Origin of the sequence: Ruminococcus intestinalis, from assembly GCF_014288065.1 — a bacterium.
Classification (GTDB): Bacteria; Bacillota; Clostridia; order Oscillospirales; family Acutalibacteraceae; genus Ruminococcoides; species Ruminococcoides intestinale_A.
Window position 1 is genome coordinate 230,687 of sequence record NZ_JACOPS010000004.1, and the last position, 57,671, is coordinate 288,357.

50 protein-coding genes (2 of these 50 running past the window's edge) are annotated in these 57,671 nt (G+C 39.3%); 40 read left to right on the plus strand and 10 right to left on the minus strand.

Annotated features, from left to right (window positions below; translation table 11 throughout):
* A protein-coding gene (locus tag H8R91_RS09470) for an O-acetylhomoserine aminocarboxypropyltransferase/cysteine synthase family protein (protein ID WP_186935802.1) crosses the window boundary here: on the minus strand, window positions 1–1,209 show its 5' portion. 90 nt of this gene lie to the left of the window's left edge; only the first 1,209 of its 1,299 coding nucleotides appear in the window; its start codon is at window positions 1,207–1,209; the stop codon falls past the left edge of the window.
* Window positions 1,210–1,679: 470 nt separating this feature from the next.
* Here H8R91_RS09470 and H8R91_RS09475 point away from each other — a divergent pair, with 470 nt between their 5' ends.
* Entirely contained in the window at window positions 1,680–2,117 is a 438-nt protein-coding gene (locus tag H8R91_RS09475; protein ID WP_186935803.1) for an RrF2 family transcriptional regulator, read from the plus strand.
* Between the two features lie 418 nt (window positions 2,118–2,535).
* On the opposite strand, the gene cysK is transcribed toward H8R91_RS09475, so the two are convergent.
* Window positions 2,536–3,468, minus strand: a complete 933-nt coding sequence (gene cysK, locus H8R91_RS09480; RefSeq protein WP_186935804.1) for a cysteine synthase A — start codon at window positions 3,466–3,468, stop codon at window positions 2,536–2,538.
* A 314-nt stretch (window positions 3,469–3,782) separates the two neighbouring features.
* Between cysK and H8R91_RS09485 the strand changes: the two genes are divergently transcribed.
* The 4 genes from H8R91_RS09485 (at window position 3,783) to H8R91_RS09500 (ending at window position 10,042) form a co-directional block, all read left to right on the plus strand.
* Window positions 3,783–4,883, plus strand: a complete 1,101-nt coding sequence (locus H8R91_RS09485; RefSeq protein ID WP_186935805.1) for a TIM44-like domain-containing protein — start codon at window positions 3,783–3,785, stop codon at window positions 4,881–4,883.
* 211 nt (window positions 4,884–5,094) lie between these two features.
* Window positions 5,095–5,913 carry a Cof-type HAD-IIB family hydrolase gene (locus H8R91_RS09490; protein ID WP_186935806.1) on the plus strand — a complete coding sequence of 273 codons (819 nt, stop codon included), beginning with the start codon at window positions 5,095–5,097 and terminating at the stop codon, window positions 5,911–5,913.
* 268 nt (window positions 5,914–6,181) lie between these two features.
* On the plus strand, window positions 6,182–8,443 hold the full coding sequence (locus H8R91_RS09495; protein ID WP_186935807.1) for an alpha-amylase family glycosyl hydrolase: 2,262 nt from the start codon (window positions 6,182–6,184) through the stop codon (window positions 8,441–8,443).
* 240 nt (window positions 8,444–8,683) lie between these two features.
* Window positions 8,684–10,042 (plus strand): citrate/2-methylcitrate synthase, encoded by a 1,359-nt coding sequence (locus H8R91_RS09500; RefSeq protein WP_186935808.1) that lies wholly within the window; start codon window positions 8,684–8,686, stop codon window positions 10,040–10,042.
* Window positions 10,043–10,587: 545 nt separating this feature from the next.
* On the opposite strand, the gene H8R91_RS09505 is transcribed toward H8R91_RS09500, so the two are convergent.
* Window positions 10,588–11,409 carry a cohesin domain-containing protein gene (locus tag H8R91_RS09505; protein ID WP_186935809.1) on the minus strand — a complete coding sequence of 274 codons (822 nt, stop codon included), beginning with the start codon at window positions 11,407–11,409 and terminating at the stop codon, window positions 10,588–10,590.
* Between the two features lie 167 nt (window positions 11,410–11,576).
* On the opposite strand from H8R91_RS09505, the gene H8R91_RS09510 reads away from it, so the two are divergent.
* From H8R91_RS09510 to H8R91_RS09520, 3 genes are all read left to right on the plus strand, one after another.
* Window positions 11,577–13,553, plus strand: a complete 1,977-nt coding sequence (locus H8R91_RS09510) for a CotH kinase family protein (RefSeq protein WP_186935810.1) — start codon at window positions 11,577–11,579, stop codon at window positions 13,551–13,553.
* Between the two features lie 193 nt (window positions 13,554–13,746).
* Complete coding sequence (pyk, locus tag H8R91_RS09515; RefSeq protein ID WP_186935811.1) at window positions 13,747–15,189, plus strand: pyruvate kinase; 1,443 nt, start codon at window positions 13,747–13,749, stop codon at window positions 15,187–15,189.
* A 1-nt stretch (window position 15,190) separates the two neighbouring features.
* Complete coding sequence (locus H8R91_RS09520) at window positions 15,191–15,703, plus strand: shikimate kinase (protein WP_186935812.1); 513 nt, start codon at window positions 15,191–15,193, stop codon at window positions 15,701–15,703.
* A 519-nt stretch (window positions 15,704–16,222) separates the two neighbouring features.
* Here H8R91_RS09520 and spoVAC read toward each other — a convergent pair.
* Window positions 16,223–16,678, minus strand: coding sequence for a stage V sporulation protein AC (spoVAC, locus tag H8R91_RS09525; protein ID WP_022234008.1), 456 nt, complete (start codon window positions 16,676–16,678; stop codon window positions 16,223–16,225).
* Between the two features lie 169 nt (window positions 16,679–16,847).
* Between spoVAC and H8R91_RS09530 the strand changes: the two genes are divergently transcribed.
* Genes H8R91_RS09530 through H8R91_RS09550 form a run of 5 tightly spaced genes read left to right on the plus strand, consistent with a single transcriptional unit; the run spans window position 16,848 to window position 22,919 of the window.
* The gene (locus H8R91_RS09530) at window positions 16,848–17,975 is read left to right on the plus strand and encodes a cysteine desulfurase family protein (protein WP_186935813.1); all 1,128 of its coding nucleotides are present in this window, start codon (window positions 16,848–16,850) and stop codon (window positions 17,973–17,975) included.
* 19 nt (window positions 17,976–17,994) lie between these two features.
* On the plus strand, window positions 17,995–19,179 hold the full coding sequence (thiI, locus tag H8R91_RS09535) for a tRNA uracil 4-sulfurtransferase ThiI (protein WP_186935814.1): 1,185 nt from the start codon (window positions 17,995–17,997) through the stop codon (window positions 19,177–19,179).
* 48 nt (window positions 19,180–19,227) lie between these two features.
* Window positions 19,228–21,210, plus strand: coding sequence for a class B sortase (gene srtB / locus H8R91_RS12180; protein ID WP_186935815.1), 1,983 nt, complete (start codon window positions 19,228–19,230; stop codon window positions 21,208–21,210).
* A complete protein-coding gene (locus H8R91_RS09545; protein WP_022234012.1) occupies window positions 21,207–21,629 on the plus strand; it encodes a hypothetical protein in 423 nt (140 codons plus the stop codon). The genes srtB and H8R91_RS09545 overlap by 4 nt, the downstream gene beginning before the upstream one ends.
* A 30-nt stretch (window positions 21,630–21,659) precedes the next feature.
* A complete protein-coding gene (locus H8R91_RS09550; protein ID WP_186935816.1) occupies window positions 21,660–22,919 on the plus strand; it encodes an aspartate aminotransferase family protein in 1,260 nt (419 codons plus the stop codon).
* 601 nt (window positions 22,920–23,520) lie between these two features.
* On the opposite strand, the gene H8R91_RS09555 is transcribed toward H8R91_RS09550, so the two are convergent.
* The 3 genes from H8R91_RS09555 to H8R91_RS09565 form a co-directional block, all read right to left on the minus strand.
* Entirely contained in the window at window positions 23,521–25,062 is a 1,542-nt protein-coding gene (locus H8R91_RS09555) for a M23 family metallopeptidase (RefSeq protein ID WP_186935817.1), read from the minus strand.
* Between the two features lie 171 nt (window positions 25,063–25,233).
* A complete protein-coding gene (locus H8R91_RS09560) occupies window positions 25,234–25,689 on the minus strand; it encodes an S-ribosylhomocysteine lyase (protein WP_186935818.1) in 456 nt (151 codons plus the stop codon).
* Window positions 25,690–25,719: 30 nt separating this feature from the next.
* Entirely contained in the window at window positions 25,720–26,622 is a 903-nt protein-coding gene (locus tag H8R91_RS09565) for a glycoside hydrolase family 25 protein (protein WP_186935820.1), read from the minus strand.
* Window positions 26,623–26,786: 164 nt separating this feature from the next.
* On the opposite strand from H8R91_RS09565, the gene H8R91_RS09570 reads away from it, so the two are divergent.
* Window positions 26,787–27,044: a hypothetical protein gene (locus H8R91_RS09570; protein ID WP_186935822.1), complete on the plus strand. Its 258-nt coding sequence runs from the start codon at window positions 26,787–26,789 to the stop codon at window positions 27,042–27,044.
* A gap of 175 nt (window positions 27,045–27,219) precedes the next feature.
* Here H8R91_RS09570 and H8R91_RS09575 read toward each other — a convergent pair whose 3' ends face one another.
* Window positions 27,220–27,561 carry a cupin domain-containing protein gene (locus H8R91_RS09575; protein ID WP_186935824.1) on the minus strand — a complete coding sequence of 114 codons (342 nt, stop codon included), beginning with the start codon at window positions 27,559–27,561 and terminating at the stop codon, window positions 27,220–27,222.
* A 222-nt stretch (window positions 27,562–27,783) separates the two neighbouring features.
* Here H8R91_RS09575 and H8R91_RS09580 point away from each other — a divergent pair, with 222 nt between their 5' ends.
* From H8R91_RS09580 to H8R91_RS09640, 13 genes are all read left to right on the plus strand, one after another.
* Window positions 27,784–29,520 carry an ABC transporter ATP-binding protein gene (locus tag H8R91_RS09580; RefSeq protein WP_186935826.1) on the plus strand — a complete coding sequence of 579 codons (1,737 nt, stop codon included), beginning with the start codon at window positions 27,784–27,786 and terminating at the stop codon, window positions 29,518–29,520.
* Window positions 29,517–31,250 (plus strand): ABC transporter ATP-binding protein, encoded by a 1,734-nt coding sequence (locus H8R91_RS09585; protein ID WP_186935828.1) that lies wholly within the window; start codon window positions 29,517–29,519, stop codon window positions 31,248–31,250. The genes H8R91_RS09580 and H8R91_RS09585 overlap by 4 nt, the downstream gene beginning before the upstream one ends.
* Before the next feature lie 393 nt (window positions 31,251–31,643).
* The gene (locus H8R91_RS09590; protein WP_022234968.1) at window positions 31,644–32,066 is read left to right on the plus strand and encodes a division/cell wall cluster transcriptional repressor MraZ; all 423 of its coding nucleotides are present in this window, start codon (window positions 31,644–31,646) and stop codon (window positions 32,064–32,066) included.
* 10 nt (window positions 32,067–32,076) lie between these two features.
* A complete protein-coding gene (gene rsmH / locus H8R91_RS09595; RefSeq protein WP_022234967.1) occupies window positions 32,077–33,000 on the plus strand; it encodes a 16S rRNA (cytosine(1402)-N(4))-methyltransferase RsmH in 924 nt (307 codons plus the stop codon).
* 273 nt (window positions 33,001–33,273) lie between these two features.
* On the plus strand, window positions 33,274–33,810 hold the full coding sequence (locus H8R91_RS09600) for a hypothetical protein (protein ID WP_178586362.1): 537 nt from the start codon (window positions 33,274–33,276) through the stop codon (window positions 33,808–33,810).
* A 138-nt stretch (window positions 33,811–33,948) separates the two neighbouring features.
* Window positions 33,949–36,219 (plus strand): penicillin-binding transpeptidase domain-containing protein, encoded by a 2,271-nt coding sequence (locus H8R91_RS09605; protein ID WP_186935830.1) that lies wholly within the window; start codon window positions 33,949–33,951, stop codon window positions 36,217–36,219.
* A 95-nt stretch (window positions 36,220–36,314) separates the two neighbouring features.
* Window positions 36,315–37,346 (plus strand): phospho-N-acetylmuramoyl-pentapeptide-transferase, encoded by a 1,032-nt coding sequence (gene mraY / locus H8R91_RS09610; protein WP_186935831.1) that lies wholly within the window; start codon window positions 36,315–36,317, stop codon window positions 37,344–37,346.
* Window positions 37,347–37,379: 33 nt separating this feature from the next.
* Entirely contained in the window at window positions 37,380–38,660 is a 1,281-nt protein-coding gene (locus tag H8R91_RS09615) for an FtsW/RodA/SpoVE family cell cycle protein (RefSeq protein WP_243237813.1), read from the plus strand.
* Window positions 38,661–38,678: 18 nt separating this feature from the next.
* The gene (murG, locus tag H8R91_RS09620) at window positions 38,679–39,800 is read left to right on the plus strand and encodes an undecaprenyldiphospho-muramoylpentapeptide beta-N-acetylglucosaminyltransferase (RefSeq protein ID WP_186935833.1); all 1,122 of its coding nucleotides are present in this window, start codon (window positions 38,679–38,681) and stop codon (window positions 39,798–39,800) included.
* 57 nt (window positions 39,801–39,857) lie between these two features.
* Window positions 39,858–41,111, plus strand: a complete 1,254-nt coding sequence (gene murA / locus H8R91_RS09625) for a UDP-N-acetylglucosamine 1-carboxyvinyltransferase (protein WP_186935835.1) — start codon at window positions 39,858–39,860, stop codon at window positions 41,109–41,111.
* 27 nt (window positions 41,112–41,138) lie between these two features.
* Window positions 41,139–42,794 carry a cell division protein FtsQ/DivIB gene (locus tag H8R91_RS09630; RefSeq protein ID WP_186935837.1) on the plus strand — a complete coding sequence of 552 codons (1,656 nt, stop codon included), beginning with the start codon at window positions 41,139–41,141 and terminating at the stop codon, window positions 42,792–42,794.
* A 217-nt stretch (window positions 42,795–43,011) separates the two neighbouring features.
* The gene (gene ftsZ / locus H8R91_RS09635; RefSeq protein WP_022234959.1) at window positions 43,012–44,115 is read left to right on the plus strand and encodes a cell division protein FtsZ; all 1,104 of its coding nucleotides are present in this window, start codon (window positions 43,012–43,014) and stop codon (window positions 44,113–44,115) included.
* A 289-nt stretch (window positions 44,116–44,404) separates the two neighbouring features.
* Window positions 44,405–46,054 carry an AMP-binding protein gene (locus H8R91_RS09640; protein WP_186935839.1) on the plus strand — a complete coding sequence of 550 codons (1,650 nt, stop codon included), beginning with the start codon at window positions 44,405–44,407 and terminating at the stop codon, window positions 46,052–46,054.
* 229 nt (window positions 46,055–46,283) lie between these two features.
* On the opposite strand, the gene rpmB is transcribed toward H8R91_RS09640, so the two are convergent.
* Window positions 46,284–46,472, minus strand: coding sequence for a 50S ribosomal protein L28 (rpmB, locus tag H8R91_RS09645; protein WP_022234957.1), 189 nt, complete (start codon window positions 46,470–46,472; stop codon window positions 46,284–46,286).
* 288 nt (window positions 46,473–46,760) lie between these two features.
* Here rpmB and H8R91_RS09650 point away from each other — a divergent pair, with 288 nt between their 5' ends.
* The 13 genes from H8R91_RS09650 (at window position 46,761) to H8R91_RS09710 (ending at window position 57,458) form a co-directional block, all read left to right on the plus strand.
* A complete protein-coding gene (locus H8R91_RS09650) occupies window positions 46,761–47,456 on the plus strand; it encodes a site-2 protease family protein (RefSeq protein WP_186935841.1) in 696 nt (231 codons plus the stop codon).
* 11 nt (window positions 47,457–47,467) lie between these two features.
* Window positions 47,468–48,196 (plus strand): segregation and condensation protein A, encoded by a 729-nt coding sequence (locus tag H8R91_RS09655; RefSeq protein ID WP_117705612.1) that lies wholly within the window; start codon window positions 47,468–47,470, stop codon window positions 48,194–48,196.
* A complete protein-coding gene (gene scpB, locus H8R91_RS09660; RefSeq protein WP_186935843.1) occupies window positions 48,189–48,776 on the plus strand; it encodes an SMC-Scp complex subunit ScpB in 588 nt (195 codons plus the stop codon). Before H8R91_RS09655 ends, scpB begins: the two co-directional genes overlap by 8 nt.
* A gap of 21 nt (window positions 48,777–48,797) precedes the next feature.
* On the plus strand, window positions 48,798–49,355 hold the full coding sequence (locus H8R91_RS09665) for a hypothetical protein (protein WP_186935845.1): 558 nt from the start codon (window positions 48,798–48,800) through the stop codon (window positions 49,353–49,355).
* A gap of 19 nt (window positions 49,356–49,374) precedes the next feature.
* Complete coding sequence (locus tag H8R91_RS09670) at window positions 49,375–49,689, plus strand: TfoX/Sxy family protein (protein WP_186935847.1); 315 nt, start codon at window positions 49,375–49,377, stop codon at window positions 49,687–49,689.
* A gap of 78 nt (window positions 49,690–49,767) precedes the next feature.
* Complete coding sequence (locus H8R91_RS09675) at window positions 49,768–50,397, plus strand: DUF2953 domain-containing protein (protein WP_186935849.1); 630 nt, start codon at window positions 49,768–49,770, stop codon at window positions 50,395–50,397.
* A gap of 63 nt (window positions 50,398–50,460) precedes the next feature.
* Entirely contained in the window at window positions 50,461–50,877 is a 417-nt protein-coding gene (ytfJ, locus tag H8R91_RS09680) for a GerW family sporulation protein (RefSeq protein ID WP_022234950.1), read from the plus strand.
* A 44-nt stretch (window positions 50,878–50,921) separates the two neighbouring features.
* Window positions 50,922–52,067, plus strand: a complete 1,146-nt coding sequence (locus H8R91_RS09685; RefSeq protein ID WP_186935851.1) for a D-alanyl-D-alanine carboxypeptidase family protein — start codon at window positions 50,922–50,924, stop codon at window positions 52,065–52,067.
* Window positions 52,054–52,806, plus strand: coding sequence for a pseudouridine synthase (locus H8R91_RS09690; RefSeq protein ID WP_022234948.1), 753 nt, complete (start codon window positions 52,054–52,056; stop codon window positions 52,804–52,806). Before H8R91_RS09685 ends, H8R91_RS09690 begins: the two co-directional genes overlap by 14 nt.
* Before the next feature lie 243 nt (window positions 52,807–53,049).
* Window positions 53,050–54,357: a carboxyl transferase domain-containing protein gene (locus H8R91_RS09695; protein ID WP_186935852.1), complete on the plus strand. Its 1,308-nt coding sequence runs from the start codon at window positions 53,050–53,052 to the stop codon at window positions 54,355–54,357.
* A gap of 35 nt (window positions 54,358–54,392) precedes the next feature.
* Complete coding sequence (locus H8R91_RS09700; RefSeq protein ID WP_022234946.1) at window positions 54,393–54,758, plus strand: DUF2118 domain-containing protein; 366 nt, start codon at window positions 54,393–54,395, stop codon at window positions 54,756–54,758.
* 24 nt (window positions 54,759–54,782) lie between these two features.
* Complete coding sequence (locus H8R91_RS09705) at window positions 54,783–56,189, plus strand: oxaloacetate decarboxylase subunit alpha (RefSeq protein WP_186935853.1); 1,407 nt, start codon at window positions 54,783–54,785, stop codon at window positions 56,187–56,189.
* 183 nt (window positions 56,190–56,372) lie between these two features.
* Window positions 56,373–57,458, plus strand: coding sequence for a dockerin type I repeat-containing protein (locus H8R91_RS09710; protein WP_186935855.1), 1,086 nt, complete (start codon window positions 56,373–56,375; stop codon window positions 57,456–57,458).
* Window positions 57,459–57,617: 159 nt separating this feature from the next.
* Here H8R91_RS09710 and H8R91_RS09715 read toward each other — a convergent pair whose 3' ends face one another.
* On the minus strand, window positions 57,618–57,671 hold the 3' end of the coding sequence (locus H8R91_RS09715; RefSeq protein ID WP_186935857.1) for a ComF family protein. It continues 606 nt past the right edge of the window; only the last 54 of its 660 coding nucleotides appear in the window; its start codon lies off the right edge, out of view; the stop codon is at window positions 57,618–57,620.

The window sequence follows — 57,671 nt, forward strand, 5'->3', positions numbered from 1 at the left end:
AATGCCCTGCTCTGCAAGCTCCTGCTCGTTAAGCTGTGAGTGTGTTGTTGATGCAGGATGAATAGCAAGTGACTTAACATCTGCTACATTTGCAAGAAGTGAGAATACCTGGAGATTATCAATGAACTTCTTAGCGTCTTCTTCTGTACCCTTGATTTCAAAAGTAAAGATTGAACCGCCGCCGTTAGGGAAGTACTTATCATAAAGTGCCTTATACGGTGAGTTTGGAAGTGATGGGTGGTTTACGCTCTCAACCTGTGGGTGATTTACAAGGAATTCAAGAACTTTCTTTGTGTTTTCTACATGACGCTCAACACGGAGTGAAAGTGTTTCAAGACCCTGCAAGAAAATGAATGCGTGGAACGGAGAGATTGTAGCACCTGTGTCACGGAGAAGAATTGCTCTGATGTATGTTACAAATGCAGCACCCGGAGCAGCCTGTGTAAATACAGCACCGTGGTATGATGGGTTTGGCTCTGCAAACTGTGGGAATTTACCTGATGCAGCCCAGTCAAACTTACCGCTCTCAATAATTACACCGCCGATTGCCGTACCGTGACCGCCGATGAACTTTGTAGCTGAATGAACAACGATGTCTGCACCATACTCAAACGGTCTTACAAGGTAAGGAGTTGCAAATGTGCTGTCAACAACAAGCGGAATATTGTGTGCGTGTGCAATCTTTGCGAGAGCCTCAATATCAATAAGGTTAGCATTTGGATTGCCGAGTGTTTCAATGTAGAGAGCCTTTGTATTCTCGTCAATAGCGTTTTCAAAAGCACCCTCTTCATCAGGATCAACAAATGTTGTTGTAATGCCGTAAGCAGGAAGTGTGTGCTCGAGAAGGTTATATGTGCCGCCGTAGATTGTCTTTGCAGCTACGATGTTATCGCCTGCTTTAGCAAGAGCCTGAATTGTATATGCGATTGCAGCTGCGCCCGAAGCTACTGCAAGAGCGGCTGTACCACCCTCAAGAGCTGCAATTCTCTGCTCAAAAATATCTTCTGTAGGGTTTGTAAGTCTGCCGTAGATGTTGCCTGCATCTTTAAGTGCAAAACGATCTGCGGCGTGCTGGCTGTTGTGGAATACATAAGAAGTAGTTGCGTAAATCGGAACTGCTCTTGCATCTGTTACCGGGTCTGCTGATTCCTGTCCTACATGAAGCTGAAGTGTTTCAAAGTGTAATTTTCTATCTTTTAATGTGCTCATTTTATTTACCTCTTTCAATAATTAATTTAGTTTGTTACAATGTTATAATAAAAATAATGTAGTAATGTATTTGTTGCGTCAGCAACAACATCCAGAGGTACTGCACATTCGTCCGTATCGGTAGTTTTGTCTTAATAGATTTACAAATAATAGAAGCATTAGAATTCTCCTTTGCTAAAACTTACTAATTACATAGGTTTAATGTGATTGTATATTATCATATAATTTACCCGTTGTCAATACTATTTTTTAAATTTTTAAAAATATATTTGTTTAGTAGGTTTTTAGAGCAAAATTTGCCGGTTTTATAACATATTTGTAGAATTATAAGCGGCCAATATACCTATAGAAAGATAATTAAAATATAAATCGGATAAAAAACAACTTGAAAACCTACTAAATATATGTTATTATTATGTTATAGATGAATGCTATATTTTTGCAAATACTTAGTAAAAGGTGGTGTTAATTTGAAAATTTCTACAAAGGGAAGATACGCACTGCGAATGCTTATAGATTTGGCAATGCACCAGAATGACGGTTACATTGCACTTAAGGATATTGCGGCTCGTCAGAATATTTCCAAAAAATATCTTGAGCAGATTATGCCTATTCTTAATAAAGCCGATGTGTTACTTACAAACCGTGGATTTCAGGGTGGATACCGCCTTGCAAGAACTCCCGACCAATATACGGTAGGCGAGATTCTCCGCATTACAGAGGGCAGCCTTGCTCCTGTTGCTTGTCTTGACCACACTCCGAATAACTGCCCTATGAGCGAGGAATGCATTACTTTGCCTGTATGGCAGGGACTTAATGAGGTTATTACAAAGTATCTTGACGGCATCACTATTCAGGATATTATTGACCATCAGGCCGAAAGCATTGGCAATGACTATGTTATATAACAGTTTATAAGAAATAGAGTTATAGAAGAATTTGGAAAGCCATCTTTGATTTGCGTCAAAGATGGCTTTGCGTTTTTGAAATTCTTATTATTGATTGGTTAAATTGGTTAATTAAAATAATCTCCGATTGGAGAAGTATTGTACTGCTTTTTTATTTCAACAATAATAGAACCGTTGTCTTTTTGAATTTCAGACAAAATTTTATATTTTGTACCACTTCTGTCTAATTGAATTTTATATTTTTCAAAAGGCAGTTTTTACAATATTTTTGTTATAAAATGTTAGCTGTTATCTACAATAATAAATAATTTTTAGGCTTTAAAACAAAAAATAAGTCTATTTCCCGTAAAAAATAACAGACTTCAAAATCAAGTTTTGAAGTCTGTTAAAATATACTACAGGGGATAGATATTAAAAATTATTTATCTGAGAACATTGGAGTTGAAAGGTAACGGTCGCCTGTATCTGGAAGAAGCGCTACAATTATCTTACCCTTGTTTTCAGGACGTTTAGCAAGCTCGGTTGCCGCATATACTGCCGCACCCGAAGAAATACCTACGAGTACACCCTCGGCACGAGCGATTGCCTTGCCCGTTGCAAATGCGTCATCGTTTTCTACTGCGAAAATTTCGTCATATACATTAATATCAAGTGTTTCAGGAACAAAGCCTGCGCCGATACCCTGAATTTTGTGAGGACCTGCAACACCCTTTGAAAGTACAGGTGATGTAGCCGGTTCAACTGCAACGATTTTTACATTTGGATTTTTTGACTTAAGATATTTACCTACACCTGTTACGGTACCGCCTGTACCTACGCCTGCAACAAAAATGTCAATCTTGCCGTCTGTATCCTCCCAGATTTCAGGACCTGTTGTTGCAAAGTGAGCGGCAGGGTTTGCCTGGTTTACGAACTGACCCGGAATAAAGCTGTGCGGAATTTCACTTGCAAGTTCGTCAGCCTTTGCGATAGCACCCTTCATACCTTTTGCACCGTCAGTAAGAACAAGTTCTGCGCCGTAAGCCTTAAGAAGATTTCTGCGTTCGATACTCATTGTTTCAGGCATTGTAAGAATAATTCTGTAACCTCTTGCGGCTGCTACCGCTGCAAGACCAATACCTGTGTTACCGCTTGTAGGCTCAATGATTACAGAATCAGATGTAAGCAAGCCTTTTTCTTCCGCATCATCAATCATAGCCTTTGCTACTCTGTCCTTAACACTTCCTGCCGGATTAAAATATTCAAGCTTTGCAAGTACAGGTGTGTCAAGTCCCTGTGCAGCAGAGTAATTATTGAGTTTCATAATAGGTGTTCTGCCAATGAGGTCAGTGATTTTCTCGTAAATTTTCATAATGCATTCTCCTTTAAAATATAATGTTTATAGTAATGTCCGTAATTGAAATTCAATCCTTATTAAACCTACATAAATTATAGGTATTATTATAGCACCGCAATATTGCATTGTCAACACTTAAATATAAATATTTCCGAAAAAATAATAAATATCGAATTTTTTATGCTGATATGCAATATGTATAGAAATACAACGGGATTTTTTATAAACAAAATTATAAATATAATTGCAAATTTTTACAATATATGTTAAAATTAGAGCAATAATAAGCAAACGGATTTACCGTGAAATTTAAAAGAAGGTGTATAACTTTGAAAAAATGTTTTTCGATTGTACTGACTGTACTTATGGCGGTGATAGCTTTTACAGCTTTTTCATCAGTTAATGCTGTTTCTGTCGAAAGTAATCAATCGGTACATACTAACCAAACAGCGGACTTAGGAATACCTCCGCTTGACTTTGGCGATTCAAATGACTATGACAGCGGCGGTTCTGATTGGGGCGGCAGCTCTGACTGGGGCGGCAGTTCCGATTGGGGTGACAGTTCTGATTGGGACAGTTCAGACTACAGCAGTTCCGAAAGCAGCGGAGAAGGTCTTGGATTTGGCGGAACGTTAGTTGTTTTCCTTGTAGTTATCGGTATAGTTGTTTACGGCATGATAAGGAGCAAAAAGGACAGCAAAAGAACAACTAAAAGAACAACTACTACTGTTGGCAGATCACAGACAATTCAGCAGTCGGCAGGCAGAAATATTACACTTCCTGACCGTACGGCACAGATTTCAGACCTTATCAAGCAGAATGATCCGAACTTCTCGGCAGAAGATTTCCTTTCATTCTCAAGATATGTATATGTTACCATTCAGGACGCTTGGAGCAAGCGTGACCTTTCACCTGTAAGAATTTATTTACACGATAATCTCTACAATCAAACTCAAAAACAGATTGATCGCAAGATTGCAAACGGCGTAATCAATAAGATTGAAAATGTAGCCGTAAGTACAGCTTATCTTACAGCATATCGAAGAGATAAAGAATTTGAGTATGTTACAGTTTATCTCAATGCCCGTCTTACAGACTATGAGATAAACGAAAAGACCGGTCAGGTTCTCCGTGGAGATCCTAATGCAAGATACGAGCTGAGGTACACACTTCGCTTTGCCCGTAATGCAAGCATTAAGACCACAAGTGCAAACAGTCAGACGCTTAAGTCACACAGTTGCCCGAATTGCGGTGCTCCTCTTGAAATGTCAAGTTCCGGCAAGTGCGAATACTGCGGAAGTACAATTACAACAGGTCAGTATTCATGGGTACTCAGCGAATATTCTTCTATTCGTAACGATACTGTTGACCAAGGCATTTATATTGAAAAAGATAACAATGCTCAAAACAATACAAATAATAATCAGTAATAATCAGTAATTTTTATTGCTGTTCGGGACCGGGATTTTTCCGGTCCCGATTTTTGTATTTAATCCGTAAATATTTTTTTATATAATGGCAAAATAAAGCTATAAACAAAGTTGTTTTTTACATAATGTATCAAATACTTGCATTTTTTTAACTTGTGTGTTATATTGTAAATGATTTGTTAATCAATATTTCTAAGTACAAGGTGATATTATGGATTACAAAATTATTGCACTTGACATTGACGGTACTCTGACTAACTCTCAAAAAGAGATTACTCCACGCACTCGATACGCTATTATTGACGCTCAAAAAATGGGCAAAAAGGTTGTAATCGCTTCGGGCAGACATCCTATGGGGATTCAGAGCATTGCAAGAGATTTATTGCTTGACCGCTATGAGGGTTATATTATGGCTTTCAACGGAGGAAAAATTCTTGATTGTACTACCGGACAAACTATTGTAAGTAAGGATTTTCCGAAGGAATACCTTTCCGACATACTCGGTGTGTTGAAAGAATCAAATCTTTCTGTTCATACCTATGATGATAAGAAAATCATTACAGGCGGCACTTTGAATGATTATTCAAATGTTGAAAGAGATATTCTCAAAATGGAAATGGTTGTTGTGGAAGATTTTGCGGCGAATATTCCTGAAAAAATCAATAAACTTTTACTTTCGGGCGAACCTGCCGAAATTGATAAATATAACGAAATTCTTGCAAAACGCTATGACGGTTTGCTTGATGTGTATAAGAGCGCACCGTACTTCCTCGAGATTATGCCTTTCGGCGTAACAAAGGGTTCTATGCTGCCTATGCTGCTTGAAAAACTCGGTTTTACAAACGAAGAGATGATTGCTTTTGGCGACAATTACAATGATATAACTATGATTGGTTATGCGGGTTTTGGAGTTGCTATGGGCAATGCAGAGGAAGATGTAAAAAAGATTGCAAATTATGTCTGCGAGTCAAATGATGCTGACGGAGTTGCAAAAACACTTGAAAAATATGTTTTGAAAAGTAATATATAATTTGTAGTTTTGATATATAAATAGTTGTGATATATAAAAACTCTCTGAATTTAATCGGAGAGTTTTTTGCTTTGTCGAAAAATCTGTCTGCTTTTTAAAAAAACAGCACTTTGTTCACTTTTTTGTATAAATTACATAAAACAAGTATTAAATGTTTGGAAGCACAGATTTCGAATAATTCTAAATCAGAAAAAAAATCGTTAATAACTACTTTATAATTATATGTAGATGTTAAATTTTGATTTTAACGGAAAATGGAGGAAAAGCTATGACAAAGGTAAAAAAACTCATCGCTTTAATGCTCGTTGTCTGCATTGCGGCAACAGTGGGTATTGTGTCGGTTTCGGCTGCTACTGTTGACGATGCTGAGTCAGTTCAGGCTAAATACGACGGTATTAAAGTGCATGTGTATTCTGAAGACGGCGCACCGAACATCTATTATTGGAACAGCCTTCCGCAGAATATCGCAACAGATTACCCCGGTCCTAAAATGACCGCCGAGGGTGATAACAGCTACTGCTACACATTCGACAATGTAACAAAAATCAATATGATGTTTGTTACAAACGGCACTCAGTCTGCTGAAACAACAAGAAACAGCGGCGAGTGGTGGTACAAAAACGGAAGATGGTCTTCTAAGTCTTGGAATGATTTTGATGACTGGCAGAGAACGGATCTTCGTGAAGATTCAATTTACTTTGTAATCACAACTCGTTTCTATGACGGTGACACAGGCAACAATGTTCATTGTTGGGACGACCAGCAAGCTAACAACCCTGATTCAGACCCTGCTTGGAGAGGCGACTTTAAGGGTCTTATCGAAAAACTTGATTACATCAAGGCTTTAGGCTTCAGTGCAATTTGGATTACTCCTGTTGTAACAAATGCGTCAGGTTATGACTACCATGGCTATCACGCATTTGATTTCTCAACTGTTGATGTTCGTTATGAGAGTGACGATGTTAAATATCAGGACCTTATCGATGCTGCACATGAAAAAGGTATGAAGATTATTCAGGACATAGTTATCAATCATACAGGTAACTTTGGTGAGGCTACTCTCGCTCCTATGTTTACAAAAGAGTATAACACACTTAAGGATCTTGAATCTGTTAATTGTATGGTTCCGATTCCTGATTCGGATTTTGCAAAAACATTCCCTGACTATGACAGTCTTGCTCCGGGTTATCAGTATCAGGCAAGACTTAATATAATGAAGGATACTAAGGCTCTTGATTCAGGCGATCATGACACAGAAAATAACTATCATCATTACAAAGACCTTAGCTGGGAAAGTCCAACTGTACAGACAGGACAGATTGCCGGTGACTGCGTTGATGTAAACACAGAAAATCCAAAGGTTGCAGAGTATCTTAACAATGTTTACGGCGATTATATCAACATGGGTGTTGACGCATTCAGAATGGATACCGAAAAGCATGTATCAAGACTTACTCTTAACCAGTTCTATTTCCCATCATGGCTTAAGACAGGCGGAAAGAATTTCTATGTATTCGGCGAGGTTTGTACTCGTGTAAGCGAGTTTTGGAATCATAATATCCCTGCAATTTCTGCTCCTTTCTATACTTGGGCAGAAACAGACAGCAAGTATATCAATGCTCTCGGCGATGATCAGCTTGAAAATGTAAACCTTACAAATGCTCACTATGCAAGCAATTCATCTACAAGTAATCAGCCAACTTCTGATAATGTTTATCTTAATGGTATTACATATCATACTCCTGATTACAGTAAGGGCAATGGCACAGGCGTTATTGACTTCCCAATGCATTGGAACTTCTCTACTGCCAGCAATGCATTTACCCGTGCTCTTGAAGAGGATCCATATTATAATGATTCAACATGGAATGTAACTTATGTTGACTCCCATGACTACGGTCCTGATATGGATACTCGTTATAATGGTGGTACTCAGGCTTGGGCAGAAAACCTTTCACTTCTCTTTACATTCCGTGGAATTCCATGTCTATACTATGGTTCAGAAGTTGAATTCCAAAAGGGTGTAAGTATAGACCTTGGTCCAAATGCTCCTCTTTCAACTTTAGGTCGTGCATATTTCGGCGATTATCTTGAGGGTGATGTTTCAGCTACTGATTTCGGTGAATATAGCGCATCGGGAACAGTTGCCGAAACTCTTAATTCTCCGCTTGCTGTTCACCTTAAACAACTGAATATGATTCGTAGGGCGGTACCTGCTCTCCAGAAAGGTCAGTATACAAAGGACAGCGAATATGTAACTGGTAATATGGCATTTATCCGCCGTTATACAAATTCAAGCGAAGGCGTAGACAGCCTTGCACTTGTAACTATTTCAGGCGGCGCTACATTCAAGAACATTCCTAACGGCAAGTATATTGACGCTGTTACAGGTGATGTTAAGACTGTTACAAACGGCACACTTACAGTAGGCAGTATCGGTAAAGCCAACATGAGATGCTATGTAGCTTGCGGTTCAGGCTTCACAGGCATTGACGGTAAGATCGGTACAAACGGTACATATCTTAAGTAATTAAATAATTAAATAATTATAATTACAACTAAGAGGATGGAGTAAAATTCATCCTCTTTTTGTATATATTTGCAGATAAATGAATATTTTTGCTAAAATGTATATAAATATGACATAATCTTAATTATAAATAAGACACTTTAAAGCATTTTGTATCTTTTCTTTTGCTTTAAAATGTGATATAATGTTCTTTAATGGTAATTATAAATTTACTAATCTTTATTGTAGGAAGTGATTTTGATGGGCAGTTATTCAGATAACACACCGGCTATCCATGACTTGGCACAAAAAATGATCTCAAATTCGATGATCGATACAAGTCTTTATTCAAAGTATAATGTTAAGAGAGGACTTCGTGACCTTGACGGTAAGGGTGTATTAACAGGCCTTACAGATATTTCCACAATTATCCAGAATAAAGAAGTTGATGGTAAGCTTGTTCCTTGCGACGGTGAGTTGTATTATCGTGGATATAATGTAAACGATATTGTCGGCGGTATTCTTGAGGATGATCGTTTTGGTTTTGAAGAAGTTGTTTACCTTCTTCTTTTTGGCGAAATGCCAAATGTCGCACAGCTTAAGGATTTTAAGGAATTGCTTGTAAAATACAGAACTTTACCGCAGAACTTTGTTCGTGATGTTATTCTTAAAGCACCGAGTGAAGATATGATGAACTCGATTGCTCGAAGCGTACTTACTTTGTTCTGTTACGATGATAACCCTAATGATACATCGGTAGATAATGTTCTTCGTCAGTGTATTCAGCTTATTTCAGTATTTCCGATGCTTTCGGTTTACGGTTATCATGCATATAACCACTATCTCCGTGACAAAAGCCTTTATATTCACCGTGCAGAGCCTACTATGTCCACAGCGGAGGTTATTTTGTCATTACTTCGTCCTGACAGAAAATACACACCGCTTGAGGCAAAAGTTCTTGATATGGCGCTTATTCTTCATATGGAGCACGGCGGCGGTAACAACTCTACATTTACAACTCATGTTGTAACTTCTTCCGGTACAGATACTTATTCGGCAACGGCAGCGGCTTTGGCATCTCTTAAAGGTCCTAAGCACGGCGGTGCAAATGTTAAAGTATTCTATATGTTTGAGGATATTAAAAAGCACATAAAAGACTGGAAAGATGACGAAGAAATTGAAGATTACCTTGAAAAAATACTCGAAAAGCAGACATTCGACAGAATGGGTCTTATCTATGGTATGGGTCACGCTGTTTATACAATTTCTGACCCTCGTCAGATTATTCTTAAGGGCGCAGTTCAAAAACTTGCAAAAGCAGAAGGCTATGATGAGGACTTTGAACTTTATGAGAGAGTAGAAAGACTTGCTCCGCAGGTTATCGGCAAAAAGCGTAAGATTTATAAAGGCGTTGCGTCCAATGTCGATTTTTACAGCGGCTTGCTTTACAGTATGCTTGACATTCCTTGTGAGCTTTATACACCGATGTTCGCTACAGCCAGAATTGCAGGTTGGAGCGCACACAGACTTGAGGAAATTGTAAACGGCGGCAAGATTATTCGTCCTGCTTATATGAGTATTTCTACAACAAAGAATTATACTCCACTTGATAAAAGATAATATTAAAAATTTAGGCGGATACTTGCAAAGAGTACCCGCCTATTTTTTCGTAAAAGTTATGGTTTAGCGGAGTGTCGGTCGGGCATTGAAATTTAGCTAACGCTAAATTATCCTCCCAAAAACAAAAAAAGTTTACTCAATTTTTCAAAAATTGCGGGTTTGGGCAGCACGCATAAAAATCTTCCGATATAACAATTTATCAGGCGCAAACAGCTACGCTGTTTGCATACCTGCACCGAGTTTGAAAAAAACAGGCGGTAGCCTTTTGGAAAAAATTGCTTATTTATTGTTTATTGAGTGGCTTTCTTGTTGCTATCGCATTTAAGGGTATTCGCCGTTGCGTTCAAGCCGCCAAACAGCAAGCCATTCGGCTATCGTTAGATTGCATAAACGGAAAGTATTTGTGGGCTTTGCCCACACCCACGACCTTTGAAAAGGTCGACCAAACTTCTATAGTTGCTTTTCCAAATTATTCCGCTAAATCATAATTTATTAATGTTGCCCCAACATAAAAAACTCCCGCCCAAGCGAGAGTTTTTAACATTTTATTTATAAGATGTTGAAAGTGAAACTGTACCGTCTGATTTTCCGTTATTATCAATATGGGTTATAATCTTATTATTTTCAATAGTGCTTGCAGATTCCCATAAATAGCTTGTCTTTGCAGAACCTGTACCCGTTACTTCGTAAGTTACTACAATAAGGTCGCCGCCATTTGTGAAATCGTATCCGCTTGTAATGTCTGAACCGTTAAATTTAATTACACCGGCATTTTTGGCATTAACAATGCTGTTTGATTTAACAGGACTTTGGAGCTCGGCTTTTTTAACTTTAAGTTTTGAAGAATCGTAAGTTATAGTACCCTGGAAGTTTGCGAGTACCTTTGTGCTTTTAACTGTATAGGTAACTGTTACGGTATCGCCTTTTTTGTAATCGTGACCGTCAACAGAAAGTGTATCGGAAGATTTATTGCCCGAGTCATTCTTGCTTGTGTCATTTTTGCTTGTGTCATTTTTACTTGATGCATCGTTTTTGGAACTTTCTGATTTTGATTCGGCTTTTGAAGAATCGGAAGAGCCGCTTGATTCTGACTTTTCAGAGCTTTGAGCAGACTCGGACTTTGATTCAGAACCCGAACTTTGTGAATTGCTGCTTTCAGAAGTTACTTCGCTTTCTGATTTGTCATTGGCAACTGTTGTGTTTTCGGCATTAGCGGCAGAGGTATCGGCTACTGTTGCAGATGCTGCCGAGCTTTCACTTTTACTGCCACAACCGGTCATTACACTTGCAAAAGATGTTGAAACGGCAAGTACGGCAATCAAAAGTGCAACAGAAAGCCTCTTTGCTTTATGCTTTGAATTATTCATAAAATCATTCCTTATCTAATGTTATTGTTCCTATTATAGCAAAATATATTATAAAAATAAAGCGTAATTATTTAAATAATAATTTGCAAAATTTGACATTGTAATTTAATTTTTTCTATGATATAATAGATATGTGAAAACTGAATGAATTTTTAGGAGTGTTTGAGATGAAATTAGCAAAAATTATTGCAGTAGGACTTTCTGCTGTAATGCTTACTACAGGCTTTTCTGTATCTGCTCTTGCGGCACAGACAACCGAATCCACCGTTTCTACACCGGGATTTAAGACATATGACGCATTATATGCTCACGCTGTTTTAAACTCTGAAGATACACAGGCTTGGCTGAGATGGCAAAGTGTACACGATGAGAACTTTAACGAAATAGACAGTAATAAAAAGTATTTCTTCCTGCCTTCTTCGGCAAACGGAGAAAAAGTTGATATTTACAACGCTTATTCATCACCGATTACAATAAACGGAGTTACTGTTGACTCACATAAGTCGGGTTCGGTACCGTACAATACAAATGTTGAGTATAAGGTAAATGCGGGCGGCAAAAACTTTACTTTGATTTTTATGAAATCAACCGCAGAGTCCGCCGTATATATCAATAATGACAATGCCGACGGTAACGGTACGGAGCTTATCACATACCTTAATCGTGATAAGAGTAATTCCGCAAGCGCAACAGCCGCAATTATCGATGCAGACGGCACAATTGAAACTGCCGATGTTAAGAAAATCAAGGGCAGAGGCAACTCAACATGGGGCAAGGCTAAAAAGCCTTACAACATTACTTTCAAGGATAATGTAACAATCGGTTCGATGGATAAGTGCAAGAAATTTTCAATGCTTGCAAATTATCAGGATGATTCTCTTTCAAGAAACAGATTTTTGTATGACCTTTCAGATGCGGTAGATATGCCGTATGCCTCAGATTCCCGTTATGTTGATTTTTATTCAGACGGCTATTATTGGGGTTCTTACCAGATGTGCCAAAAGATTGACACAGGTAAAACTAACCTTTTAAGCGATATTGACGATAAAGGCTACCTCAACAAGGACGGCTCAATCAACGAAAACTTCCAATTTGTATGCGAGGTTGACGCAAGTGCTACTGATGATGATTATCACTTCACTTCATCAAGCGGTAATAAGATTACATTAAAAACTCCCGAGCTTGCACCGGGGGACAAAGGCTACGACGAAGTTAAAAATTATGTAAAAAACAAATTTGATTCTTTTTACAATGCAATTAAAAATTCAACTGAAAATCTTGCCGATTATGCTGATGTTGATTCTGTAACAAAGATTTATCTTATAAACGAACTCAGCAAAAACTGGGATTCGGGCGTATCAAGTCTTTACTTTACATATAAGCAGGACGAAAACGGCAATTGGAAATTCTACGGTTCTCCTGTATGGGATTACGATAACTCGCTCGGTAACGCAAAGGGCGTTGAATGGGATCTCGGAAATATAGGAGTAAATGACTATGAACAGTACAGCGGTTGGTGGTGCAAATACAAAGATAAAGGTAAAAACAGCAACAGCACAAACAATGTTATGAATCTGATTTCGAGAAATAAAAATGTTATTAAGGCTGCACCGCAGGTTTGGTTTGAGGACTTTGTTCCGGCTCTCAAAACATTTATGTCAAGCGGAGTAAGTGAAGGAGAAATTTATTCATCTGATGTTTATTATAACTACCTAAAGGGCAGTGCAGAGATGAACTACAAGAGCGGTTGGTTGCTCAATACAGGCAGCTGGATTGCAGACCACAGCAAACTCAATGTAGCTACCTTTGACTATTCCACAGGCAAATATACAGTAAGCAATACTGTTACAAAGTACAGCAACAATTTTGACGGAATGTACAATTATTGTGCCGATTGGCTTACAAGCCGTGCGGCTTGGCTTAGCAACGAAATGTATGCTGACTACGAACCGTCAAATCCAAGAATTGAAAATGACCTTAACAATGACGGAATTTTAGATGTTCGTGACGCAACGGCTCTTCAGCTTTACATTGCAGAAAGTGCAACACTTGACATTGAAGGTGTAAAAATGGCTGATATAAACAAAGACGGAATTATTGATGTGAGAGATGTCACAGCTTTACAGCAGATAATTACACAATAAAATTTAAATTTTTATACCGCTTGATTTCGGAAGATTTCAAGCGGTATTTTGATTTTTAAAAGTCATATTTCTATTATTTAATTATAAATTTACACAAAATTTATTGAAAAACTTACGGTAATGGTATATAATGTATTTGTGAAAATTTTGGGTATTATTGAGGATAGTATTTGATTTAATTATGGAGGTTATTATGAGGAAGACTAAAATTGTTTGCACAATTGGTCCTGCCTGCAACAATAAAGAAACCTTGCTTGAGATGATCAACGCAGGTATGAATGTTGCTCGTATTAATATGTCACACGGAGCATATGACGATTTGGAAAACACTTTTAATGTTCTCAAAGAAGCTATTGCCGAAAGCGGAAAAATTGTGTCAATTCTTCTAGATACAAAAGGTCCGGAAGTAAGAGTATGCACATTTGAAAACGGCAGTATAGAACTTATTGAAGGTCAGCTTTTTAGCCTTTGCAAGAATAAAGAAGTCGGTGACGAAACAGGCGTGGCAATTTCTTTCCCTAAGCTTATTGATTTGTTCAATGCCGACGGCAAAGCGGCAATAGGCAGAGAATTATTATTAGATGACGGTCTTATCTCAATAGTTGTTGACAGTATGACTCCTAACGAAATCATTTGCAAAGTAGTTAAGGGCGGCACACTTAAGAACAGAAAGAGTATTAATATTCCCGGTTATCATATAAATATGCCTTATGTCAGTGCACAGGACAGAAAAGATATTGAATTTGGTCTTTCTCACGGCGCAAATGTAGTTGCCGCATCATTCGTTCGTACACACGAAGATGTAGCTACATTAAGAGATTTTATTGACAGCATCGGATTTGAATATGTAGAAATTATCGCAAAGATTGAAAATCAGAGCGGTGTTGACGATATGGACGCTATTATTGACTGCGCCGACGGCATTATGGTTGCCAGAGGTGATATGGGCGTTGAAATTCCGTTTATTAAACTTCCTGAAATTCAGAAAACACTTATCAGAAAGTGCGTTGCAAGAGGTAAATATGTAATTACAGCAACTCAAATGCTTGAGAGTATGACTTCTTCACCTCGTCCTACAAGAGCTGAAATCAGCGATGTTGCCAATGCTGTGTATGACGGTACAAGCGCAGTTATGCTTTCGGGTGAGTCTGCCGCAGGTAAGTACCCTGTTGAAAGTGTTAAGGCTCTTGACGCTATATGCTTTGAGGCAGAGCAGAACGGTGAGTTTACAGCTCTTAAAGACTATATTGAACATCACAGTATTCAGGACAGCAACCCAATCAGAGGCAGTATTTGCCGTGCGGCAAGAGATATTGCTCATCAGGTTGGCGCAAGAGCTATTATTGTTGAGAGTGCTACAGGTAAAGTTGCAAGAGCAATGACACATTTCCGCCCGAATGTTCCGATAATTGCAGTTGTTACCTCTTCGCTTGTTTGTAAAAAACTTTGCCTTAATTGGGGTATTACAGCACTTATCGGTGAAGAAAAGAAAACTTCCGATGCCATTACAAAGCAGGCAATGGAAAAGGCTTTAAGCACGGGCTACTTTAAAAAGGGCGATATTGTAGTTGTAATTTCTTCAAACAGAACTGCACCTACTTCAAGCACAGACTCTCTTAATGTAAGGATTTTATAATATGAATAACAATAACATTATACTTATAGGAATGCCGGGTTCGGGTAAGAGTACGCTTGGTGTTCTGCTTGCAAAATACAGCGGATATTCTTTTGTGGATTTAGACTTGATTATTACTAAGAAAACAGGCAAAAAACTGCAAAAGATACTTGATCAGGACGGCTATGATGCTTTCTTGAAAATTGAAAATCAAGTAGGCAAAGAGCTTGACTGCGAGAAAACAGTTGTGGCAACAGGCGGCTCAATGGTACTTAGCGCAGAAGGTATGGAACATTTGAAGAAAATCGGTACGGTTGTGTATATTAATGTGCCGATTGATGAAATCATACGCAGAGTTACAAATGTAGCGACAAGGGGAATTGCTTTTAAAGACGGCGAAACTCTTAACGATGTTTTTAAAGAGAGAACACCTCTTTATGAAAAATATGCAGATGTAACCGTTGATTTTGAGAATGCGTCAAATCTTGAAGAAACCGTCGATAAAATTATGGAAAAATTAAATCTTCATAAGTAATAATTTAAGCACCGATTTGAAAAGTCGGTGCTTTTTTGCCTTTTGCTTTAAAAACGATTTTTGTTAAAATGTTGGTAAATTATGGTTTAGCGGAGTGTCGGTCGGGCATTGAAAATTAGCTAACGCTAAATTATCCTCCCAAAAACAAAAAAGTTTACTCAATTTTTTCAAAAATTGCGGGTTTGGGCAGCGCCCATAAAATCTTCCGATACAACAATTTATCAGGCGCAAACAGCCACGCTATTTGCGTGCTTGCACCGAGTTTGAAAAAACAGGCGACAGCCTTTTATAAAAGAAATGATTAACTTTTCATTATATATCGAATGGCTTTTTTGTTGCTATCGCATTTAAGGGCATTAGCCGTTGTGTTCAAGCCGCCAAACAGCGAGCTGTTTGGCTATCGTTAGTTTGCATAAACGGAAAATATTTGTGGGCTTTGCCCACACCCACGACCTTTGAAAAGGTCGACCAAACTTTTATAATTAATTGGCAAATCAATTTGCTAAACCATAATTTTTGCTAAAACAGCCGTACTCCGAACAAACTCAAAATCCAGAGAACAAATCCGTAAATTATTGATGCAGAAACTCCGTATACTATTACCGGACCTGCAATTATAAATAATTTAGCACCGAGTCCCGCTATATATCCCTCTGACTTAAATTCAATTGCAGGTGAAGATACTGCATTGGCAAAACCTGTTATCGGTACAAGAGTTCCTGCTCCTCCGTGTTTTGCTATTTTGTCATACACGCCAATTGCCGTCAGTAAAATGCCTATGAATATCAGCGTTACGGAACACAATGTTTTACTGTCTTTTTCTGCCGCACCGAGCATTGCGTATAAATCCGTAAATCCCTGCCCGATTGTGCATATTGCTCCGCCTATTAAAAAGGCTTTTATGCAGTTCACAAAAAGTTTACTTTTCGGTGAATTTTTCGTCACAATTTTATTGTATTCTTTTGGTGAAATCATATATACATTAACTCCGTTTCGTTTATAACTTGCTGATTAAATGTACTAATATTATGTGTTAAAAATTTGTTCTTATGTAAGATTAGTTTATGTAAAATAACAGTTTATTTTTGATGAAATATGATGTATAATGTTAAATGTATATTTATGTATTGTGAGGTGGAGTATCGTGGAGCATTATCTTGATAACAGCGCAACAACCGTTGCATCGCTTGCGGCGGCTAAAAAAGCGTTTGAGATGATGACGGAAAATTACGCAAACCCATCTTCACTTCATTACAGAGGAATGCTTGCGGAACAGGAGCTTGAAAAGGCGAGAAAGGCGGTTGCTAAGCAGCTTTTTGCCCAAACCGATGAAATCATCTTTACAAGCGGCGGTACGGAGGCAAATAACCTTGCTCTTTTCGGCACTGCATATGCAAAAAAACGCAGAGGTACTAAGATTGTTACGACTTCCGTTGAGCACAGCAGTATTATGGAGTCTTGCAAAAGACTTGAGCAAGAGGGCTTTGAGATTGCATATGTAAGCCCAAGGCAAGACGGAGTTGTGCATACCGAGGATATTCTTGCGGAAGTAAACGACAATACAGTTCTTGTTTCTGTTATGTATGTAAATAACGAAACGGGTGCTATTATGCCTGTTGCAGAGATTTTTGATGCGGTAAAGGGAAAAAAATCGGATATTATCTGCCATACAGACGCAGTTCAGGCTTTCGGCAAAATAGCCGTTAATCCTAAAAAACTCGGTGCAGACCTTGTAAGCGTGTCGGCTCACAAAGTGCATTCTCCAAAGGGATGCGGCGCAATATATATAAAAAAAGGTGCGCGACTTGTACCGAGGACTTACGGCGGCGAACAGGAAAAGAAAATCCGCCCGGGTACAGAACCGTTGCCGTTGATTGCGGCATTCGGAGTTGCCTGTAATGAATTTGCAATAGAAAAGAATTACGAAAAAGTTGCCGAACTTTGCGAATACGCAAAAAATCAGCTTACAAAAATAGACGGAGTGGTTATAAATTCACCGCAGAACGCTTTGCCGTATGTTCTGAATTTTTCGGCGGGCAAGGTTAGAAGTGAAACTATGCTCCATTTCCTTGAGGAATACGAAATTTATGTTTCCTCGGGCAGTGCTTGTGCAAAGGGCGCACCGAGTTATGTGTTAAGCTCAATGGGATACGGAAGTTACAGAGCAGACAGCGCATTGCGTGTAAGCTTTTCAAAGCTGAATACAAAAGAAGATGTTGACGCACTGTGCACAACGCTTGCGCAGGGATTAAAAGTTCTTGTTCACAGATAAACTGAAAGGTAAAGAATTAATGAAAGAAATCATACTTTTAAAAGACGGCGAAATTGTACTTAAGGGTCTTAACCGTCGTACATTTGAGGATGTTCTCAAAAAGAATATCAGACACGCAATTTCACATTTGGGCAGTTTTGAAATAAAATCCGCTCAATCAATTATATATGTAAAACCGCTTTCGGACGATATTGACCTTGACGAGGCTTGTCTGAAAATTTCAAGAGTATTCGGCATTGTGTCATATTCGAGAGCGGCAATCTGCGAAGAAAAAACACTTGAATCAATTATTGCTACCGCACCTGTTTATCTTGAAAAAGAGTTAAAGGCTGTGAAAACCTTTAAGGTTGAGGCAAGAAGAAGTGACAAACGCTTTCCGTATAAGTCGCCCGAAATATGCGCAGAACTCGGCGGAGTTATTCTTGATAAATTCCCGCATCTTAGCGTTGATGTTCATAATCCGGATCTTATCGTAAATGTAGAGGTTCGTGATTTTGGCGCTTATGTTCACGGTGCGGCGCATAAAGGTGCGGGCGGTATTCCTGTAGGTACAAGCGGCAATGCTGCTATTCTTATAAGCGGCGGTATTGATTCTCCTGTTGCCGCATATATGATGGCAAAAAGAGGTTTGAAACTTACAGCCGTTCACTTTGCAAGTCCGCCCTACACAAGCAAAAGAGCAGAAGATAAGGTAGTAAGACTTTTAAGAAGAGTAAGCCGTTATGCAGGCAAAATGACAATGTACACAGTTCCTTTTACAAAGATTCAGAAAACTATAAAAAATGAATGTCCGGAAGAATTGTTTACAATCATTATGCGCAGACTTATGATGCAGATTTCTTCAAGAATTGCAGCGGATAACGATTGCACGGCGCTTATTACAGGCGAGAGCTTGGGTCAGGTTGCAAGTCAGACTATAGGTGCTTTAAGCTGTACAGATGATGTGGCAGACTTGCTTGTGTTCAGACCTCTTATCGGTATGGATAAGCAGGAGATTATTGATATTTCATATAAAATCGACACTTATGATATTTCAATCGAGCCTTACGAGGATTGCTGTACGGTATTTACTCCAAAGCACCCGAGAACAAGACCTGTTTTGAAGTATGTAAAAGAGGCACAGGAAAAAGCAAATTTTGAACCGATGATTGAAGAGGCTCTTGCAAATCTCAAAGTAACAGAGATTTCAGCAAAAGACGAATAACATATATACCAAAACAAAAATTACTGTGACACGAAAGGATGGACCTGCGTGGATATTGAAATTTTATTGGTAAACCAAAACGATACCCCTGCATTAGACAGCGGCGAACTTTCTGACAAACTTGCCGAAAACGGTTTTACGCTTACCTATATAACACCTGTCGACTTTAAAAGCAAAAAAATTATTTCCGCTCTTGACAAATGTGCGGATAATAATGAAAAGCCTTCTGTTGTAATTTTGGCAAACGCACTTTCGGATAAAGGTGCGGACAGCTTTAAAAAACATTTTTCAGAGGTAGTTGCACAGGCGGAAAAAGCCGAAAAGCCCAAAGCTCCGAAAGACTATTGGAAAAAACGCACAAAAGCGCTGAAAAATGCTGAAAAATTGAAATTATCAGACGAAAGAGTGCAGGAGATAAAAGACAGTTTTAAGCTGTACAGAAAGAAATCCAAGATATTTAATCTCGGTGATTTAGGAAACGGCTGTAAAGGCTTTTGCTTTATGTACAAGGGTATGAAAGTCACAGCATTGCCACAGGAAAAATATTCGCTGAACAATATCGACGATATGATTTTGGCGGCGGCTCAAAAAACTGTTGAAGTGTTTGAAAATAACGAGGCGGAGTATCCCGGCGGATTCAGTAAGGTTGAGTATGTTCCTCCCAAAAAAGGACTGAAATACCGATTTATTCCGATGCGTGGCGACAGCGGTAAGGAAATTGCGCGAAAATCCGTTGCAATTGTTTCACTTGTTGTGTTTGTCGGCGCTCTTTCAATGCTGTTTTACAATATGGTTTACCTGAGTTATCAGAATAAAGAAAAAATGAATGATATTCAGATGATTTACCATAATACAACTGATGATAATACTTCGCAGGGCGGAGATAAAAAACCGTCAGAAGAAGAAAAAGTGGATTGGGCAAAACTCAAAGATATTAATAAGGAAATTGTCGGTTGGATACAGATTAACGATACCGGAATCGACTATCCTGTGCTGTATCACGAGGGTGACAGCCGTTCTTCTCAGTATTATCTTTACCGAGATTACAGAGGCAATCCTGATGATTGGGGCAGTGTGTTCATAGACTATCGAAGTACCGAGAGCACAAAGAGCAAAAATGTTATTATGCACGGTCATCATATGAATGACGGTACAATGTTTGCGGGTATGCTTAAATACGGCAGATACTCCATAGATATGGATTTCTACAAAAAAGCTCCGACAATTACATTTAACACTCCCGAAGAAAATGCGACATACAAGATAATTTCCGTGTTCAAGACAAACACATTGTCAAGTCACGGCGAATTCTTTAACTATATGATAGGTTCATTCCAAAACGATAAGGATTTTATGAACTATGTTTATAATGTCAGAGTTCGTTCAATGGTGAATTGCCCTGTTGATGTAAACGAAGACGACAGCCTTATCACACTTTCAACCTGTTCGTATGAATATACGGATTTCAGAACAGTAATTGTTGCAAGAAAGGTAAGGAACGGCGAATCGGCAAAGGTTGATGTTTCACAGGCATCTGCAAATAATAATGCAGTATGGCCGCAGGTTTACTATGACAGAAACGGCGGTACACGTCCAAAGGTAACAGATTTCTGTACTGCATATGAAGCAGGTCAGATTGACTGGTACAGCGGCGATTATGACTTTAAGGATCAGAAAGTGGTTGAGGCAACTACCGCACCTGCTACAACAGATGCACAAGGCAATACAGTAAAACCGACACAACAGCCAACAACCGCTCAACCTACAACGAAGGCTAAGGTTTATGTAACAGTCAAGTTTATTAACTATGACGGAACACAAATCAGCGAACAGAAAGTTGAAGTAGGAAAGTCGGCAAAAGCACCGGCTGATCCCGTAAAGCCGAGCGATGATTATTACGACTATGTATTTAAAGGCTGGCAGCTTGATTTCAGCAAGGTTTACAGCGATATGACAATCGCACCTAACTTTGAGCCTGTATTAAAACAGCAGGCTACCGATGCTCCTGCAGAGGAGGTAGCGGCAGAATGACAGGTGAACTGATTTTTTACGCTGCTCGCAAAACATCACTTTGCGAAAGGTCGTTAAGAAAGAGCTTTTCGGAACTTGATTTAATTGCAGATGAGGCAAAATTTGCTGCAAACTGCAAAACTCTCGGAGAGCTCGTTGTAAGTTCACTCAAAACAAACGACATAGTTTTTGTTACGGGTGGCTTAGATATAGGCGGAGAAAGCGACAGCCCAAGTGTTTTTGCAAGGGCTTTTGCGGATAATCCGCCGTTGGAAATGAAAAGGTTAAAAAATTCCTCCGGCAGTGACGGTTATGTATTTGCATCAGATTCGCAGGCAATAATTCTTTTGCCCGATGATCCGCAGCAGATAGAAAACATAATGAACGGCGCTTTAAGAGGATTTCTAAAAAGGTATAGGGAAAACAAATTGATTGCTTAAATGCAGCAAAGAGGAAAGGAACAGCATTTTATGAAAACAGAAGCATTTGAAAAATACGAGTCATCAGTACGCTCTTACTGCCGACACTTCCCGACAGTTTTTACAACTGCAAAGGGTTCAATCATCAAAGATGAAGAGGGCAACGAATATATAGACTTTTTCTGCGGTGCAGGTGCGGTAAACTACGGTCATAACAATGAATACATCAAAGCAAAGACTCTTGAGTATTTTTCAACAGACGGAATTATTCACGCACTTGATATGTACACAGTTCCAAAGCGTGAATTTATTGAAACACTTGAAACAAAGATTCTTGAGCCAAGAGGATTTGACTACAGAATTCAGTTCCCGGGCCCGACAGGTACAAACGCTGTTGAGGCTGCATTAAAGCTTGCAAGAAAGTATACAGGCAGAAGAAACATCTTTGCATTTATGGGTTGTTTCCACGGTATGACACTCGGTGCACTTTCTGCAACATCAGAAATGTTTGCGAGAAACGGCGCTATTGCATCTCTTACAGATTGTACACACATTCCCGCTCCTTATATGGTAGAGGGTCTTGATGTAGTTAAGTATATGCAGATGCTCATTGATGACGACCATTCTGCAACAGATAAGCCTGCGGCTGTTATTATGGAAACCGTACAGGCAGAGGGTGGCATAAGAGTATTTGATGTTGAGTTTTTAAAGGCTGTAAGGGAGTTCTGTACAAAGAACGATATTCTTATGATTGTTGATGATATTCAGATCGGTTGCTGCCGCAGCGGCTCATTCTTCTCGTTTGAGCGTGCAGGTATTCAGCCTGACATTGTTGTAATGTCAAAATCAATCGGCGGTATCGGTATGCCAATGTCAATTGTACTTCATAAGCCTGAAATTGATGTATGGAAGCCGGGAGAGCATAACGGCACATTCAGAGGCAATCAGCTTTCATTTGTTGCAGGTAAGGCTGCTATTGAGTATCTTCTCGAAAACAATGTAGAGGCTGAAACAAAGCGTAAGGGTGATATTGTAAAGAACTTTGTTGAAAAGGAAATTCTTCCGCTTAACGATAAACTTGAGCTTAGAGGTATCGGACTTATGTGGGGTATTGACTGCTCAAAGATTGATTCTGCTCTTGCATCTAAACTTTCTGACCTTTGCTTTACAAAGAATCTTATTTGCGAGGTAGCCGGCAGAAATGGCAGCGTATTGAAAATTATGCCTGCTCTTGTAATTGAGGACGAACTTCTCTTAAAGGGACTTAACATTGTTAAGGAAGCATTTAAGGAAATTCTTGCTGATTATTAATATTTAATAGATGTAAATTAAGCCTGTTCGGTTTTCACTGAACAGGCTTTTTGCTTAGAGAGTTTTATTAAATTTTGAGGTGAATTAGGGTTTAGCTGATTGCTTTATCAAGCAATTATAAAAGTTTGCTCGACCTTTTCAAAGGTCGTGGGTGTGGGCAAAGCCCACAGATACTTTCCGTTTACGCAATCTGACGATAGCCAAACAGCTCGCTGTTTGGCGGCTTGAACACAATGGCGTTAGCCTTAAAAAGCGATAGCAATAAGAAAAGAAATTCGTTATTTCATTAAAAAAATATAGGTTTTTTAATGGCTGTCGCCTGTTTTAACAAACTTGGTTTTAGCACACAAACAGCGTGGCTGTTTGCGCCTGATAAATTGTTATATCGGAAGAATTTTATGGGCGCTGCCCATACCCGCAATTTTTGAAAAAATTGAGTAAACTTTTTTGCTTTTGGGAGGATAATTTAGCGTTAGCTGAATTTCAATGCCCGACCGACACTCCGCTAAAACATAATTTACCCCGACTTTTGAAAGAACTGTTTTAATAAAAAATTAACTAAAAAGGCAATACCACAATTAATGTGATATTGCCTCAATTTTTAAAGAAATTCCATAGGGTCAAGGCGGTCTGTTTCACTTCTTCTGATTTCAAAGTGTAAATGTTCGCCGGTGGAGTCGCCTGTAGAGCCTACATAGGCTACAGTCTGTCCCTTATATACCTTGTCACCCTGACTTACTGCAAGTGAACTGCAGTGACCGTACAATGAATAATATCCGTTTCCGTGGTCGATTATAACATAGTTGCCATAGCCTGAATCATCATATCCTGCCCATGTTACTGTGCCGCCGTCAGCCGCTACAATGTCCTGACCGCCGATTCCGTCATCTGAAATATCTATGCCTGAATGAAGTCTGCCCCAACGATAGCCGTAGTAGCTTACAATGTTGTGGGTGTAGGGAACAGGCCACATAAACGAACCTGTTGCCTCGTATGACGGAGCTTCGCTTGTGCCCTGAACAATTATCTCGTTCTTAGGCTCTTTTGTAACATTTCTTGCTGTTTCAACAGAATCTGTCTGTTCTCCGTTTATATATGTTACCTTGTAGGTTACTTCAGCCTCGCCGTTTTCACCTTCTTGCTTGGTTTCGCTGTAGGTGTTGCTCTTTGAATCGTCATAATCGTATTGGGTATCGTAATTAAGGCTGATTGTATCGGTAACATCAGTAGTAACAGCCACATAAAGGTAATCTTTAGCAAGCTCAAGAACTTCATCTGCCGTAAGTACGGTTTCGTTCGGGAATTTACCGTTGATAATTTTTACTGTATTTGCAAAATCAGCGGTAGTATTTTCGTCATAACCCTCTTTAGCGTCAGATAAAATTTTATTTAACGCATTGCCGAGGGCAGATGTTTCTCCTGTAACACCGATTTTTTTGCCGTTAATATAAAGTGCAGAAAGTTGAGCGCCGATATTGTTGCTCAAAACTGCATTTGTAACAGCTTTTTCCGCAGTATCGGTTGCCTCATCTGCTGTAGCTATGCTTGAAAATTCATTTGAAGTATAGTCAACATAAGAGTATCCCGAAGACTTGGCACTTTGTACAGTCGCTTTCTTTTCTGTCGGCGGTACGGAAAGTGCACTTGCGCCCGATGCAAAACCTATCATAGCGGCAGTAAGGCAGGCAACAGATGCAAGCATAGCTTTCTTCTTGATTGCCTTATGCACACTTGCTTTTGAAACAGGTGCGGCGTGAGCGTATTTTCTGTCATTTTTATAGCGTGTTGCGGTAACAAGCTTTAATGTTGGATTATCTGTATCATTAAAGTTTATACCCTGTCTTGCAGCGCTGTATCGTCTGTCAAAATAACAGATTTCAGCTCGTTTGGAGCTTGTCTGCATAACAGGCTTTGGCTGTACGACAGGTTTGTTTTGCCTTTTTGCAACAGGTTTTGTAACATTTCTTTTTACGGTTACTTTTCTTGTTGATTTTATTTTAAACTTTTTTGCTGCAAGCGCAGCTGCTCTCTTTATAAAGCGAACAGTTTTCTGAGCGGTATTAAGCTCTTGAGGTTTGCGCCTTGTAAAAGGAAGACTCTCGATTTCTTGGTAGCCGTCCTTGCCAATGAACTTTGTACTCAAAATAATTTCTCCTATCTCATTAACTGTTACATTCTTGTAACAAACTTAACACTATTATTATAACAAATAGTAACAAAATTGCAATAGAAGAATTAAAAACCGTAACCTTATCCAGTAATTAGTACAAATCTAACAGCGTATATTATGCAACAGATACAATAATTCTCAAAATTAATTATACTTTAAGTTATCGACTGTTAAATCCTTTAACTTATTGTAATATTTATTTAATGCCTCAATAGCACCGTTAAAGTTGTGTTCCTTGTAATTTCCGCACTCTGCGGCAGTATTTCCTGGAATTTCGCCTGTGTGATTCTTGCATTTAAAAACAGTATCTTTAATAAGCTCAAGGGCATCTTCCTGCGACATATCTCTTACAAGAAAATAAAATCCCGTTCTGCAGCCCATAGGGCCAAAATAAATTACCTTATCCGCATATTTGCTGTTGCGTGAATATGTTGCAAAAAGATGTTCAATAGTGTGCATAACAGGGTTAGGCAGAAACGGCGGAGTATTCGGCTTAATAAATCTCATATCGTATGTTGTAATGTCACCGTCAATTCTCGATACATAAACACCCGGTTCAAGTGTATCGTGATTTACCTGAAAGCTTGCAATTCTTTCCATTATAAAAAACCTCTTTCTTATTTAATAGTTTTAAGCGTAGTCTGCAATACCGGTAAAGCAAATGTTAAGGTCAACTTCGCCGTCAATACCGTCAACCTTACCTGCGGTTGTATATTGCCACATCGAAAATTGATAGTAAAATTCAGGCGTGTCGCTGTATTCGCAGTACCAAATGTCATAGTCCTTTAATCTTGAAAGGTCATATTTAAAATAAAGTTCACGGCTCGGAGAGTAAATAGATGCGGTATAGCCGTTTGATTCTACGGTCTGGCAGAATGCTCTTGCACATTCGGTTGCCTCGTAAGCAGAAACATTGTCGGTTCTTGCATCATCATCTTTTACAATTTCCCAGTCATAAGCAACGGGATAATCAAGTTTGATGTCGCCGAGAATGTCTTTTACATAGTTTGCCTCCTCAATAGCCTCATCGGTATTAATCGCTTGTGAGAAGAAGTAAACACCGACTTTGATGCCGTTGTCTTTTGCCTCTGTAATATTTTTTATTGCATTTTCGTCTTGATACAGAGTTCCCTCTGTGCCGTAGCCTCTGCCGCCGATTCTTATCATAGCAAAGTCAATGCCCGAATCCTTAACTTTTTTCCAGTCGATAGTTCCGTTGTAATCGGAAACATCAACACCCTCTGTTGATGCCGCTTTACCGTTTACATTGTAATACTTAAAGTTAGCGTCGGCAGAAAAATTATTTTTATCGAGGGTATTTTTTGGAACATTGGCAAGTTCTGTTATCCAGATTTCTCCGAGAGTGGAATCGTTTATTAAAATTTTTTCTCCTGTGGTTTTTACTGTTGTATCTGTAGGAGTGGGGGTGTAGGAACTTTGTTCGGCAGTGCTTTCGCTCTTGCCGCCGCAGCCTGACAGTGCAACTGTGCTTACGAGGAGTGCCGAAATAAGTATGTATTTAATTTTTTTCATCATATTAACTCCTATTTTGTATTTATTAATGACAGGATAACACAAAAATAAATTTCTGTAAATAAAATAAGTCAAAATTTATATTGAAAATATTGTGAAAATTAAGTATAATAGAACAGTATAATGCAACAATATGGCTCACATTAAGGAAAGGAGTAGGGATTATGAATGCTGCAAAGGTTACAGGTTATGCCAAAAAGCCTAAAAAAGAGCTTATCAAAGCTATTGATGATTGCATATCATTAAGTCAGCTTTTTGCGCTTATCCAGCATGAGAATATAACTATGCAAATGCATTCACAACCCGGCGCATCAAACCTTGCTCCAAAGGTTCTTTCAGCACAAGAGATTATAGATAAAAAAGACACTCCGCTTGAGCGTCTTAAAACTGAAATAAAAAAATCCGTTTTAAAAAGCAAATAGCAGTTGTATCGAATTTTGTCGGTACAACTGCTGTTTTTTGCTTTAAATATTTTGTTAAAAAGAATTGCTGAAGCCTGATAAATTTAGTGGTTTGCAGAATACTTTGCCGGTCAATTACAATTGTAAAATTAACCGTCGCTTTCCGCTAAACATAATTTTATCCAAAAACCTAAAATCAAAAAACAACCACAAGGAGCATTTTAAAGCGTTCTTCACCGAAAACTGCGTGAGGGTGTTTTGCAGGCATAACGATTGATTCGCCTTCTTTTAATATATACTCAATGCCGTCAACAGTAATTTTTCCGACACCGTCAAGGCAGGTTACAAATGCGTCGCCACTCGATTCGTGAGTGCTGATTTCCTCGCCTTTATCAAAAGAAAAAAGAGTTACGCTTACTGCATCGTTTTGTACAAGGGTTTTGCTCACTACCATTCCGTCCTGATAAGCAACTTCGTCTTTTAATGTAAGCACCTGTGATTTGCTTATATTTTTCATTTTACCGTTTTTAAATAACATTTCCGTTGTAAGTACCTCCTTTGTTGAAAACATAATTATTTTTTGCAATATTATCACATAAATACACGATAAATTCAATAAAGTGATGCACAATGTATTGATGAATTTTTGAAAAGTGATATTTTCAATTGCGGATATTGATATATGAATTTTTTTGATGTAAAATAATAATGTTATACTGTTAAAAGGTTAAATTTAAGAAAGGCAAATTGAGAGGAAAATATGATTAAACTCAGAAGATTTTTGAAGGACTACAAAAAAGAATGTATTATCGGCCCTTTATGTAAGCTTTTTGAGGCAATACTTGAGCTTATTGTTCCGCTTGTAATGGCGGATATAATTGACAACGGTGTCACCAACGGCGACAAAGGCTATGTACTGCGTATGGGTCTTGTAATGGTTGCGCTTGCGGCAACGGGATTGCTTAGTGCGCTTGTGTGTCAGTATTTTGCTTCAAAAGCCTCACAAGGTTTTGGTACAAAGGTGAGAAGAGCGTTGTTTTCTCACATCAACTCACTTTCTCACGCAGAACTTGACAAACTCGGTACACCGTCACTCATTACAAGAATTACAAATGATGTAAACCAGTCACAACAGATGGTTGCAATGACTATACGATTGCTCACAAGAGCACCGTTTATTGTTATCGGCTCAATTATTATGGCAATGACAATCAGCGTGAGAATGTCAATTATTTTTATAATTGCCGCCGTTATTATCGGTCTTATACTTTATTTTGTAATGACAAAGAGTATTCCGATTTTCAGCCTTATACAGAAAAAACTTGATAAAATCGGACTTGTTTCAAGAGAAAACCTTTCAGGTAACCGTGTTATCAGAGCTTTTTCAAAGCAGAAAAGCGAAAAAGAGAGAATTGATAATTCTACGGAGGATCTTGCAGCTACTTCAATTCGTATTAGCAGACTTTCCGCTCTGCTTAATCCCGCAACTTATGTTGTAACGGATGTAGCGATTATTGCAATTATCTGGTTCGGCGGTATTAATGTAGATGCCGGTAATATGCAGACGGGTGATATTATTGCGCTTGTAAGCTATATGACGCAGATTTTGCTTGCGATGATAGTTGTTGCAAACCTTGTGCTTTTAATGACAAAGGGCAGTGCGTCGGCAGCAAGAATCAACGAAGTCCTTGAAACGGAGCCAAGCGTAAAAGAAACCACAAAAGAGATTATTTCTGTAAATACAGACGAAAACACACCGAAGATTGCTTTTGACAATGTTTCTTTCAGTTATGGCGGCGGTGATGATGAGCTTAGTAAAATCAGCTTTGAAATCAAGCGTGGCTCAACTGTAGGTATAATCGGCGGTACAGGCTCGGGTAAGAGTACGCTTATCAACCTTATTCCTCGTTTTTATGATGTAACACAGGGAAGCGTGGAGGTTGACGGCAGAAATGTTAAAGATTATTCTTTCAAACAGTTAAGAAAACAGATTGGCATAGTTCCGCAGCAGTCAATACTTTTTAAAGGAACTATCCGTGACAATATGAAATGGGAAAATCCTGACCTTTCGGATGAAGATATTATTACTGCGCTTAAAAACGCACAGGCTTATGAATTTGTTTCAAAGCTGCCTATGGGACTTGACAGTCATGTTGAGCAGGGCGGTAAAAACTTCAGCGGCGGTCAAAGACAGCGACTTTGCATTGCAAGAGCAATTGCGGCACAGCCAAAGGTACTTATTCTTGACGACAGCTTTTCCGCACTTGACTTTGCAACAGATGCGGCACTCAGAAAAGCGCTTAGTCAGTACACTCATGAGATGACGGTTATAATTGTAACACAGCGTTGTTCAACAATTATGAATTCTGATTTGATACTTGTGCTTGACGACGGTATGCTCGTAGGTAAGGGCACTCACAAAGAATTGCTTAAAAACTGCGAAACCTACAAGGAAATCTGCCTTTCACAGCTTAGCAAATCGGAGGTGGAAGTTTGAAAAAATCAGTAGTAAGAAGAGTTTTAAAATATATAAAACCATACAAAGGATTGCTTGCACTTGCTATTTTAAGTGCGATTATAAGTGTTTCGCTTACTCTTTATATTCCTGTACTTACAGGTAATGCCATTGATAATATTATAGATAAAGGCAATGTTAATTTTGAAAATGTACTTCAAATAATTATTTATATAGCCGTCAGTGTTGCCGGTGTTGCAATTTTCCAGTGGACTATGACTTATTTTACAAATGTAATTTCATACAAAACAGTAAGAGATTTAAGAAGAGATGTTTTTTGTAAATTTAACGATGTTCCGCTATCGTACATTGACACACACTCGCACGGTGATCTTATCAGCCGAGTAATCAATGATGTTGATGCCGTAGGCGACGGCCTTTCACAGATGTTTTTGCAGTTGTTCTCGGGTATTGTTACAATTCTCGGAACAATGGTATTTATGTTTATAATTGACTGGAGAATTGCTCTTGCGGTAATTATCCTTACTCCGCTTTCGTTATTTGTGGCTGCTTTTATAGGTAAAATGACACATAACCGTTTTGCAAGACAACAGCAGCTGCAGGGTGATATTTCCTCATATGTTGAGGAGTATGTGGGCAATCAGCGAATTGTAAAGGCTTTTTCATATGAAGACAGAGCTTTTGAAAATTTTGAAAAATACAACCAAGAACTTTACACGGTAGGCTTTAAAGCACAGTTTGCAGGTGCTCTTGCTAACCCGAGCACACGATTTGTAAATGCAATGGTGTATGCGGCTGTCGGTATATTCGGTGCAATTACAGCAATTGCAGGCACACTTTCGGTCGGACAGCTTTCGTGTTTTTTAACCTATGCAAACCAATATACAAAGCCGTTCAACGAAGTAACAGGCGTGCTTACGCAGTTGCAGACAGCTATTGCGGCGGCGGGAAGAGTATTTGATGTGCTTGACGCCGAAGACGAACCGAAAGATAAGCCTGATTCAATTAAAGTTGAAAATTGCAAAGGCAATGTTAAAATTGAGAATGTCAACTTCTCTTATGTAAAAGACAAGCCTCTTATTACAAACTTTTCTCTTGATGTAAAGAGCGGAAGTCACATTGCAATTGTAGGACCTACAGGCTGCGGCAAAACAACATTTATAAATCTTCTTATGAGATTCTACGATACCGACAGCGGTAAAATATCGGTTGACGGTGTAGATATAAAAGATATGGAGCGTGACGAGCTAAGAAAGCTGTACGGAATGGTTTTGCAGGACAGCTGGTTGTTCTGCGGCACTATTATGGAAAATCTTAAGTACGGCAATCCGAACGCTACAGACGAAGAAGTTATTGAGGCTGCAAAGGCGGCATATGCGCACAGCTTTATAAGAAGAATGCCTGATGGTTATGACACTATGATTTCAGAGGGCGGCGGTAACCTTTCGCAGGGACAAAAGCAGCTGCTCTGTATAGCAAGAGCAATGCTTTCCAATCCGACAATGCTTATTCTCGACGAGGCTACTTCGTCTATTGATACACTTACGGAAATTCGTGTTCAAAAAGCCTTTGCAAAGATTATGCAGGGCAGAACAAGCTTTGTTGTTGCACACAGACTTTCTACGATTAAGGAAAGCGATGTTATTCTTGTTATGCGTGACGGTAATATTATTGAGCATGGTACTCACGATGAACTTCTCGCAAAGGGCGGTTTCTATAAGAAACTTTACGAAAGCCAGTTTGCAAAGTAAAACGGTGTCACTGAGTGACACAATTATAAAAGACTATATATTATCAGGTTAAAATACTTGGAACAAATGTTTTGAATTTGTAACCTTTTTGCTTATAAAGGTTACAACAAAGCTCTTAAGAGTCGCAAAAACCCCAGATTTTATGGAGGTTTTGCGGCTCTTTTTTGTATTATAATTTCGCTTGAGAATTATAAATTAAAATAAGGTAAAAATAATTTCAAATCTGAAAAATATTACTTAGGTTTGTAAATTTTATTTCATTTTGTGCTATATTTATCTTGATTTTTAAAGGCTAATGGGGTATAATGATAGCAAACGGTGGCATAAGGTGTCATTTGGTGACTGAATGATACTCAAAAAACCGAAATTCAGTTCTAAACGGAGGTGGGCAAAATGTTTTCCGGAATGTCTAATAATTCAATCGATGCAAAAGGACGAGTTGTTTTGCCTGCAAAATTCCGTGACGAACTTGGAGAAACCTTTTATGTAGCACAGGGATTTGGCACTCCTTGTATTCAGGTTATGTCTAAGGAAGTTTTTGAGCATTTCTGTTCACAGATTATGCAGCTGCCCGCTAACAAAGCTATGATTCTCCAATATACTTTTACGGCAACCGCTGTTGAAGTATCGCCTAATTCACAGGGCAGAGTTCAGCTTCCGCAAACTTTAAGGGAGAACGCAAAGCTTGACAGCGATGCTCTTGTAATCGGTCTTAATAATCGTATTGAGATTTGGAGCAAGTCAGTGTTTGAGGATTATGTAAATTCACAGAAGGAACAGCTTGCCGACGCAGTTGGCAGCCTTTCATTCGGATAAGGAGCAAGCTATGGAATTTAATCATATTCCCGTCCTGCTCAATGAAACCATCGAAGGGCTTAATATTAAAGAAAACGGCATTTATGCCGATGGTACTGCAGGCGGTGGGGGACACAGCAGTGAGATTCTAAAACACCTTACTACAGGTAAACTTATCTCAATTGACCGTGATCCCGATGCTATCCAAACGCTTACAAAGCGTTTTTGCAAAAATGAAAATTCAATAATCATAAAGGGCAACTTTGCAGACATTGCCGAGCTTTTAAAGCAAAGAGGCGTTGGCAGACTTGACGGGGTTATGCTTGACATCGGTGTTTCTTCTCATCAGCTTGACACAGCCGAGCGGGGATTTTCTTTTCACGAGGATGCTCCTCTTGATATGAGAATGAGCCAAAGCGGTACAACAGCCGCAGATTTGGTAAATTCGCTTCCTTTTGAAGAATTACGCAGAATTATTTACACCTACGGTGAAGAAAAATTTGCGGATTCCATTGCAAAGGGTATTGTGAAAGCGAGAGAAGAAAAGAAAATTGAAACTACCTTACAGCTTGCCGAGATTATCAAACAGAATGTTCCGCAGAAAGTGCGAAGAGAAGGACATCCTGCAAGAAAAACATTTCAGGCTATAAGAATAGCGGTAAATGACGAACTCGGAGCACTTAACAAAGGTCTTGACGGAGCGTTTGAAATGCTCGGTTCGGGCGGAAGGCTTGCGGTTATTACATTCCATTCGCTTGAGGACAGAATTGTTAAGCAAAAAATGGCGTCATGGTGTAAGGGATGTACTTGCCCGAAAGATTTTCCGGTGTGCGTATGTGGCAATAAGCCCAAGGCAAAACTTATTACCAGAAAACCGATTTGTGCAAATGGGACAGAATTGGAATTAAATCCCAGGGCGAGAAGTGCAAAGTTGAGAATATGCGAAAAAATATAGTTTTTTCTTTGGTAGCTATGGACAAATGAGCTAAATTGTAGTAAAATATAACAAAGCTGTAAATAAGGTTACAGATACTATTAGTAGTAGCTTTTTTATACTGCAATTACTATATGTACGCATAATATAGGACTTTAAAGACGATTTATCGTGCTTTAAATACGTATAATTCTTTTAAAATGTTAAATTTGTGAAATATTTTGCTCGTTTTGAAAAATGAGTATATTGTGTGTTTTATTATAAATGATATCGGAAAGGCACAGGGTGCAGAATATGGCATATGAAAACAGAAACGCAGCTTATGATTTGAGTCTTTTTGACCAGGCTTCAGCAGCTCCTTTGCCAAAGCGTGACGAAGAAGTAGAAAAGGTAAAAGAACCTAAGAAAAAGACCGGTAAAAAAGTAATTTCTCTGCCGGAAGAGGAATTACATAAAATCAGAAAGCGCAGACACAATCCGCTTAAGGTTGCACTCGGTACAATCGGCGGTGCGGCAGTTGCAATGATTATTGCAACAATTATTATAGGACAGGTAAGAATCACAGAACTTAATCAGCAGATTATTACCGCAAAAGAAACACTCTCAAATGCACAGAGTGTTTACACACAGACAGAAATGAGCTTGCAGGCAAAGCTTAGCTCATCAGACATTGAAAAATATGCCGAAAACCAGCTTGGTTTGACCAAAGCATCAAGTTCTCAGCAAGAATTTGTTTCACTATCGGGTGGAGATAAGGCAGAGGTTACTTCTCCGGAAAGTGAAAACCTCTTTACTCAGTTTATCAGCTCAATAGCAAATCTTTGGTCATAACATAACGGCAAACTTAATACAAATGTTATGGAGGAATAAGAGTTAAGACTGTGTCTTGGCTCTTTTTTCGGTATAGAACAGTTATTGTAAAATATTTACATTTTTATAAGGCTATTGCGGTTGAAAGGAGAAATTTTGTTGGAGAAAAACGATTTTACTAAAAAAGAAAAGAAAAAGAAGGCCGCAAAGGGTCCTAATCAGCGCCTAAGACACAGAACGGCAGTTCTTATTGTACTTATTCTTGTTATCGGTTTTGGCGCAATTGTTGCAAGACTCGGTTATCTTACCACTATACAGAGCGGAAAATTGCAGCAGGCTGCGGTTGAACAACAGCTTATGGACAGAAAACTCCCCGCAAAGCGTGGTACGATTTATGATTCAAACGGCAAGGTACTTGCGGAAAGTGCATCTGTATGGCAGGTAGTTATGTCGCCTGCGAATATAGATACCGATAAGCAGAGAGAGGCTGTTGCTTCCGGTCTTTCTGAAATTCTCGGACTTGATAAGGCAGATTTGCTTGAAAAGACAAAGCAGAACAGCTACTATGTAGTTGTAAAGCGTAAGATTGAATCTGATACAAGAACAAAAATTCTTGAACTTATCGATAAACTTAAGAAAGACTACGACTGCAGCGATTATGCGGTACAGCTGCAGGATGACTACAAAAGATATTACCCGAATAACGACCTTGCGTCTAATGTAATTGGATTTACAGGCAGCGATGAACAGGGCCTTGAGGGTATTGAGTATGAGTACGATACTTATCTTAAAGGTACAGCGGGCAGAATCGTAACCGCCAAAAACTCAATAGGTACTGAAATGCCTTTTCAATATGAGCAGAATGTTGCAGCTAAGGACGGTAATAACCTTTATCTTACAATCGACTCAACAATTCAGTCTATTTGTGAAAAATATATGGCACAGGGTATCATTGATAATGATGTTCTTAACAAAGGCGTATGTATATTGATGGATGTAAATACAGGCGCTATTCTGGCTATGGTTACGGCAAACGGTTATGACCTTAACAATCCTTATCAGCTTTCGGACGAAGAACAGAAAAAAATAGACGCTCTTCCCGAAAATGAACAGGATGCAGCGGAAAGTGCGGCTTTGTCAGCAATGTGGCGTAATAAGGCTGTTGCCGATACTTACGAGCCGGGTTCTGTATTTAAAATGTGTACAGCGTCAATGGTTCTTGAAGAAGGTCTTGTAAATCTGGACACAAGTACATTTTATTGTGCGGGTTCAATGACAATCGCTGATGCCGATCCTATTCATTGTCATAACCTTGCAGGCCACGGCACACAAAGCTTTACAGAGGCTATTGTAAATTCATGTAACCCTGCTTTTATGCAGATGGGACAGTTGCTTGGCATTAACAAATATACACAGTATTATAAAGCATTCGGTTTTGCGGACAAAACAGGAATTGACCTTCCCGGTGAGGCTGATGACCAGTTCTTTACAGATATGGATGAAGTTGACCTTGCGGTAGGTTCATTCGGTCAGAACTTTAAAATCACACCTATTCAGATGATTACAGCTTGTGCCGCTGTTGCAAACGGCGGTTATGTACTCCAGCCTTATGTGGTTTCAAAAATCACAGATTCAGACGGCAATGTGGTAAAAACCGTTGAAAAGACAGTTAAGCGCCAGGCTGTTTCAAAAGAAACATCTGATAAGATGAACGAAATTCTTGAATACAACACATCGACTGCAGGTTCGACTTCGGGTTATGTTGCCGGTTATCGTGTAGCAGGTAAGACAGGTACTTCAGAGAAAAAGGGTGGGGAAATAATCAGTAACTATAAGGAAGACTATATTGCATCTTTCTGCGGATACGCTCCTGCCGATGACCCTCAGGTTGCTATGCTTGTATTCTTTGATACACCGAACGGTGCTTCATACTACGGTTCTCAGGTAGCATCTCCTGTATTTATCAATATTATGACAGAGGTTCTTCCTTATCTTGATATTAAAACAAGTTACTCGGATGACGAACTTGAGTATGTTGATGTATATGCAGGTTCTTATGTTGGACTTTCTGTTTCGGAAGCTACTGCAAATGCAGAGAATGACGGCTTTACAGTAACTGTAAAGGGTGACGGAGATAATGTAATTTCACAAATTCCTGCACCGTCATCACAGATACCGAGCGGAGGCAACATTGTACTTTATACGGATGAGGCAAGTACGGCAGAAAAGGTGACTGTACCGTATCTTGTCGGTTACTCGGTTTCGGAGGTAAATGCAGTTGCAAGTGCATACGGACTTAATGTAAGCCTTGTGGGTGCGGCTTCCGGCAGTGTAGTAAGTACATCACAGGATATAGCAGAGGGTACTATGGTTAGTGAAGGATCGTTGATTACAGTAACCTTTAGTTCTTCGGTGAGTGTGAACGATTAAAATTTGCGGTTCAGAGGGGACTGCAATGTTAAATAACCATTGGGCAGGGCTTTGATTATTCAAGCCCTTTGCCCGTATGAAAGGAACGATAATTAATGGTATATGGAATCTGGACTTTTGTGGCGGCTCTCGTTGCATTTATTATTTCTGCGGTTGCGGGTGCATTTTTAATTCCAATGCTTCGCAAACTTCACTTTGGTCAGACTATTCTTGAAGACGGCCCTAAGTGGCATAAGAAAAAACAGGGTACTCCGATTATGGGCGGCTTTATGTTTATTATAGCTATTACAGCCGTTACATTAATAAGCACAATTGTATATATGTGCATCGGTAAGAATTTCATAAACCTTTATTTTGCGGATATTAATAAAGAAACCGTAATGATATTTGCGGGACTTTTCCTTGCCCTTGCAAACGGTGCTATCGGTTTCATTGATGACTACACCAAGGTAGTAAAAAAGCGTAATTTAGGTTTGACAGCAAAGCAAAAACTTATTTTACAGTTTGCCGCCGCTATTGTTTATATTATTATTCTTGCAGTTGCAGGCTGCGGCACTGCAACAACAATTCCTTTTGTTGGCAGAGTTGACCTCGGATTTTTCTACTACATTATTTCGGCAATTGTAATTGTCGGCATTGTCAATGCGGTAAATCTTACCGACGGCGTAGACGGTCTTGACGGTTCAATTACATTTTTTGTATGTATAAGTTTTATGGTAATAGCATGTATGATGAGCGCTCTCGGTGTAACAGCGTGGAGTGCGGCATCGGCAGGTGCTTGCCTTGGTTTCCTTGTTTGGAACTTCCACCCTGCAAAGGTATTTATGGGCGATACAGGTTCACTTTTCCTCGGCGGACTTGTATGTGCAATAGCTTTTGCTGTTGATATGCCTATACTTCTTCTTCCGATAGGTATTGTTTACCTTTGTGAGATGTTCTCTGTTATTTTACAGGTTAGCTACTTTAAGGCTACCCACGGCAAAAGATTATTTAAGATGAGCCCTATTCACCATCATTTTGAGATGTGTGGCTGGAGCGAGGTTAAGATAGTAAGCGTATTCAGCATAGTAACAGCAATATTCGGCGTGATTTCTGCGTTGATTGTTTACTTTGGTGTAGTTGCTTAATTTATTTTTTCAGACTGACGGGAGGTTTTGCGAATGGCTCCGTATCTGAATATGATACTCAAGGCTGATATAAACAGAATATATGACGAGAAATATCTTGAAGCAGAGCAGGCTAAGAAAGAGAAATTCTTTAACGCTCCTAAAAAGAATTCCGCAAATTCTACAAGTAAAAAGCGCAGAAGAAAGCCGGGTTGGATTACAACGGGTATGGGTATAGATTTGCCGTTCTGCATTATTATCCTTGTGTTGCTTACAATAGGCTTGATTATGATGTTTTCGGCAAGTTACCCGGTTGCTTACTATAGTCTTGGCAACAGCTACTACTACCTTGTAAGACAGTTGATTTTTGCCGCTATCGGCGTAGTGTGTATGTTTGGTATTTCGTTTTTTAACTATAATAAGCTGCACAGATTTGTTCCGCTTATTATGGGCATTTCATACCTTGCTTTGATAATTGTACTTATCGTGCCGTCAGGCGAAGCAAACGTACACCGCTGGATTCCTTTAGGTCCTTTTAATATTCAGCCGTCAGAGATTGCAAAGTTTTCTACCATACTTTTCTTTGCTCATTGGTGCAGTAAGCATTATGATAAAATGCAGTTGCCGAAATTCAGCATACTCCCCGGTATTATAGTATTCGGTACGACTGCAATGTTACTTATCCTTGAGCCTCACTACTCGGGTATCGTTATTATTGCAATGCTTACCATTCTTATGCTTTACATTGGCGGTATGAAAACAAGATACCTTGCAATAGGCGGTATTATTCTTGGCGCAGTGGTAATTGTGCTTGCTATGACAGGCGGACTTACATATGCTATGAGCCGTATGGACGGTTGGGGACAGTCGCTTGAATACACAACCGAAGATATGTGGCAGAAAACATGGCAGACAAGAAACTCACTTTACGCAATCGGTTCCGGCGGACTTTGGGGTCTCGGACTCGGTCAGTCAAGACAGAAATTCCTTTATTTGCCTGAACCGCAGAACGACTTTATTTTTGCTATTGTAGTTGAGGAACTCGGACTTGTGGGTGCAGTCCTCATACTTCTTATATTTGCACTTCTTGTATGGAGAGGAATTACACTTTCACTTCGTTCAAAAGATAATTTCGGAAAACTTTTGGGTATAGGTCTTACTTCACAGATCGGTTTGCAGGTAATACTTAATATTCTTGTAATTACCGACTGGCTGCCTAATACAGGTATCAGCTTGCCGTTCTTCAGTTACGGCGGCAGTTCGCTTATTATGCTGCTTGCGCAGATGGGACTTGTGCTTTCGGTTTCAAGAACGGCAAACATCGAAAAGCAGTAAGTGTTTGGAGGTATATAAATGAGAGTTTTACTTGCAGGAGGAGGCACGGCAGGACATATAAACCCTGCTCTTGCCATCGCAGGATTTATAAAGCAGAAGAAACCCGATACGGAATTTCTTTTTGTGGGCAACAAGGGCGGTATGGAAGAAACCCTTGTTCCGCAGGCAGGATATAATATGAAATTCATTGTTATCAGCGGTTTTAACCGTAAGCTTTCACCGAAAGGCTTGGTTGACAATGTAAAAACTGTAAAAAGAACAATCACTTCTTCTATTGACGCAAAGAAAATTATAAAAGAATTTAAACCTGATATTTGCATCGGTACAGGCGGATATGTTTCAGGCCCGGTTATCAGAGCTGCCGCAAAGCTCGGTGTAAAAACCGTTATTCACGAGCAGAATGCTTATCCGGGAATTACAAACAAAATGCTCGCAAAAGAAGTTGACAAGGTAATGCTTGCAGTGCCCGACGCTAAAAAGCATTTTGATAAAAAGGCAGATTTTGCCGTTACGGGTAACCCTGTAAGAAGTAAAATCCTTACTGCAAACAGGGAAGAGGCACGGGCAAAGCTCGGTGTTGACGAAAGACCTGTAGTGCTTTCATTCGGCGGCAGTCTTGGTGCAAGAAAAATTAACGAGGGTGTAGCCGATTTAATTGCAAGGAGCGGATTAGACGGAAGATATCAACATATTCACGCTTACGGCAAATACGGAAAATGGTTCCCCGACCTTTTGAAAGAAAAGGGCTGTGACCTTGAAAAAGCTGACAATCTCGATATAAGAGAGTTTATTAATGATATGGATGTTTGTATGGCGGCTGCGGATTTGGTAATCTGCCGTGCAGGTGCTATTACACTTAGCGAAATTCAGGCACTCGGCAAACCCGCAATTCTTATTCCGTCACCGAATGTTGCGGAAAATCATCAGTATCACAATGCTATGGCGCTTGTTAATGCAGGTGCTGCCGATATTATTGAAGAAAAGGATCTTACAGGCAGATTGCTTATGCAAAAGGCAGACAATATGCTTTCAAATCCCGAAAAACTTGCCGAATATGCAAAAAATGCAAGAAAAACCGCTATAACAGACGCTAACGAGAGAATTTACTCCGTTATAAAAGGTGTGCTTGGTCTTGTGTAACACATTTTGCATCTGATACATAGAATGTAAAGGTATTTTATGTAGGAGGGTGTTATTGTGTCAAGACTTCTTGTTACGGGACGGGAAAAGCTCAGCGGTGAAGTTAATGTTCAGGGTGCAAAAAACAGCGCCTTGCCGATTATTGCGGCTTCGGTTCTGACAAAGGGCGAGAATGTGCTTTTCAATTGTCCCGCTCTCTCGGATATTGAGGCATCCTCGCAGATTCTTCGCTATCTCGGCTGTAATGTAAAGCGATTTCATACTACTATGCTCATTACCGCTGACGGATTGTGCAGAAATGACATTCCTGATGTTCTGATGAGAAAAACAAGAAGTTCAATTATTTTTTTAGGTGCTGTTCTTGCACGGACGGGTGCGGTCAAACTTTCGTTCCCCGGCGGATGCGAGCTTGGACCTCGTCCTATAGATATGCACCTGAATGCACTCATACAAATGGGTGCGGAAATTGTAGAAAAACATGGCGTAATAGATTGTACTGCACCAAAGGGGCTGAAAGGCACAAAAATAGCTCTTTCGTTTCCGAGCGTAGGTGCAACCGAAGATATTATGATAGCCGCAAGTACCGCTGACGGTACAACTACAATTATAAATGCCGCTTGCGAACCTGAAATTTGCGACCTTGCAGATTATCTCAACAGTTGCGGAGCAAAAATCAGCGGCGCAGGCGAGGGAGTTGTTGTGATAGACGGTGTTTCGTCGCTTAACGGCACTCAACACACAATTATTCCCGACAGAATAGTTGCGGCAACTCTTATGTCTGCTGCGGCTGTTACTCAATCAAAAATTACGCTGAAAGGAATTGTGCAGAGTCACCTCGGAACAGTTATTCCAGTTCTTGAGGAGGCAGGCTGCAAGATACGCTCAAGCGGCGGAAATCTTACGATATCCGCACCGCAAAAACTTTCGGCTATCAGAACTATTCGTACAATGCCGTATCCCGGTTTTCCTACCGATGCTCAAGCACCTCTTATGGCAGTTGCAAGCGTAGCGGAAGGAACTACCGTGTTTGTCGAAAATATTTTTGAAAACAGATACCGACATACAGGCGAACTTTCCAGAATGGGTGCAAAGATAAAAACAGAAGGAAAGGTTGCCGTTGTAGAGGGTGTGCGGTCACTGTACGGAGCAAAAGTTGATGCGCCCGATTTGCGTGGAGGAGCGGCACTGGTAATTGCCGCACTTTCGGCAGACGGTGTTACCGATATAGGTAATTCGGAGTATTTGGAAAGAGGATATGAAAATATAGAGCTTATGCTCGGTTCTTTGGGTGCGAGTATATCAAAGCTTTAGGATGGGTATATTTGTAAGGAGGATAATATGGCAGAAGATAAGAGGAAGGAGCTTTCGGCGGAAGAACGCAGAAAAATCGGAAAGCAGCGAAAGCAGGCTGCCAAAGAGGCACAAAAGTACCGAAAAAACAGGGAAAAGGCAGTAAAATCCTCCGCTAAACAGGAAAATAAAGACAGTGCCAAAAAGCAGAATGAGCCTAAAAAACAAGGCGAAAACAAAAAGCCGAAAACCGCACCGTCAAAGAAAAATTACAATGCTCAAAAGGCAAAAGCAACAAAAAATAATATAAAATCTGAAAAAAAGACAGAGAACAAATCTCACAGCAAAATTGAAGAAAAACTCAATGAACAGATGAAAAAGCAGAGAGATGATCTCAGTCAGGAAGAACGCTTTATAAGAAAAAGTGAAAAGAAAATCAAAAATCTAAAGCCAAGGGCTTATGATGACGGTTTTTATATAGATGAATTCGGTGAGCGCCAAAAGCAGCAAAGAGTTGCCCAAAGTATTCACGAGCAGGAAAATGAAAAAGTTAAGCGCCTTAAAAAGCCTATGACTTCAAATCAAATTAAAAAACGCCGAATTATGGCGTCGACAATTACCTGCGGCGTGGTGCTTTTAATCGGCGTAATTTTGTCGCTTACAGTTCTTTTTAAAACCGAAAAAATTGAGGTAGAGGGAAACAGCTTTTACAGCGAAGATCAAATACTTTCGTATGCAAATGTAGCTTTGCAGAGTAATATTTTTGTAGGTAAAATGACTGCAACACCCGATAAAATTGCAGAGAAACTGCCTTATGTCGAATCTGCAAAAGTTGATTTTGTAGTGCCCGATACAATAAAAATAACCATAACAGACGCTGTTCCGTCTTATGTTATTATGAATGACGGAAAATTCCTGCTTATCAGTTCAAAAGGCAGAATACTTGATGTTATGGCTGACAATTCGTCAAACTACCCCGTACTTTCAAGCAGTTCACTTAAAAATACAACAGTCGGCGAATATGTATCATACAGCGATGAAAATGTGCCTGTAATTCTTGAAGAAATTTCCGACTCGTTAAGCAAAAACGAATTTAAAGGAATAACGGGTATTGATGTTACAAATACAGCGAATATACAGCTTGTTTATGACAACAGAATAGCTGTTATTATCGGTTTGCCGGAAGATATTGATTACAAAATCAGAACGGCAATGGCGATAATAACCGAAAAGCTTGACCCTAACAAAACAGGTGCAATTTACGGTACTCTTGATGTTTCTTCTTGCAGTACGACAAAGACATCAAGATTTAATCCTAACGAAACAATAGCGGTTACTACTGCGCCTGTCGGTACTACAATTGCGTCACAGGCTGCTGACAATACTTCTCCTGCTGTAACAACACCGCCTGCTACACTTGCCACTAACAGCAACGGCAATTATGTAGGCAGTATTCCTGCAACCGGCACAGATATAGGAAACGGTATTGTTGCCTTTGATACTGACGGCGACGGTATTGCAGAATGTTTTGATACCGACGGTGACGGATATGCCGATGTATATGGCTCGCTTAATTCGTCAGGCTCGAACGGTTCAGACAACAGCTCCGACAGCTATTCTGACGGCAGTGACGGATACAACAGCGGCGAACCGTCAGAAGATTATTCGACGCAGTATGATGACCCGAATAATTCGTATTTATAATTCTTATATGTAAATATTTGACATAATAAAAAGTATTTTAGAGAAAAATATATTTGTGTAAACAAATAGGCATAAAATGGAATCAGCAAATTAAAAAAAACACGCAAAAGCATTGATATTTTTACAAAAGTGTGTTAATATATGAATTATAATCGCCTTAAATGTGATATTATGATTTATAGACGGGATGAACATAGATAACAAGGAGGATGTTTAAATGGCTTTTGAACTTGAATTGGAAAATGAGTATATGCCTAAAATTAAAGTAATCGGTGTTGGCGGCGGCGGCGGTAACGCTGTAAACCGCATGGTTGATATGGGAGTTAAGAATGTTGAATTTATCGCTGTAAATACAGATGAGCACGTTCTCAGACTTTCAAAGGCTTCACAGAAGGTACAGATCGGTGAGAAACTTACAAAGGGTAAGGGTGCCGGTTCTAAGCCTGACATTGGTAAGAGCGCAGCTGAAGAAAGCAATGACGAAATTGCAGCTCTCCTTAAGGATACAGATATGGTATTTGTTACTGCCGGTATGGGCGGCGGCACAGGTACAGGTGCAGCTCCTGTTGTAGCTAAGATTGCCAAGGATATGGGTATTCTTACAGTAGGCGTTGTTACAAAGCCGTTCGCTTTTGAGGGCAAGAGAAGAATGACACAGGCTGAGCAGGGCATTGCAGAGCTTTCTGCTTGCGTTGATTCACTTATCATTGTTCCAAACGAGAGATTAAAGTATGTTTCAGAAACAAGCATCACACTTCAGAACGCATTTGCTATTGCAGATGATGTTTTAAGACAGGGTGTTCAGAGTATTTCTGACCTTATTCTCCTTCCGGGTCTTGTGAACCTTGACTTTGCCGATGTTACTTCTGTAATGAAGGATGCCGGTTATGCTCATATGGGTATGGGCAGTGCAACAGGCAAAGATAAGGCTACTGTTGCTGCTGATATGGCTATTTCAAGCCCACTTCTCGAAACTTCAATTGACGGCGCTAAGGGTCTTATCATTAATATTACAGCTTCTGCAGATGTAAGCCTTGATGATATTGACGCTGCATCCACAATGATTAAAGATAAGGTATCTGAAGACGCTAACATCATTTGGGGTGCTGTTATTGACGATAAGATGGAAGATGCAATCAGCGTAACTGTTATTGCTACAGGTTTTAATGCCGACAGTCAGGTTGCTAAGAAAAAAGTTGAGGACAGTTTCCTTACAGAGGAGAAAAAACCAACTTCCGCACCTGCTGAAAAGTCAAAGAAAGATGTTACAGATGATGATGACGATACTTTCTATGACATTATGTCAATCTTCAATAAATAATTATACTTAAACTTTAAGGAGCTGTTAAAAAAACAGCTCCAATTTTTTAAAATTGTTTATGCAGATACTGCATAACATAATGCAAAAATATTGCAATTCGCATTATGCGGAGTGTTGTATTTATTGGGGAAATTGTTTATAATAAAAACATAATCAAAATATTCTTGCAGGTTGGTGACGATTGACCTGTTGTATGTACTGATTAGTAATAGTTGAAAATTTAATTTTATTAATTATGGCAATTTATCGCTGTAATTATTATCTTAGTATTAATATTTAGGAGATAATTATGCAGTTATTTAAGAATTTTTGTGACTATACACTTGATAAAAACGGTGTGCTTGAAAAATTTGAATTAAAGTATCCCGATAATTACAATTTCGGTTATGATGTTGTAGATGAAATGGCAAAGTGCGCACCAAACGATATTGCTGTTCAGTGGACAAATGTTCATAATGAAAGAAAGACATTTACTTTTTCTGATATTGCAACTTTGAGCAATAAAGCGGCTAACGCATTAAGAAATAACGGAGTAAAAAAAGGTGATAAGGTACTTGTGATTTTAAAGAGAAATTACGAGTATTGGTACATTGTGCCTGCTTTGCATAAACTCGGTGCGGTTGTTATTCCCGCAACAAATATGCTTACCCTTGATGATATTACCTACCGTATTGAAACTGCTGATATTAAATTCGCAGTTTCAACTCCTGACGATGTTACAGCCGAAACTTTGGTGCAGGCAAAGACAGTAAAATCTCAACTTGAAAAAGTATTTGTGGTTCGCAGAGATGTTGAGGGCAGCATTAACCTTACAAAGGAAATTGAAAATGCTGACGAAAACCTTGAAAGAGTACAGACAAAAGCAAAAGAGCCGATGCTGATTTATTTTACATCAGGCACAACGGGTTATCCAAAAGCGGTAATGCACAATCATACCTATACTTTAGCGCATATTGTGACCGCAAAATTTTGGCAGAATGTCAAGGAAAACGGGCTTCACCTTACGGTAGCGGAAACAGGCTGGGGTAAAGCATCATGGGGTAAAATTTACGGTCAGTGGCTCTGCGGCTGCGGAGTTATGGTGTATGACTTTGATATTTTTTCACCTGAAAAACTTTTAAAGGTGATTGAAGATTTTAAGGTAACTTCTTTTTGTGCACCTCCTACGGTTTACAGATATTTTATCAAAAAAGATATGAAGAAATTCGATTTGTCACACCTTGAGCACATTACAACAGCAGGTGAGGCACTTAATCCGGAAGTGTTTGAGCAGGTACATAAGCAAACAGGATTGCAGATTATGGAGGGATTCGGACAGACCGAATCTGTATTAATGCTCGGTAATTTGGTCGGAAGTACGGCTAAAATCGGTTCACTCGGCAAGCCTACACCCCTTTATAATATTATGATTGCCGACAATGAGGGTAACAGACTGCCTGCAAATGAAGTCGGAGAAATCGTTGTAATTCCGTCAGAAAATCAACACGGCATATTTATGGGTTATTGCGGAAATGAAGATTTGTACGCAAATGTGTGGAAATACGGCATATATCATACAGGTGATACTGCTTATATGGATGATGACGGCTATTATTGGTATGTGGGCAGAATTGACGACCTTATTAAAACAAGAGGTTACAGAGTAGGTCCGTTTGAAATAGAGAATGTGCTTATGGAGCATCCTGCCGTTATGGAATGTGCGGTAACGGGCATTCCCGATAAAGCAAGAGGTCAGGCGATTAAGGCGACAATCCACCTTGCCAAAGGATTTGATAAAAGCAAAGAGCTTATGCAGGATATAAAGCACTTTGTAAATTCAAAGGTTGCATCATATAAGCATATTCAGCATATTGAATTTATTGACGAAATGCCAAAGACTATCAGCGGTAAAATAAAGAGAATAGATATTAGAGATATTGACAGAACAAAACTCTGTTGATGATTGTGATAAGTAATCTCTATAAGCAAAAAAAAGCCTTGCTTTCAATCGAGAAAGCAAGGCTTTGTCTGTGTAACTGTAAGTTGTGGTTTAGAAAAATACTTTGCAGATATATTCTGATAAACTATAATTCTACCAACTTTTTTAATAAATAACCTAAAACTAAGCATAAGACAACGAAAAATGCCGTTCTGAAATCAGAACGGCATTGGTTTTCGACTTGTCTGTATTAGTTTGCTCTGGTAACCTTACCTGAACGTAAGCAACGGGTGCAAGCATATACACGCTTTGGAGAGCCATCAACAATAGCCTTTACACGCTGTACATTAGGCTTCCAAGTTCTGTTGGAACGTCTGTGTGAGTGAGATACCTTGATGCCGAACTTTACATCCTTACCGCAGAAATCACATTTTGCCATGCGTCTGCACCTCCTTAAAAATCATTTTTCACATCTAACTTTGTTATAATAACAGAAAACGAACAAAAATGCAAGTGTTTTTTTAAAATTTCTTTTCTTGTTTTTTTATTTGCTTTATTATATAATAGTAATTATATATAGCTTAGGTGTGATTTTTATCTTTGCGATAGATAAATTTTGCTCTGAAATATCGCTTAAATGGCTGTTCTTTTGCTTTTGCTTGTTTTGTGAAAAATTAATGTCTTTAAAAACAAAATCAATTGCTAAATAAAATTTTGGAGGATAATTATGTTACAACAGATTTTTTCAGGCTCGTTTAATTTTTACGATGTTGTAGCCTATCTGGTAGCAGTTTTACTTATTATATTTTTAATTTTGCCGTTTCACGAGTGGGCGCACGCTTTTGTTGCGTATTTACTCGGTGACAAAGAGGCAAAAAGCCGTGGCAGATTAACTCTTAATCCTATAAGCCATATTGATATGGTAGGTGCGCTTGCAATGATATTTGTCGGCTTCGGTTGGGCAAAGCCTGTACCTATCAATCCCAATAACTTTAAAAAGCCAAAGCTGGGTATGGCGCTTTGCGCTCTTGCAGGCCCTGTGGCAAATCTTCTTGCGGCATATGTAGGTTTGGTTATTTATTATATTTTAGCTTTTGCGTTCCCGTCATTCTTTTATTTGAATGACATAGGACTTATGATAAGAAGTTTTTTTGTTTTTTATGCATCTTGTAATGTCAGTCTTGCGGTGTTTAACTTTATTCCGATTCCACCGCTTGACGGTTCAAAGATTTTATTTGCATTCTTGCCTTATAAGGCAATTGCATTTATGACAAAGTATGAAACTATTTTCTCTTTGGCACTTATCTTTTTAATCTTTACGGGCGGTCTTAGTACGGTGCTTGGTTTTGCCACAAACGGAATTTTGAATTTCTTAAGCGATATGGCATTGAGCCCTGTCAGATTTTTTGCAGAATTATTTTAAGAGGTAGAGCTATGGATTCACAGCCGTTGCAATACAGGTTGGAGGCATTTGAAGGTCCGCTTGATTTATTGCTTACCCTGATTTCAAAAAACAAAATAGATATTTATGATATACCGATAGCCGAGCTTATTGAACAGTACCTTGAGCAAATTAAGGTTATGCAGGAAAATCAGCTTGACATTGAGTCGGAATTTCTTACGATGGCGTCAAGACTTGTTTATATAAAGTCAGTAATGTTGCTCCCTAAGTATGAAGAAGAAGTTGAAGAACTTAAGAAAGAACTCACGGGACAGCTTATTGAATATGCAATCTGCCGTCAGATAGCCAAGAAATTCAGCGAGATTTACGATTACGACAGCTTTTACAGAGAGGCGTCGCCTGTTGAATATGATCTCACATATAACCGTATTCATCCGAGCGAGGATATAGCAAAGGCATATGTAAGTGCAGTCGGAAGAGGAAAGCGTAAACTTCCGCCGCCGGAATCGGCATTCAGCGTAATTGTGGCACGAAAGTTTGTGTCTGTAAGCAGCCGAATTATTCATGTAATGCGTAAGCTGTGGAAAGGCAGAAGAATAGAGTATCAAGAACTTTTTGACGCCTGCGAAGAAAAGAGCGAACTTGTAGCGACTTTTCTTGCTACACTGGAACTTGTAAAAGGCAAGCGTGTTAGAGTTGACGGTGACGGCGACCACGCAATCGTTTATATGATAGATAACAAGGAGAACAAAAATGTATGATAAAAAAGCGGCAGTCGAGGCAATACTGTTTGCAAACGGTTCGCCGGCAGAGCCTGACAAAATAGCACAGGCAATAGAAATGAAACCATCACAGGCCGAAAAATTAATTTTAGAGCTTATGGATGATTACGAAAAGCAGGAGAGGGGCATAAGAATAATTAAGCTGAATAAATCCTATCAAATGGTATCGGCTAAAAAATTTGCTCCCGAAATCCGTAAAGTTATGGACTTGCGCAGAAATACTCCGCTTTCGCAGGCGGCGCTTGAGGTGCTTGCCGTTGTTGCATACAATCAGCCTGTTACAAAGGCTTTTGTGGAACAGGTCAGAGGCGTTGATTGCAGCGGTGTTCTCGGCAGTCTTACCACAAAGGGACTTGTCGAGGAAAAGGGCAGACTTGAACTTCCGGGCAGACCGTTGCTTTACGGAACAACCGAGAACTTTTTAAGATGTTTTAATCTTGAAAGCATAGAAAATCTCCCTCCGCTTCCCGAAAGTGACAAAAGCGGAGATACAGAGGATAATGAAGAAACTGCTGAAAATACAGAAAATGTTGATACCGTTGAACATCATGACGAATAGTTGGTTTTAGTGGTGACTGAAATGTTTGACTTCCCGGAACATGAAAATAATTATATATTTTCAAAATCAGATGACTTTACATTTTTTATAACAAGCAACAAAGGCTTTACACGATGTGGAACATATGAAGAACTTCATAAATCATGGCCTTACAATAAATATACAGATAAAATTCCGCTGGGATATGACTGTATCCATTTGGAAGAAAAATTGGTTCAGCTTGAGTACGGCAAGGCTGTTTGGGTTAATAAAAAACCTAATAAAGATATTTTATTCAAGGGGTTTTTGCTTAGCTTAGAGCGTGAAGAATTTAAATTTAAAGACAGTAAACTGTATAGTGTTATTAATTCAAATGAAGAAAGAATTAATTGTGTTGTAAACTCAAATGGAGAGTGTATCCCTTTTGGTGATGATGGTTTGACAGAAAATTTCGATGAGGCTCTCAGAGTAGCTGTTGAATTATCTAAAAACGAAAATCTTAAGCCATGGTATAATCCGCATGATAAAAAGCCGGCTGACAACGGAAAACCAATACATTATATGGTTTGCAGAGTTTTGGATATGTTTAACTGGCATTAATTTGAGGTGTATGCAGGTTATGGCGTCAAGCAAGGAATATTTGCAGTTTGTTTTAGGACAACTCTCCGATTTGGATGAAATTACTTATCGTGCTATGATGGGTGAATTTATTATTTACTATCGTGGTAAAATAATAGGAGGAATATATGATGACAGATTACTTGTAAAGCCTGTAAAATCCGCAATCCAATATATTCCGACAGCTGTATATGAGCTGCCGTATGAGGGAGCAAAGGAAATGCTTTTGGTGGATGAAGTTGATAATAAAGATTTTTTGACAGGTTTATTCAATGCAATGTATGACGAATTACCGATGCCAAAGGCGAAAAAGTAGGCAGTATTTATATTAAATCAGTAAGATTAAGTAAAATTGCTTTTAAAATGATAAACTAAACTCGGAGGAGGTTTTGCCTTGCTCTGGCTGTATATACTGCTGGGGATAGTCTTGTTTTTTGCAATAATTCTTGCTATTCCCATAAAGGTCTGCGTTCAATATAAAAAACAATTCTTTTGCAGACTTCGCATAGGCTTTGTAAAGATTATTCTTTATCCGCCTGTGCCAAAGAAAAAGAAACCCAAAAAGAAGAAAAAAACCGAACAACCTCAAAAGCCAGCTCCTAAAAAAGAGGAAGAACCTAATGATAACTTCTTAAAAGAGTTGGGACTTTCGGGGCTTGTAAATCTTTTTACAAGGATTACAGAGCTTGCCGCGGGTGTATTAAAAGACTTTTTTGCACACATAATAATCAAAAGCTTTGCGTTAAGCATAAAAGTCGGAGGAAAAGACGCTGCCGATACGGCTATAAATTACGGCAAGATTTGCTCGGTTGTCTATCCGCTGACAAGTGCGGTTATAAGTTCAATGAAATATACGCATTACGGTGTGGATATTCTTCCCGACTTTACGAAGGGTGCGAAAACCAAGATTGAGTTTTTTGCGATATTTAAAACAAGAATAGCACATCTTGTTAAAATAGTATTAAAACACGGCTTTAAGGCATTAAAAATGCTTATGGAGCTTAAAAATATAAAAGACAATTAACGATATTTATCGCATATCTGTTTGTGCAGTTATGACGATTATTCAATACAAAGGAGAATTACTATGGAACATCCTATCGGAAATCTTATGGACACTACTATGAACAAAATTAAGGAAATGGTAGATGTAAATACTATTGTCGGCGAGCCGATTACCGCTCCCGACGGTACACTCATTATTCCTGTTTCAAAGGTAACCTACGGTTTTGCGGCAGGCGGCTCGGATCTTCCTACCAAAAAAGAAAATAAAGATTGCTTTGGCGGCGGCAGCGGCGCAGGCGTTACAATTCAGCCTGTTGCATTTTTAACTGTTTATCAGGGAGAAGTAAGACTTGTTTCCGTTGACAACAACGGCAGTACCGCAGAGGGCATTGTGGGTATGATCCCGGATGTTCTTCAAAAAGTAAAGGGAATGTTCAGCAAGAAGAAAGATGCCGATGATTTCTCGGAAATAACACAGGACGATATAGATATGGTGTAATTTATGGCAAAGCCTTCGCATAAAATTAGTTCGGAGGCGAGCTTATGAAAAAAATACTTTCCGTTATAGTTGTAGTTGTGGTGACATTAACGCAAACCGCACAGATTACGGCATTTGCGCAGGAAACCGACAAGCCGGCAGTAAATGCACAGGCTTGCGTGCTTTATTGTGTTGATGACGGGAAAGTGTATTTTTCTGTAAATGAAAATAAAAAAATGAAACCTGCAAGTACCACAAAGCTGATGACTTCACTCATTACGCTTGAGTATGCCGATTCTGCCGACAAGGTTGTTGCTTTTACCAAGGATATGACAGCCGAGGGCAGTTCGATGTACCTTAAAGTTGGGGAAAAGGTTAAACTCAGTGATTTAGCGGCAGGAATGATGATGGCATCGGGAAATGACGCAGCAAATGCGGCGGCAATTTCTATTGCGGGCAGTGCAGAAAAATTTTCCGAGCTTATGAACAATCGGGCGGCTGTAATAGGAATGAAAAACACACATTTTGTTACACCGAGCGGACTTGATGACGAAAATCATTATTCTACGGCTTACGATATGGCTTTGCTTATGAGCTATGCGCTTGAAAACGAAAGTTTTGCAAAACTGACTTCGCAAAAAAGCGTTACGGTAGAATTCAGCGAACCGCAGTCAAAGAGAACAACCTATACAAACCATAACCGTCTGCTCTCTATGTATGAGTATTGTACGGGCGGAAAAACAGGCTACACAATGGCGGCAGGCAGATGTTTGGTTTCTTCCGCAAAAAAGGACGGACTTACATTTGTTTGCGTTACACTCAATGACAGAAACGATTGGAATGACCACATAGCTCTTTATAATTACGGCTTTTCCAAACTTGCCTGTATTGAGTGCGATGATTCCGATTATTACCTTGAAATTCCGTGTGCGGGCGGTGATGACGAGAGCATAGGCGTTACGGGTACAAAGGGCAAAAATGTTGTAGTGCCTCTTGACAAGAAAAGCAATGTTGTACGAACCGCATATGCCGATAATTTCTTGTATGCACCTGTTAAAGACGGAGATATTGTAGGCAGAATAGAATACACGCTTGACGGCAAAACGCTTGCAATTACAAATTTAACCGCTGTTGAATACAGCAATACGCAGAATAAAAACAAAAGTATTTGGACTAAGATAAAGGATTTTTTTACATATGGCAAAGAATGAACCAATAAGACTTCAAAAGTTATTATCACAATGCGGTATCGCATCAAGAAGAAAAGCAGAGCAGATGATTATTGACGGTCATGTAAAAGTGAACGGCAAAACCGCTCAACTCGGCGACAAGGTAAGACCGACAGATAAGGTATTTGTAAACGGTAAGCGTGTGCTTACCAATGCAAAGCCGTCTTACCGCTATATTATGCTCAATAAACCGAGAGGATTTATTACTACAATGAGCGATGACAGAGGCAGAAAATGCGTTGCTCAACTTGTGGAAAATGTGGGCACAAGAGTTTACCCTATCGGCAGACTTGACAAAGATTCGGAGGGAATGCTCATTCTCACAAATGACGGTGAGCTGGCAAACAAAATTATGCACCCGAAGAACAGCGTTTATAAAATTTACAGAGTAACAGTCCGTCCGTCTATTGACGAAGATCAGCTTGTTAAGCTTGAAACCGGTATTGAGCTTGACGGAGTAAAGACAGCCCCTGCAATGGTGCATGTACTTCATCAGGAACCGGGCAGAGTTGTACTCGAAATGATACTTCATGAGGGCAAGAACCGTGAAATCCGCCGTATGTGCGAGGCTGTGGGTCTTGAGGTTGCAAGACTTAAAAGAATACAAATCGGCGGCGTAAAAATGGGTATGCTGAAACAGGGCGATTGGCGTGACCTTACCGAAATTGAGGTAAAAAAACTGCTTTCAAACCCGTTTGTAAACGGAAAACAGCTTATTTAATCCAAAGCCTTAAAAACTTAACTTTTGGGACAAAAAATCAAATAAAATCACAAGTTAAAATGCACAGTAAATCAGAATGTTTGTGCAAAATCATTGTTGTAAATATTCAAATTTTAAAAATAGCTTTGCTTTTTCCTTGTAGTTTGATAAATATTAGGATATAATGATATATGTGGTAAATTAGTATGCCGACTTATGCTATTTGTCGGCATATTCAATACATTGTATTGGAGGATGTTTAAGATGAGTATTGAAAAAATCAATCAGGCAAAGGCTGAAATCGCATCTACTTCTGCTTATAAAACAATAACAGAATTTTTTGATGCAGACAGCTTTACTGAAATTGATGCTTTTGCAAAGTCCGGCGAAGGTTTTGCAGAGGTTGTTGCAGGCTTTGGTACAGTTGAGGGTATGCCTGTTTACGCTTTCGCACAGAACAGCGACATTTGCGGCGGTGCTATGAGTAAGGCACAGGCTGCAAAGCTTAAAAAGATTTATGATCTTGCACTTAAAACAGGCGCTCCTGTTGTAGGTTTTTACGACAGTGTCGGCGGCAGACTTATGCAGGGCAATGAGCTTCTTGCAGGCTGCGGTCAGGTTCTTAACAGCGCTGCTGCGGTTTCGGGTGCGGTTCCGCAGATTTCGGTAGTTCTCGGAACTTGCCTTGGTACAAACGCTCTTAACGCAGCAAGTGCGGATTTTGTTATTATGAGTGAAAAGGCACAGCTTTCTCTTGATGTTACAGGCGAGAATGCAAGTGCGGAGTACAACGCAGAGCACGGTATTGCTTCTGTTGTTGCAAAGGATTCTGCTGAGGCTGTAGCTAAGGCTAAAGAGCTTGTTCTTTATCTTCCGTCTAACAATCTCAATACTGCTCCGGAGTCATTTGAGGAAGAGCCTGCAGACTGCGACTGCATCGTAGGTTCAACTGTTGACGGCGGCAGTGTTTATAAACTTTTTGACAACTACGGCAAAGACGCTAAAGTCAGACTTGCCCGTCTTGGCGGTTCGGTAGTTGGTATTGTAAAGACAAACGGCGGTGTGCTTTCATGTTCCGCAACAACAAAGATTGCAAAATTTGTTCGTTTCTGCGACGCTTTCTCACTTCCGATACTTACATTTGTTGACTGTAAGGGCTTTGAATCAATTAAGTCAGCCGCAAAGGCAGCATCGGCTTATGCAGAGGCTACTACAGTTAAGATTTCCGTAGTTTACGGTCAGGCTGTCGGTTCAGGTTACATTGCACTTGCAGGTACAGGCGCAAACGCAGATATGGTTTACGCACTTCCGCAGGCTGTTATTTCTCCTGTAAATGTTGAGGCTGCGGCATTTATTCTTGCAGCTGACGCTATGAATGTTCCTGTTGCAGAGCAGAAGGCAGTTGCCGAAAAGTTTGCGGCAGAAAATCTCTCTGCTTTCAACGCAGCACAGAACGGCTATGTTGACGGTATTGTTGAACAGCAGGATTTAAGAAAAGCTCTTATTTCCGCTCTTGATATGCTTGCAGGCAAGAGAGTTCCTACAGTTGCTAAGAAACATTCAACAATCTGATAAATATGTTTGTTTAAATAAAGGGGATATTTAAAATGAAAAATTTAAGAATTACAGTAAACGGTACAGCATACGATGTTCAGGTTGAAGAGCTTGGCGGTTCTTCAGCTCCTGTTGCAGCAGCTCCTGCTCCGGCAGCAGCACCCGCACCTGCAGCAAAGCCGGCAGCTCCTGCAGGCGCAGCAGGTTCAGTAGTAGTATCAGCTCCTATGCCGGGTACAGTTGTTAATGTTGTTGTTTCAGCCGGTCAGTCAGTTAAAGCCGGTGACGACCTCGTATTTATTGAGGCTATGAAGATGGAAACTCCTGTAAAGGCTCCTCAGGACGGTGTAGTTGCAACTGTTGATGTTGCTAAGGGTGAGTCTGTAGATTCAGGTAAAACACTTGTTACTCTTAACTAATAACTGACGAAAGGGATGTCCGAAATGGCAAAGAAAATTAGAGTTACCGAAACTGCCCTGCGTGACGCACATCAGTCACTTATTGCTACAAGAATGACAACAGAGGAAATGCTCCCGATTCTTGATAAGCTTGACAAAATCGGTTATTATTCACTTGAGTGCTGGGGCGGTGCAACATATGACGCTTGTCTTCGTTTCTTAAATGAAGACCCATGGGCAAGACTTCGTACAATTCGTGAGCATTGTCCGAATACAAAGCTGCAGATGCTTTTCAGAGGTCAGAATATGCTCGGTTACCGTCACTATGCCGATGACTGCGTAGAGTACCTCGTTCAGCGTTCGGTTGCTAACGGTATTGATATTATCAGAATTTTTGACGCTCTTAACGATATTAAGAACCTCAAGACAGCTATCAATGCTGCAAAGAGAGAAAACGGCAAGGCTGAAGCACAGGTAGCAATCAGCTACACAACAGGCCCTGTATTTACTGATGAGTACTATGTAGAGTACGCAAAGAGAATTGCCGATGCAGGCGCTGATTCTATCTGCATTAAGGATATGGCTGCTTTGCTTACACCAACAGCTACAGAGAGCCTTGTAAAGGCTATTAAAGAGGCTGTTGACCTTCCTGTTCAGCTCCATACACACTACACATCAGGTCTTGCATCAATGTGTCTTTTAAAAGGTGTTGAGGCAGGCGCTGACGGTATTGATACTGCTATCAGCCCACTTGCACTCGGTACTTCACATGCTCCTACAGAGTCAATGGTTGCCGCTTTTGCAGGCACACCGTATGATACAGGTCTTGACATTAAGCAGCTTGCTGAAATTCGTGCTTACTTTATGACTCTTCGTGAGAAATACTTTAAGAACGGTCTTCTTGATCAGAAGATGCTTGCTACAGATGCTAAGGCTCTTATCTATCAGGTTCCGGGCGGTATGCTTTCTAACCTTCTTTCACAGCTTAAGCAGGCAGGCAAAGAAGACAAGCTTACAGAGGTACTTGAGGAAGTTCCGAGAGTTCGTAAAGATGCAGGTTACCCACCGCTCGTTACTCCTACATCACAGATTGTTGGTACACAGGCTGTATTCAATGTAATTACAGGTGAGAGATACAAGATGTGTACAAACGAGTTTAAGGGTCTTGTTGCAGGCGAGTACGGCACAACACCAATGCCGATTGATCCTGCATTCCAGAAGAAGATTTGCGGCGATAAGAAAATTATTACTTGCCGTCCTGCAGATTTACTTGAGCCGGAGCTTGATAAGCTCAGAGGTGAGATTTCACAGTGGATTGAGCAGGAAGAGGATGTTCTTTCATATGCTCAGTTCCCGAAGGTTGCTCTCGACTTCTTTGAGAAGAGAAGAAATGCCGAAGTTGGCATTAACGGCGACAAGCTCGACAAGAAAAATATGGTTCATCCTGTTTGATAATTTAATCAAATTAGTTACTCCCTTCGTATTTACGGAGGGAGTTTTTGTATACAATTTTGTTTAGTCAAAATAACTAACAATTTAATCAAAAGATTATACAATAATACACTTGCTTGATATTTAATGATATAGTACAATAATCGTAAGAAATATGACTTATGTTTTAAAGGAGGCTATATTATGAAAAAACTTATAAGCGGTATTATGGCAATAGCAATTTTGGCAAGTGCTGTTCTTTGCGGCACAACAACAGCATTTGCGGCTGATACTGGAAACTCAGCCGTTGGTGATGTAGATATGTGGAATCACGATTTTAAAAATAAGTTAACAGGAGAACTTATGTGGGCGATTGATGATATTGCGGATACAGATACGGTTGCGGTTGAAATTGATTTAACTTCATATTATGAAGATATATATATATTTGCAGATAAAAACGATCGCTTAGATGAGATTATTGTAAATGAAGACGGCGGAAAGACTTATAGTGATGAATTATTGCGTGATTATGAGGAATATAAAAATAATATAAGAAGTCAGAAGCCCGATGATAAAAAGAAAATTATTGATGAAAAATATTCAGTATCAGAAATAAAATATTTTTCCGCAACTGAATGTTTGTTCTGCATTTCAACCAAAGAACAGATATTAAACCTTGGTGATGCCGATATAAAGGTATCTATTGATCTTGCAGATAAAGACTACTACAGTGTTGATACCAAAATTACATGGGATGAATTTTTTAAGATTGAAAAACAGACAAGAGAATATATTGAACAAACTTTAGCTTACCCTTGCCCTGAAAGCGATTATGATATTTATTATTTTAAATTATCTGCAATAAGCGAAGAAGTTAAATTTGATTATATTTTAGTTGAGGATCATTATTCATCAAACAATAATATTAAATCTTTAAAAACAGGAAATTTTGTATATCCCATTTATGAAGATTCACCTGCAGGCAGTTATTATTATGCTGATAATAAAGTACAAAATGCTGTTGAATTATACAATAACGGTGTTATTGATATTAATACTTTATATGATCTTAATGCCAGATATTGCGGCGATCTTAATGCCGATAAGTCAACAAATGTAAATGATGTTACAAGTTTGCAGATGTATCTTAACGGTTCTCTTTTTGTCGAAGAAGATTCAATATTTGATGAAAACAGATATAAAATTTATTGTGACTTAAACGACGACGGAAAAATTGATGTAAACGATGTTACTGTTCTTCAAAAGTATATTTCAATGACAGTATAATGTTTTTTAAAAATTAGGAATTATGAATACTTAGTCAGGCAATTATAAAAGATTGGCAAAACAATTTACTAAGCCATAATTTATTCACAACTATCTAAAAACAATAAAACTAAAGGTTGAAAGAATTGGTAATACTCCAATTTTTTCAACCTTTTTAAGTTATACAATAGCCGCACAAAGCGCTGCACAGCATATGTTTTTGCAGCCTGCTTT

Bases quoted from the DNA above. Each gene is read 5' to 3' on its own strand.
- cysK (WP_186935804.1), bottom strand. From the start codon at position 3,468: ATGAAAATTTACGAGAAAATCACTGACCTCATTGGCAGAACACCTATT.
- H8R91_RS09490 (WP_186935806.1), top strand. From the start codon at position 5,095: ATGGATTACAAAATTATTGCACTTGACATTGACGGTACTCTGACTAAC.
- H8R91_RS09495 (WP_186935807.1), top strand. From the start codon at position 6,182: ATGACAAAGGTAAAAAAACTCATCGCTTTAATGCTCGTTGTCTGCATT.
- H8R91_RS09500 (WP_186935808.1), top strand. From the start codon at position 8,684: ATGGGCAGTTATTCAGATAACACACCGGCTATCCATGACTTGGCACAA.
- H8R91_RS09505 (WP_186935809.1), bottom strand. From the start codon at position 11,409: ATGAATAATTCAAAGCATAAAGCAAAGAGGCTTTCTGTTGCACTTTTG.
- H8R91_RS09510 (WP_186935810.1), top strand. From the start codon at position 11,577: ATGAAATTAGCAAAAATTATTGCAGTAGGACTTTCTGCTGTAATGCTT.
- pyk (WP_186935811.1), top strand. From the start codon at position 13,747: ATGAGGAAGACTAAAATTGTTTGCACAATTGGTCCTGCCTGCAACAAT.
- H8R91_RS09520 (WP_186935812.1), top strand. From the start codon at position 15,191: ATGAATAACAATAACATTATACTTATAGGAATGCCGGGTTCGGGTAAG.
- spoVAC (WP_022234008.1), bottom strand. From the start codon at position 16,678: ATGATTTCACCAAAAGAATACAATAAAATTGTGACGAAAAATTCACCG.
- thiI (WP_186935814.1), top strand. From the start codon at position 17,995: ATGAAAGAAATCATACTTTTAAAAGACGGCGAAATTGTACTTAAGGGT.
- H8R91_RS09545 (WP_022234012.1), top strand. From the start codon at position 21,207: ATGACAGGTGAACTGATTTTTTACGCTGCTCGCAAAACATCACTTTGC.
- H8R91_RS09550 (WP_186935816.1), top strand. From the start codon at position 21,660: ATGAAAACAGAAGCATTTGAAAAATACGAGTCATCAGTACGCTCTTAC.
- H8R91_RS09560 (WP_186935818.1), bottom strand. From the start codon at position 25,689: ATGGAAAGAATTGCAAGCTTTCAGGTAAATCACGATACACTTGAACCG.
- H8R91_RS09565 (WP_186935820.1), bottom strand. From the start codon at position 26,622: ATGAAAAAAATTAAATACATACTTATTTCGGCACTCCTCGTAAGCACA.
- H8R91_RS09570 (WP_186935822.1), top strand. From the start codon at position 26,787: ATGAATGCTGCAAAGGTTACAGGTTATGCCAAAAAGCCTAAAAAAGAG.
- H8R91_RS09575 (WP_186935824.1), bottom strand. From the start codon at position 27,561: ATGTTATTTAAAAACGGTAAAATGAAAAATATAAGCAAATCACAGGTG.
- H8R91_RS09580 (WP_186935826.1), top strand. From the start codon at position 27,784: ATGATTAAACTCAGAAGATTTTTGAAGGACTACAAAAAAGAATGTATT.
- H8R91_RS09590 (WP_022234968.1), top strand. From the start codon at position 31,644: ATGTTTTCCGGAATGTCTAATAATTCAATCGATGCAAAAGGACGAGTT.
- rsmH (WP_022234967.1), top strand. From the start codon at position 32,077: ATGGAATTTAATCATATTCCCGTCCTGCTCAATGAAACCATCGAAGGG.
- H8R91_RS09600 (WP_178586362.1), top strand. From the start codon at position 33,274: ATGGCATATGAAAACAGAAACGCAGCTTATGATTTGAGTCTTTTTGAC.
- mraY (WP_186935831.1), top strand. From the start codon at position 36,315: ATGGTATATGGAATCTGGACTTTTGTGGCGGCTCTCGTTGCATTTATT.
- H8R91_RS09615 (WP_243237813.1), top strand. From the start codon at position 37,380: ATGGCTCCGTATCTGAATATGATACTCAAGGCTGATATAAACAGAATA.
- murG (WP_186935833.1), top strand. From the start codon at position 38,679: ATGAGAGTTTTACTTGCAGGAGGAGGCACGGCAGGACATATAAACCCT.
- H8R91_RS09630 (WP_186935837.1), top strand. From the start codon at position 41,139: ATGGCAGAAGATAAGAGGAAGGAGCTTTCGGCGGAAGAACGCAGAAAA.
- ftsZ (WP_022234959.1), top strand. From the start codon at position 43,012: ATGGCTTTTGAACTTGAATTGGAAAATGAGTATATGCCTAAAATTAAA.
- H8R91_RS09640 (WP_186935839.1), top strand. From the start codon at position 44,405: ATGCAGTTATTTAAGAATTTTTGTGACTATACACTTGATAAAAACGGT.
- rpmB (WP_022234957.1), bottom strand. From the start codon at position 46,472: ATGGCAAAATGTGATTTCTGCGGTAAGGATGTAAAGTTCGGCATCAAG.
- H8R91_RS09650 (WP_186935841.1), top strand. From the start codon at position 46,761: ATGTTACAACAGATTTTTTCAGGCTCGTTTAATTTTTACGATGTTGTA.
- H8R91_RS09655 (WP_117705612.1), top strand. From the start codon at position 47,468: ATGGATTCACAGCCGTTGCAATACAGGTTGGAGGCATTTGAAGGTCCG.
- scpB (WP_186935843.1), top strand. From the start codon at position 48,189: ATGTATGATAAAAAAGCGGCAGTCGAGGCAATACTGTTTGCAAACGGT.
- H8R91_RS09665 (WP_186935845.1), top strand. From the start codon at position 48,798: ATGTTTGACTTCCCGGAACATGAAAATAATTATATATTTTCAAAATCA.
- H8R91_RS09670 (WP_186935847.1), top strand. From the start codon at position 49,375: ATGGCGTCAAGCAAGGAATATTTGCAGTTTGTTTTAGGACAACTCTCC.
- ytfJ (WP_022234950.1), top strand. From the start codon at position 50,461: ATGGAACATCCTATCGGAAATCTTATGGACACTACTATGAACAAAATT.
- H8R91_RS09685 (WP_186935851.1), top strand. From the start codon at position 50,922: ATGAAAAAAATACTTTCCGTTATAGTTGTAGTTGTGGTGACATTAACG.
- H8R91_RS09690 (WP_022234948.1), top strand. From the start codon at position 52,054: ATGGCAAAGAATGAACCAATAAGACTTCAAAAGTTATTATCACAATGC.
- H8R91_RS09695 (WP_186935852.1), top strand. From the start codon at position 53,050: ATGAGTATTGAAAAAATCAATCAGGCAAAGGCTGAAATCGCATCTACT.
- H8R91_RS09700 (WP_022234946.1), top strand. From the start codon at position 54,393: ATGAAAAATTTAAGAATTACAGTAAACGGTACAGCATACGATGTTCAG.
- H8R91_RS09705 (WP_186935853.1), top strand. From the start codon at position 54,783: ATGGCAAAGAAAATTAGAGTTACCGAAACTGCCCTGCGTGACGCACAT.
- H8R91_RS09710 (WP_186935855.1), top strand. From the start codon at position 56,373: ATGAAAAAACTTATAAGCGGTATTATGGCAATAGCAATTTTGGCAAGT.